Source organism: Ensifer sp. LBL, assembly GCF_050435225.1.
In the GTDB taxonomy this organism is placed as follows: domain Bacteria; phylum Pseudomonadota; class Alphaproteobacteria; order Rhizobiales; family Rhizobiaceae; genus Ensifer.
Genome location: NZ_JBNDJY010000008.1, coordinates 1 through 55,809, shown reverse-complemented (window position 1 = coordinate 55,809; position 55,809 = coordinate 1). Strand labels below are relative to the sequence as shown.

Genomic DNA, 55,809 nt, shown 5'->3' with positions numbered 1-55,809 from the left:
AAACCGGCGACGCGGCCCTCGCCGGCGGTTGGCTTCAACAGCCCGCACAGCATCTTGAAGGTCGTGGACTTGCCGGCCCCGTTCGGACCCAAGAGCCCGAAGATCTGGCCGCGTGGTATGTCGAAGGTGATTGCGTCGGCGGCAGTGAAATCGCCGAAGCGCTTCGTCAGTCCGCGCGCTTCGATGACCGGGCGCCCGTTGTCCGTCGGGAAGGGCGTCTGGGTTTCCGCGAGCTTCGAGCGGCCGCCGGGGCCGCCGCCGAGCATGTCGATGAAGGCGTCCTCGAAACGCGGCGTGGTGGTCGCAACGCCCGCTGCGGAATGTTCGTCCGGGGCCGGCGGCTTGGTCCCGGGCTTCATGACCAGACGGATCGCTTCGCCTTGGATGACGCCGTCGACGACATCGTCGCCGTCGAGATAGCTTGCGAGCTTCTGGCGCCGCCCATGCGTGATGCCGGAAATCTTGAAGACGCGATCGGCGACCCTGGCGGTCAGCTCGGAGGGACTGCCCGTGAACAGGAGTTTGCCCTCGTTCAAGAGCAGAACGCTGTCGCAGGCCTCCGCCTCGTCCAGATAGGCCGTGGACCAGACGACGCCGATGCCTTCCTTCGTCAGGTTCTCGACCATCTTCCAGAGATCGCGGCGCGAGATCGGGTCGACGCCGACGCCCGGTTCGTCGAGCAGCAGCAGCCTCGGCTTGCGCAGCAGGGCGCAGGCAAGGCCAAGCTTCTGCTTCATGCCGCCGGAGAGCTTGCCGGCAAGGCGCGTGGTGAAGCGCTTGAGGTCGGTAAATTCGAGCAGTTCGTCGAAGGTTGCCGCACGCTCGCCAAGCGGCAGGCCGCGGAGGTCGGCGTAGAGATTGAGGTTTTCCTGAACGGAAAGGTCCTCATAGAGGCCGAAGCGCTGTGGCATGTAGCCGATGGCCGCCTGGATATCGGCGGCATTCGTCATCGTGTCGAAACCGAGGACCTCGACCTTGCCCTCGTCCGGCACCATCAGCCCGGTCATCAGCCGGATCAGCGTGGTCTTTCCGGCACCGTCAGGGCCGACGAGCCCGGTAATCCGCCCGCCGAGGATCTCGCCAGCGATATGGTCGAGCGCTGGCGGAGCATCGCCAAAACGCTTGACCACATCGGCGATGCGAACGAACGGCGCCTCGTCACTCATGGCGCCGCTCCAGCCTTTTCCGGCAGATGCACGGTCACCGGCATGCCCTGCCGCAGATCGGCCCCCGGCTTGTCGACCACGATGCGCAGGCGGTAGACGAGATCGGTGCGCAGTTCCGGTGTCTCCACCGACTTGGGCGTGAATTCGGCGACCGGCGAGATGAAGCCGACCGTCGCCTTATAGCGGTGATCCGGAGCACTGTCGGAGGTGACCTCGACGGCCATGCCGGGATGCACGCGGCCAAGGTCCGGTTCCGCCACATAGGCGCGAACCCAGACAGGCTCGTTCAGCGAAACGACGTAGACGGTGTCGGAGGGCGCGACGATGGCGCCGGCTTCACGCACCCGCGACAGGACCGTGCCGGCGCTCGGCGCAAACAGCTGGGTGTCGGCAAGCGAGGTGCGGGCGCTTTCGAGCTTGGCTTCGGCGGCAAGCACCTGCGCCTGGGCCGCTTCGATATCCTCGATCCGGCTTCCCTCTTCGATGAGCGCCAGGGCCTCGCGGGCGGAGGTGGCGCGCGCAGCGGCCGCCGCCCTGTTGGCGCTCGCCTCGTCGAGATTGGCCTGGGAGATGGTGCCGTTCGGGCGCAATTGCCGGGCGCGTTCATAGGCGAGATCGGCGTTTTCGAGATCGGCCAGGCGCTCCTCATGGGTGGCGCGCGCCTGGGCGATTTCGGTCGGGCGGGCGCCCGCCCTCAGTTTTGCAAGGTTGGCTCTGAGCGCGCCGAGATCGGCCTGCGCCGCGGCGACCGCCTGCTCGAACGGGACGGCATCCAGCGTCGCCAGAACGTCTCCGGGCTTGACCGTGTCGCCCTCGTCGACGCCAAGGCTTGCGATGCGGCCGCTGACGCGGAAGCCAAGCGAAACCTGCCGGATGTCGACATTGCCGTAGAGCACCGAGGTCTGCTCCTTGCCGATCCAGCCGAGCCGCTCGGGAACGTCGAACCACCAGGCGCCGGCCGCGGCGCCGGCGATCAGGATCAGCGCTATTGCTGGCTTGTTCATGACCGGTCCTCCCGCTTGCTTCCAATGGCCGCGACCAGTTCGGCGGCATGCCGGCGCAAGAGGTCGAGCTCGTCGGGGCCGACCGCCTGCCATTTCATTTGCCGAAGAACGGCTGCGTGGGCCATGCGGAAGACGAGGATGCTGCCGACGAAGGATAGGGTCTTCAGCCGGACCTGTTCCGATTGCGGAGCCTCGCCAAGGATGGTGGCAACCAGCCGGCCGGCCATGCCGATCATCGGGCCCATGACGTTGGCATAGACGCGCTCGAAGGCTTCCGTCGGCTCCATCTGCTCGCGGATGATGAAGCGCGCCCAGCTTTCGGACTGACGGCTGACGAAGAGGGCGACCATGTGCTGCGCCAACTGCCTGAGCATGTCGCGGGCTTCGTGAGCTTCGAGCGGCTGGCCCTGGTTGTCGAGATGGGCAAGGCGGGCCAGAACCGCGTTTCGGAGGTCCGCGACGTGGTCGATGATGATCGAGGCAAGGTGCTCGGCAGCGGCGACATAGAGGCCTTCCTTGCCGCCGAAATAGTAGGGGATCGCCTGGAGGTTCACGCCGGCCGTTTCGGCGAGCATGCGGGTGGTGGCGCCGTCAAAGCCATAGCGGCCGAAGACGTCGATGGAACTGGTCAGCAGTTTCTCGCGGGTGGCATCTCCGCGGTCCTGCTTCGTCGGGCGGGGCGAGGTTTCTTTTTTCATGACATGCTGAAATTACATCATTCCATTGATTAAGTCAATCGAATGAATTTTGTTGAAGACAGCGACGTGCCTTCGGTCGATAGGGCAGTGTTGCCGAAGGCATGTCGTGCAAAGTTCGCGCAGCCGGTTCGTGCTACCGGCCGCTGTGCTGGCGAAGAATTTTCAGGCCGGCCTTGCTGCTTAAGCGACGTCGCGCTCTTCGCCCCGTTCGAGGCGGCGTTGGAAGAGGGCGGCGATGAGGTCCGATTGAGTCACGACGCCGAGCAGCCGGTTGTCCGGATCGACCACCGGCATATGGTGCAGTCCCATGTCGGACATCGGCGGCACGAGTTTGGCGATCATGGTTTCCGGCAAGGCCGATTGCACCTTGCGGGTCATGATGTCGGACACGAGCCGCGGCGTTTTCGGGCCGAAACCGATGACGTTTCCGAGCCGCTGGCGGATGCCGCCCTGCGGCGTGACCATCGCGTGCTTCATGAAATCGGTTTGCGTGACGATGCCGACAAGTCCGTCCTTTTCGGTCACGACCGGTAGCGCCTTGATGTGATGCTTGATCAGGGTCTGCCAGGCCTGGCGCAGGGTCGTCTCCGGCGTGGCCGTGGCGACGTCGCGCGACATGATCTCGGCGCAGGTGATTTCGCCGGAGCGGCGGTTGAAGGCGCGGATCTGCGCCTGATGGATCAGCGCGTCGAGTTCGTCCGGGCTGACGTCGACCACTTCGCCATATTGGGCGAGGACGGCCTGCAGGTCTTCGGGAACGATGCCGAGCCTGTGCGTCGGCGCGGGGTCGCTTGTTCCATGCAGCGTCGGCGCCTGCGCGAGGTGCGGATAGCGACGGCCGGTCACGTTGTTGAACGCCAGCGCGATCAGGAGAATGACGACCGAATTGATGGCGACCGGCGAGAGGACGAACCAGTAGCCGGCCTCATGGATCGCCGGGCCACCGAGCACGGCGGTCAGCGCCACCGCCCCGCTCGGCGGATGAAGGCAGCCGAGCAGCAGCATGGTCGCGATGGCAAGGCCGACGGCGACTGCGGCAGCAATGACCGGATCCGGGATCAGCAACGCCGCGGTCACGCCGATCAGCGAGGAGACGGTGTTGCCGCCGACGATCGACCAGGGCTGGGCGAGCGGGCTTGCCGGAGCGGCAAAGAGAAGCACGGCCGAGGCGCCCATCGGTGCGATCAACAGCGGCAGGCTGGCGCCGGCGCCCAGCGCATAGGTGCTGATCAAGCCGGTAAGCAGGATGCCGAGAAGCGCGCCCAAAGACGCGCGCAGGCGTTCCAGATGGCTGATCGGAACGAGCGAGGGAACGAAACGCTTGATGTAGGCGCGGGCCTTCGACATGGAGCCTCTCGGGAGGGGAGGTGCAAACTTGCGCAGCCCAATAGCACATGGCACGGCGTTGGGCATGAAATCCGCATCCAAAAACCGGCGTTGGATTGAAATATATGCATCGCGCCTAAAAAATGTGCGCTGCACACGCGGACGCGCGCCGTCCTTTCGCCGGGCGCGTTAGCCCGACACGGCGGCGGAAAAATCGATCGAGAACCGAGTGCCGCGGCCGGGTGTGGTATCGACAGCGACGGTTGCCTGGTGCAACTCGCTGATGCGCCTAACGATCTTCAGGCCGAGGCCGAGCTGGCCGGAGCTCTTCACAAAGCCGAGGTCTTCGTTGTGTTCCGGCAGGTCGATCATCCCCTTGCCGTCATCCTCGACGGAGACGACCGGGCCGGGGCCACAGGTCAGGACGATGCGGGTTCCCGGTGGGTTATGCTTGACGGCGTTCTCGATGAGGTTGCGCAGCATGTTTTCGACCAACGCCGGGATGGCGGTGACCGTCGGCGTGCCTTCGTCTACGAACTCGAGGGACTTGTCGTGGTCGAAGACAAAAGGAGCGATCGCCTCCGCAACTGCGGCGCCGATCTGAGAAAGGCTGGTGCGCTGGTAGGCGGAAGGATCGACGGCGTCGGAGCGCGCGAGCGAGGTCAACTGCTCCAGGATATGGGTAAGCGCGTCGAGATCGCGCTCCGCGTTGCGCGCCCGCGGGTCGTCGATGCGGCTCAGCTCCATCTTGGCGATCGACACCGGGGTGCGGATTTCGTGGGCGATCGATGAGGAGAACAGCTTCTGCGACTGGATGAGATCGGCAACGCGGGCCAGCATCCGGTTGACGGCGGTGACGAGAGGGGCGATCTCCTGTGGCATTCGTGTCAGCGGCAGGCGCGCATTGCCGTCGCGGGGGTCGAGGGCATCGGCGGCCTGGGCGGCCATGGCGACCGGCCGCAGGGCGCTGCGGACCGACCAGATGGTCGCGCCGACCACCAGGCAGAACATCAGCGTCATCGGCACGATCATCGAATCGAACATCTCGTGCAGCAGGGCGCCGTACATGAAACCGTTCGGGTCGTTGAGGATCGCGAGTTCGACAAGGACGACCAGGCCGCCCCGTTCGAAGGTCTGACCGCCGGCAACGCTGAAGGGTTTGCCCGGCGCGATCAGGCGTTTCCAGAATTGGGGCGCGTCGACATTGAGCGGCAGGAAGTGCTGCGCACATTCGGCCGTGCAGTTCGAATGGATCATCTCTCCGGACGCAGTGCGGATGCGTAGGAAAATTGCGCCGTTATCGTCCGATTGGTCGAGATAGCGTTCGCGTGCGTCGCGATCGGGCTCGTAATGCGCCACGCCGTCGCGCACATGGACATACTCGATCAGCTTTTCGGTTTCCTGCTGCAGCATGAGCACGCTGAGTTTGTCGTCGTCGAACCAGTAGTCCGCGAAGACGACGCCGATCTGGATCGCCATGGCCAGCAGCGAGAAGGCAACGATGCGGCGGGAGACGATACCGATCAGCGAAGGGTTTCGGCGCCTCATGGGGCTTGCCTGAGGAGATAGCCGATGCCCCGGACCGTCTCGATCTGCACGCCGGTTTCGAGCGGCTGCAGACGCTTGCGCACCCTTGAAACCGCCAGTTCCAGGGCATTGGGCGTGACTTCCTGGCCATATTCAGAAAGGGCCGTTTCGAGCTTTCGCTTCGGCACGACACGGCCGACCTCGCGCATCAGGATCTCGATCAGCGACCGCTCGCGCGGCGGTAACGGCACCACCGTGCCGTCGCAGGTGAGATTGGCGGTCGCCGGGTCGTAGCGCAACGTTCCGGCTTCGAGCACCGGCTGTACGGCCTGAGGGTTGCGCCGGAGCATGGCGCGGCAGCGCGACAGCAGTTCCCGGTGGTGGAACGGCTTGACGAGATAGTCGTCGGCCCCGGCGTCGAGCCCGGCAATGCGCTCGTCGACCGAGCCCTTGGCCGTGATGATCAGCACCGGCAATCCGGGATATTCCTGGCGGACACGGCGAAGCAGCGACAGCCCGTCGCCATCGGGCAGCCCTAGGTCGAGCAGCACCAGGTCGTGCTCGCGTGCCGCGATTGCCGTTTCGGCGTCGGCGACGCTTGAAACCGCATCGAGGCGCCAGCCAGCATCCCGCATGGTTTCACCGACCAGTTCAACCAGTCGCGGACTGTCTTCGACCAGGAGCAGGCGCATTGATTCGTCTCGATATTACAGGGGCCACTACCGACCATATGGACTTTCGCCGGGGCTGCCAACTGCCTGCGCGATACCTACCAGCGCGCGCATAGGCCGGACAAAGAGCAATCTTGACGGGGTTTGGACAGCTTGTCCGTCGTATCTCAACAGCTGAGGGGGAGGCTGCAACCTAGCAGGTGGCCGCCACGTGGTCTCCATCTCGATTGAATGGCCGTGACTGCAACGTCCCTCCCTGACGCTCTTGCAGTCGCCGCAGGAGAGTACAGTTTTGACATTTTCAGGTATTCGCCGCCCCGAAATCGGCAGTATTTCGCTGAGCGCCCTCGTCAGCGCCTATCTTCTGCTTGCCACCAACAATTCCTTCTGGACACACACGGTCGCCTATTTCGACGATTCCGTCACGGCGCTCCTGTCCTTCAGCGCCGCTCTGTGTTTGCTGACCCTCGCAGGCCTGACACTCGCCTCCGTCAAGTATGTGATGAAGCCGGTGATGATCTTCCTGATCATGGTGTCGGCGGCCGCCTCCTACTTCATCGACACCTTCGGCGTCATCATCGACAAGGACATGATCGGCAACGCGGCGGTAACGACACAGGCCGAAGCCAGCCATATCTTGACCGGCAGTCTGGCGACGCACCTGCTGCTCTACGGGGTGCTCCCGTCGCTGGTGGTGATCTGGTTCAAGCTGCGCTACCGGCCCTTCCTGTCCAATGCCGCGATCAACCTGGCAGTGATCATCCCCTGCCTGCTCGTCAGCGGTGGGCTGGTCTACGCGAACTTTGCAAACGTCGCCTACGTGATTCGCGAACACAAGGATCTGATGAAGCGGTTCAATCCGACGGGGCCGGTCTCGGCGGCGGTCCGCTACGCATCCTCGACCTACAAGGAACGCAACATCGTCGTGCAGCCGCTCGGCACAGACGCGCGCCAGGGTGCGCGGATTGCCGCGGCCGGCAAGCCGGTGGTGGTCGTGGTCGTGGCCGGCGAAACGGCGCGCGCGATGAACTTCTCGCTGAACGGCTATGGCCGTGAGACCAATCCGGAACTGAAAGCGCTTGGCGTCATCAACTACACCGACACCACGAGCTGCGGCACGGCGACGGCAACGTCGCTGCCCTGCATGTTCTCCGTCTACCCGCGCGACGAGTACAGCGACTGGAAGGCGCGCTCGACGGAAAACCTCATGAACGTGCTGACGCGTGCCGGCGTTTCGACCACCTGGTGGGACAACAACACCGGCAGCAAGGGCATCGCCGACCTCATCAATTTCGCCAGCATGACCGACCAGAAGAACAGCCCGCTCTGCAAGAACGGCGAGTGCCTGGACGAGATCTTCCTCGGCGAACTCGACAAGAAGCTTTCGGCGACGAAGAAGAACAGTGTGATCGTTCTCCATCAACTCGGCAGCCATGGACCGTCCTACTATCTGCGCTACCCTGAGAAGTTCCGGCGCTTCACGCCCGATTGCCGCACGCCCGAACTGATGAAGTGCTCGGTTGAAGAAATCACGAACGCCTATGACAACACGATCCTCTACACCGACCATGTGGTGGCGAGTGTCGCCCGATTGCTGGAAAAGCATCAGGACCAGATCGCGGGCGCGATGATCTACATGTCCGATCACGGCGAGTCGCTCGGCGAGAACGGCATTTATCTGCACGGGGCGCCCTATTCCATCGCACCGCGCGAACAGACGCAGGTGCCGTTCGTCGCCTGGTTCTCGAAGCCTTACCAGGCGGCAATGGGTGTCGACACGGCGTGCCTCGCCAAGGATACGGCCCAGCCGAAGTCCCACGACAACCTGTTTCATACCGTGCTCGGCATGATGAATGTCGAGACCAAGGTCTACAAACAGGGCCTCGATGCCTTTGCGAGCTGCACCAAGAAGCCGGGCGTCGGGTCGACGTTCCAGGCGGCGGATACGGCCAACGACTTGCCGGCAAGCCCCGTGCGTTCCTTAAGCGGTCCGGGCGCCCTTTAGCACCAAGCGTTACCTCAAAATTCGCCCGTGGCCGGAACAAAAACCGGCCTCGGTGCTTCCTTGAAAAGACGTCCCGATTCCGTCCCGGCGCCGCCGAAACGGCCAATGCAACCTCGGGACTACTCAAGGAAGGAGAGCTTCCATGCGTATCGTCGGCCTGCAGGTCACTGCCGAAAGAGCCGGTCGCTCAGGCTTCACTGTCGAATTCATAGGCGACGGCGAGGAGGTGGTGACAGTGATGTGTCCCCAGGACAAGGCTGGATCCCTCAACCGGTTGAACGCGATTGCGAAGGCCAAGGAAATTCTGCAGGCCGCCATTGCTGCCGACGAAGCGGTCGCGGGTTCTAGCGGCCAAGCAGGGATGCGCCGCGGAACTTTGCCAAACGCGCGCCAGGCGCATGACCGCGATGCGATGGAAGAACAACTCGACGAGGGGCTCGAGGATACCTTCCCGGCAAGCGATCCGGTGTCGATTGCCAGTTCGACCATCGCCAAGGGCCATTCCCGACGCTGACATCAGCATCTCAGTGACGTAACTGCCACCTCCTGGTCACTTCGCCGGAGGTTTCCGCCCTCACGATCCGCATTCCCAATTGTCGTTCGCGTCGCGGCCGAGGCATCTTGCATCCTTTCGGCAAAAGGCATGTTATAGCGCCTTGATCTGGCGATGTTTTCGGCCTCGACACGGCCGTCGCCCGCTATCGGAATTTGGAGAGTGAATGCATGGCCGTCCGGCATCTGACGTTCGCCGTCGGCGATATTCACGGCTGCCTTGACCAGCTGCGCGCGCTGCTGGATGAAATCGAAGACTATGCGCCGACGGGCCGGGTGATCTTTCTCGGCGACCTCATCGACCGGGGGCCGGACAGCCGCGCTGTCATCGAGTTGATCATGGCCGGCCCGACCAAGCCCGGCTGGACCTGGCAGACCCTCAAGGGCAATCACGAGGAAATGCTCTGGGGCGCAAGCAGCGGCGAAAGCGACGTCGACTGGTGGCTGGTCAACGGCGGCCGCGAGACGCTGATCTCCTACGACGGCACGGTTCCCGGGCGGCACCTGAAATGGATCAAGGAACTGCCCACGATCCTGGTCGAGCGCTTTCGCATCTTCGTGCATGCCGGCGTCGACGACACGCGGCCGCTGGAACAGCAGGACGACGGGGTCTTTCTCTGGATCCGGCCGCCCGAAGACTATTCCGGCGAATACTGGGGCCGGCATCTTTGTCATGGCCACACGCCGAGTACGGCCAATCCGCGCACGGTCGGAAACCGCACGAATGTCGATTCCGGCGCGGTGTTCAGCGGTATCCTCTCCTGCGCCATCTTCGACGACGATCAGCCGGGCGGACCGATCGATTTCCTGACGGCGAGCAATGCCGCCTGGCGCGTCGAGTGAGCGGTAGCATCGGTGGTGTAAATGGCATTGTGCGGGCGGCTCTGCGGTAGTAGGTGTGGCTTCTCCGCTGGGCGAAGCCTTTGCCGCCCGTCTCATCATCTCAGGGGATTGCCTTGGACGCCGCGCCTTCATCCGTTTTCACGAAGAATTTTGCTGCCCTCCTGTTCGATATGGATGGCACGTTGCTGAACTCCATGGCCGTGGTCGAGCGTGTCTGGGGCGCCTGGGCGGAGCGCAATGGTCTCGACCCGGTCGAGTTTACGAAAACCGTGCATGGCGTGCGCGCCGTCGACACGATCCGCAATCTCGAGCTGCCGAACATCGACCCGGAGAAGGAAGCCTATGACCTGGCTCTGGCCGAGATTGCCGACGTGGAAGGTATCGTCGAGATTCCCGGTGCGGTCGACTTCCTGAATTCGCTGCCGCCGGAAAGGTGGGCGATCGTGACGTCCGCGCCGCTCGATCTCGCCGTGCGCCGTCTCGCTGCTGCCGGCATTCCGACGCCGCGGCTGATGATCACCGGCGAGGATGTTTCCGTCGGCAAGCCCGATCCGCAGGGCTACCGGATGGCGGCTGAGCGGTTGGGCGTGCGTGCGGAAGACTGCCTGGTGTTTGAAGACGCGCCGGCCGGAATTCTGGCCGGGCTCGCAGCCGGTGCCGATGTCGTCGTCGTCACCGGTGCGCATGCGGCCGCCGAAGGTACGCCGCACATGACGCTTGCCCGCTACCACGACATCGCGGTGGAGCGCGCAACTGACGGCACGGTATCGTTGCGCCCGACCGCTTGAAATACCGTCGTTGAGGCCGGGAGGCCGCTTGCCGACCTCCCGTCATTTACGTCGCTGGCCTTAAGCGTTGAGCCAGCATTTCGTCAGTGCGTGCCCGCCCATCAGTTCGCCGTTCGGATCGTCGATCCAGCCGCCGACCTTGTCGTTGGTCGCGTCGATGTAGTTGTTGAACATCGGCACGATGACGCCGCCTTCGTCGCGCAGCATCATCGCCGCCTGGCGATAGAGCGCCTTGCGTTTGCCGTTGTCGAGTTCGCCACGCGCCGCAAAGATCAGCTTGTCGAAGTCTTCCCGGAGGAAGCGGGTGTCGTTCCACTCGGCCTTGGAGAGGTAGGCGATCGAATAGACCTGGTCCTGCGTCGGCCGCCCTGTCCAATAGGACATGCTGAAGGGCTGCTTGTTCCAGACGTCCGACCAGTAGCCGTCGCCCGGTTCGCGCTTCAGGTCGATGGTGATCCCGCACTTGGCGGCGCTCATCTGGAACAACTGCGCCGCATCGACGGCGCCGGGGAAGGCGACATCGGAGGTGCGAAGCAGCACCGAGCCGCTGTGGCCGGATTTCTTGTAGTGGAATTTTGCCTTCTCCGGATCAAAGACGCGCTGCTCGATGTCGTTGTCGAACAGCGGATAGCCCTTGATCATCGGCGTGTCGTTGCCGACCGTGCCGTAGCCGGCAAGCACCTTTGCCACCATCTCCTCGCGGTCGACGGCATATTTCAGTGCCAGGCGCAGGTCGTTGTTGTCGAAGGGCGCCGTGTTGCAATGGGCGATGAAGACATAGTGGCCCTTGCCGGGAACGTTGCGGATGACGACGCCCGGAAGGCGGCTGATCAGGGCGACGATCTTGGGCTCGATGCGGTTGATCATGTGGATCTGGCCGCTCTGGAGAGCCGCGGTGCGCGCGGTCGAATCGTTGATGACAGCGATTTCGATCTGATCGGCATGGCCGCGCTCGGCCGAGCCCCAATAGCCTTCGTGCCGCTCGGCGATGTGTTTGACGCCGGGCTCGTTGGAGACGACCTTGTAGGGGCCGGTGCCGATGCCCGCCGTCGGGTCGTCCTTGCCGCCGTTCGGCTGGATCATCAGGTGGTAATCGCTGACGATGTAGGGAAGGTCGGCATTCGGCGCGCGCAACGTGATGACGACGCTGTCGCCATCGACCTTGATCGTCTCGAAGTCCTGAACGAAGGGCAGGGCCGCAGACTTGGAGTCCGCGTCGCCATGACGCTCGAACGTCGCCACCACGTCGGCCGGGGTCAGTTCCTTGCCGTTGTGGAAGGTCACGTCCTTGCGGATCTTGAAGCGCCAGGTCTTGGCGTCCGGGGTCGCCTCGTAGGCTTCGGCAAGCCGGTACTCGATCTCGCCCGTCGGCGACACTTCGACGAGCTGTTCGCCCCAGCAGCGCCCGAGCGTATAGGGGACCTGACTTGCCCAGGTTGCCGGGTCCAGGCTGTTCGTCGATTCCCCGCCGACGAGGCCCGCCTTGAGTGTTCCGCCCTTGACCGGCCCTGCGGCGCGGGCCGCCTGGCCGAGCAGCAGGTTCGCCGAGGCGGCGGTTATCCCCAGTGCCGCGGCGCGTCCGAGAAACTCCCGCCGCGACAGCCGGCCCGCGGCAACCTGCTTGCTCATGAATTCCAGTTCAATTGGCATGCCTTACTCCCTCCCTTGCAAGACCCACCCGGCGTAACCGGTAACGTTGCAGATATTGGAGGCAGATGCCGCGCCTGGTGTGTTGCCGCGCGACAGATGGTGCCGCAGATCGGCGAAAGAAAGTCGTATCCGCGACCGCTTGCGCCGGAAACGGTGGGTGCAGCGTCAGCCCTTGCGGGCGTAGCGCTGCAGGATCGCGGAGATGTCCGGCTCGGTCTTGTCGGTGTCGAGTTCGGCGCGAAGCTCGACCGCGTCGAGGTGTTCGAGCATGATCCGCTCCGCCGTGGCGGTGTCGCGCGATTGCAGGGCACGGATGATCTGGACATGCTCGTCGACGGCGCATTCCGGCGAATGCAGCCGCGCGAACCGGGCGAGGATCAGCGAGCAGCGCGAGACGATCTCGCGGACGAAACGCGTCAGCGCCTGGGAACCCGTGAGTTCGGCAAGCAGGATGTGGAATTCGCCGGCCAATCGGATCGAAAGCGGTCCATGGTCGGAAAGTGCAGTCTCCTCCTGCTTCACATGCTGCTGCAGCCGCTTGACGCCGGCAGCGTCGAGATCGGCGACGAGCCGCCGGATCACCTCGGCTTCGAGCATGCGCCTCAGCGCGAAGATGTCGCGGGCTTCCTCCAATGTCGGCTCGGCCACGCAGGCGCCCTTGTTGGCACGCAAATCGACGATGCCTTCCGCGTTGAGCCGGACCAGGGCCGCCCGGACGCTGGTGCGGCTGACCTTGAAATGGTCGGCGATCGTGTCTTCGGAAAGCTTCGTTCCGGGCCTCAGAGCCTGCTCCAGGATCGCCTGTCGCAAGAGCTTGTAGACCACTTCGCTGCGGCTAGATTTCTCAGACAAGGTTGCCTCCCTCAACGGGCCGATCGGAGACCGGCCGAACATGTCCCCTGTCTTCGATAACGTCCGCACAAATGGTCGTCAATATTGTATACAATAATGTTGATGTTTGTATTCTCTTGTCGTATGCAATTGCAGGCGCCGACAAACAACGCGGCGCCGGCCGGTTCGGGAGGAGGCGTGCGGAGAGGACCGTGCGACCTGAGAAGGCCTGAAAGGGAACAGCCAATGGGAGGGAATTCATGAACAGCAGGATTCTGCAGCTCTGTGCGACAGTTGCTGGCATCGCCGTCGGCCTGGTGGCCGCGACCACTGCCAACGCTGCGACGACGCTCGAAACCGTCAAGGCCCGCGGCAAGCTGATCTGCGGCGTCTCGATGAGCACGCCGGGCTTTGCGACGGCCGATGCCAAGGGGCACATGGAGGGCTTCGACGTCGACGTCTGCCGCGCCGTCGCGGCTGCCGTGTTCGGCGACCCGGAAAAGGTCGACTTCGTCCTCACCAACATCAATACGCGCTTCCAGGCGCTTCAGTCCGGCGAGATCGACATGCTGTCGCGCCAGACGACCATGACCTTCTCGCGCGAAACCTCGCTCGGGCTCGATTTCGGTCCGACCGTCTTCTACGACGGCCAGGGTCTGATGGTCCCGAAGTCGCTCGGCGTCAGCAGCGCCAAGGAATTGACCGACGCGGCAATCTGCACGCTGCCGGGCACCACCACCGCCCAGAACCTCAGCGACTTCTTCCGCTCGATCGGCGGCAAGTTCGAACTGGTCGTCTTCGAAAGCCCGGACGAAAACCGCAATGCCTTCTTCTCCGGCCGTTGCGAGGCGATCTCGTCCGACCGTTCGGACCTTGCCTCGATCCGCGCGGTTGCCAACAACCCGGATGATTACGTTGTCCTGCCGGAAACCATCTCCAAGGAACCGCTGGCGCCCGCCGTTCGCCAGAACGATTCCAACTGGCGTGACATCGTCTCCTGGTCTGCCTGGATGCTGATGGCAGCCGAAGAGCGTGGGATCACCCAAGCCAATGTCGACGAGATGACCAAGAGCGAGGATCCGGAGATCCAGCGCATGCTCGGCGTCAGCGAAGAACTCGGCAAGATGCTGAACCTCGACAACAAGTGGGGCTACAACATCATCAAGGGCGTCGGGAACTACGGCGAAGTGTTCGAGCGCAACCTCGGCACCAAGACCGCACTTGGCCTGACGCGTGGCCCGAACACGCGCTGGAGCGAAGGCGGACTGCTCTACGCACCGCCGTTCCGTTGAGAATTGACGGACCCGCGCGTTTCGCGCGGGTCCACGTCTCCACATGGTGCTCCCTAATCGGCCTGTGGAGAGTGCGCGTGGCATGCCGCCCGTACTATAAACGATGGAAATCGATCAGGTTCTGATCTTGGGTCGTGCCGGCCCGAGATCATTGTGCTCCAAGGGACGGGTGCCGATGCCCCTGTTTTATGATGCGCGCATTCGCGCCTATCTTTATCAAGTGATCGCCGTCGGCGTCGTGCTGCTCGTCGCCTGGGTGATGTTCAGCACCGCAAGCGCCAATCTTGCCAAGCAGGATATTGCGACCGGTTTCGGCTTCCTGGCCCGCCAGGCCGGATTTGTCATTACCGAATCCGCCATCACCTATGAGCCGACCGATACGATCGGTCGCGCGATCCTCGTCGGCATCGCCAACACCGTCAAGGTTTCGCTGCTCGCCGCCCTGTTCGGCACCGTTCTTGGGCTATTGGTCGGCATCGGGCGGCTGTCGCACAATCCGGTACTGTCGCGCCTGATGCTTGGCTATGTGGAAGCGCTGCGCAACGTACCGCTGCTGCTTTACCTGCTGCTCTGGTACTCGCTGATCATTTCCGTCTTTCCGCCGGTCAAGCAGGCGATAGAGATGCTGCCTGGCGTGTTTCTGTCGAACAGCGGTCTGGTCACGCCGGCGCTGCACTGGCAGAGCGGTTTCGCCGCGCTGGCCGCCGCCTTGGTCGTCGGCGTTGCCGCCGCCTTTGTCACCGCGCGCGTTCTCGGCCGCCGCCGCATCGTCACCGGCAAGGAGCGGCCGATTGCTCTGTTCGTAGCGATCGCGTTTCTGCTGCCGCTCGCCGCAACCCTACTCTTCGCAGACATCTCGGTCGCTTGGGACGTGCCGGAACTCGGCCGCTTCCGCCTGAGCGGCGGCTACCACCTGCGCCCCGAATTCGTGGCGCTTCTGCTCGGCCTGACGCTCAGCGTGTCGGCCAATGTCGCTGAAATCGTTCGCGCCGGCATCCAGGCGGTGAGCAAGGGGCAGTGGGAGGCGGCGACAGCGCTTGGCCTGTCGCGAGCCCGCACGCTGAAGCTCGTGATCCTGCCGCAGGCGCTGCGCATCATCATTCCGCCGCTCACCAACACCTATCTGACCGTGTTCAAGAACAGCTCGCTCGCGATCGCCATCGGTTATCCGGATCTGGTGATGGTCTCGAACACGATTATGAACCAGACGGGCCAGGCGATTGAAGCCATTGCCATTTTCATGGGCGTCTATCTCGGTCTGTCGATCCTGATCTCGCTGGTGATGAACTGGTACAATGCGCGGGTCGCGCTGAGGGAGCGCTGAGCCATGACACAGGTCGACACCCTCGTGAGCAGCGCGGCACTTGCGCCGAGCCGCGAAGCGCCGCCGGCGGCGCGCGGCCGCTGGTTCAGCGCGTATTTCGGCACGCCCGGCAATGCGCTGATCACCATCCTCTGCCTCGGCACGGTCTTTGCAGTCGCCAAGCTCGCGATCGGCTGGCTCTTCGTCGACGCCACCTTTGTCGGCACGCCGGCGGAGTGCAAGGCAACGAGCGGTGCCTGCTGGCCGTTCCTGTCGGCAAAGATGCGCTACATCTTCTTCGGCTTTTATCCGTTCGAAGAGCAATGGCGTCCGCTGACGGCCATGTTTCTGTTTCTCGGCGCCTGTCTCGTCTCGATGGTGCCGAAGGTCTGGGGGCGGGGACTGCTGATCACCTGGATCGCCGTCGTCCTGCCGGTGCTCTATGTGCTGATGGCGGGTGGCTATTTCGGCCTGACGGTCGTGCCCACGACGCAATGGGGCGGGCTGCCGCTTTCCTTCATGCTCTCCTTCATCGGGCTCGCCTGCGCGCTCCCGCTTGGCATTGCGCTGGCGCTCGCCCGTGCGTCGAACCTTCCGGCAATCCGCGTCCTCGGCGTCGGCTTCATCGAGATCGTCCGCGGGGTGCCGCTGATCAGCATCCTGTTCATGGCGACGGTCATGCTGCCCCTGTTCATGCCCAATGGCATCACCATCGATAAGCTCGTTCGGGCGCAGGTGGCGATCATCCTCTTTGCCGCCGCCTATATCGCCGAGATCGTGCGCGGCGGCCTGCAGGCGGTTCCCAAGGGGCAGGTCGAGGCCGGCCATTCGCTCGGCCTGCATTATTGGCAGATCATGCGCAAGATCGTGCTGCCGCAGGCGCTGAAGAAGGTCATACCGCCCTTGGTCAGCCTGTTCATCGGCTTCTTCCAGGATACGACGCTGGTGACGATCGTCGGCCTGCTCGATTTCCTCGATACCGTCCGCACCGCCATGCGCGACCCGCAATGGCAGGGTATCGCAGTGCTGGAGGGTTATGTCTTCGCCGCTGTCGTATACTTCGTTTTCAGCGCCCTCATGGGGGCTTACAGCCGTTTCCTCGAGCAATATTTCAGGACCACGCATGACTAAAGAGATCCACGTCATCCGCAAAGCGCATACGCTCGTCGCCTTCGACCGCGAGCTTAATGGCCATGTCTATCTCAACGACGCCGACGTCGCCTATGACGACGCGGGCTTCGTGCATGTCGGCGGCCATTATGACGGTCCCTATGCCAGCGAGAGTTCCGGCCGCGACCGGATGATCATGCCGGGCTTCGTCAACGTGCATTGCCATTCGGGCGAGGAGCCGATCTCCAAGGGCATATTCGAGGACATGGGGACGGCAGCGCTTTGGGGCAATGCGCTGTACGAATACTCCAACCTTCTGGAAATCGACGACGACGCGATCGAGGCGTCGCTGACGGTCATGGTCGGCGACCTGATGCGCAGTGGTGTGACTACGCTGCTCGATATTGCCGGCCCGCATGCGAGCTGGCTGCCGACGCTTGCCAAGAGCGGCGCACGCGCCTTTGTCGCGCCGGGTTTCCGCGAAGCGCAATGGCACGTGGAAGACAGCCATCGTCTCGACTTCCGCTGGGACAAGGCGCGGGGGCGCGAAGCCTTTGCGCGAGCGCTTGAGGTTGTCGATACGGCGAATGCACACCCCTCGGGCCGCCTTGGCGGCGTCGTCGCACCGTCGCAGATCGAAACCTGCTCGCCGGAACTGCTGCAGGATGCGCTGGCGGCGGCGCGTGAGCGCGGCATGCCGATCACCATCCACGCCGCCCAGACCATGACCGAGCACGAGGAACTCTTGCGCCGGCACGGGCTGACGGCCGTGCAGTATCTCGAGAAGCTGGGTCTGCTCGGCAAGGACCTGATCCTCGGCCATTGCATCTTCGTCGACAGCCATTCCTGGACGCGGCAGCGCACGGAGATCGATCTGCGCCTGCTCGCCGATCGACAGACGACGGTCGCCCATTGCCCGGTCACCTTTTCGCGCAGCGGCATGGCGCTGGAATCGGTCGGCCGCTATCGCCGCGCCGGCGTCAACGTCGCGCTCGGAACCGACAGCTACCCGTTCAACATGCTCGAAGAAATGCGCCAGGCGATGATCTGCGCGCGGCTCTCGGGCAAGTCCGTCTTCGACGTTTCGACTGGCGACATCCTCGAGGCGGCAACGACCGCCGGCGCCCGGGCGCTCGGCCGTGACGACATCGGCCGGATCGCCGTCGGCGCGAAGGCGGATTTCCTGGTGGTCGATCTCAGGCACCACGCCATGCAGCCGGTCTACGACCCCTTGCGTAATCTCCTGCATTGCGCCGCCGAGCGGGCGATCGAGCGTGTGCATGTGGATGGTGCTTGCGTCGTCAGTGACGGCCGCCCGACGTCGATCGACTATGACGGCGCTCTTGCAAAGCTACAGGAAGCGCAGGACTACGCTTGCCGCAAGGCGGCTGAGAACGACACGAAGGGTCGGGCGATCGGGACGCTTGCGCCCCTCTCGTTGCCGCGCAGGTAGTTCCAGGCGCGATCCGTCAGGACAGAAAGCGGTGTGCGGCGAAGAGGCAGATCAGGATTGTCGCCGCCGCACCCGCCAGCGCGCCAAGACGCCTTTCGAGGAAGTCCCGGATCTCTTCGCCGAAACGCCGCAGTAGCCAGGCGAGCAGGAAGAAGCGTGCGCCGCGGGCAATGATCGCCGAGACGATGAACAGGCCGAGATTGATGTTGGCGGCGCCCGAAAGGATGGTCACGACCTTGATCGGCGGCAGATGCGCCAGGCCCGAGGTGACAAGCAGCAACGCCAGCATCTCGCTGTCGACCGAGGCCTTCAGGTGCTCGAACGTGTCGAGCTTGCCGTAGAATTCGAGCAGCGGTCTGGCGAGCGTGTCGAAGGCGTAATGGCCGAGATACCAGCCGGCGATGCCGCCGAGAACCGAGCAGACAGTTGCCACGAGCGCATAACGCCAGGCCCGCTCCGGGCGCGCCAGCGCCATCGGGATCAGGAGAAGATCGGCCGGAACCGGGAAGATCGAGCTTTCGACGAAGGCAATGATGCCAAGCCAGACAATGGCGGTCTCCCGTGTCGCGAGCGACATTGTCCAATCGTACAGGCGTCGGAGCATGAGGTGCGGTTCTCTGTTGGCCCAGGGTCCGTTACGGGCCCCAAGGCTCGTCTATAGGCCCGAGAGCAGGGTGTAAATGTGGCTGGCTTCTGTATTTGAGATAATTCTCACGAAAAGCCGTGCCGGCGTTATTGGGCGGCCACGGCCAAGCGAGCGTAGCGCCCTGGCGGCTGCCCGACATGGCGGCTGAAAGCGGTGCTGAAGGTGCTTGCCGAGCTGTAGCCGACCCGTTCAGCGACAGCTGCAAGGTCCAGTTCGCGCCGCCGCAGCAGGTCCTTGGCGATCGCCATGCGCCAGACGAGCAGATATTCCATCGGTGGCAGCCCAACGGCGCGGGTGAAGCGCTCGAAGAAGACGGATCGGGACAGTGCGGCCTCGTGCGCCAGTTCCGCCACGGTCCAGTCACGGGCCGGATCAGCATGGAGCTGGCGAATGGCCGCCGCCAGCCGCGCATCTCCCAGCCCGCGCAAGAGGCCGGGTGCAGCGCTCTCCCCTTCGATGGATCGCAGCGCCTCGACCAGCATCACTTCCACAAGCCGCGCCAGAACCAGATCGCGGCCGGGACGTTCGTCGCGTGCTTCTTCGCCCACAAGGCGGACGAGCGTCGAAAGCCGGTCTATCCCTCGCAGGTGCATCAATGCCGGCAGCAGCGAAACCAGCAGTCCGGCGTCGGGCGAGTCGAGAACGAAATAGCCGCCGAGCAGGCGCACGTCCGGTTCGCCGTCCTGCCTGCCATGGCGAACTTCGCCGACCGGTGAAGGAACCGCCTTGGGATCGATGAAGGTCGGCTGCACCGGCTCAAAGCCCGACATGGTGAAGCCGGGCGTGCGCGGCAACAAAACGAAATCGCCTGCCTGCAGCGTTACCGGCGCCTCGCCGTCGACTGCCAGCCGGCACGATCCCTCGATGACGGTACAAAAACTCGGATGCCCGAATTCAGAGTAGCGAACCGCCCAGCGGCCGGCGCCGCTGATGCCCTTGGTGAACACGGTGCGTGGGTGGAGAAGCTGAATGAGTTGCGAGAGGGGATCTGTCATATCAGGACGATAGCAAACGTAATACGGACTTCAAGTCGTAGATCATCCGAAGTCGCCGCGGTATTCCGGTTCCATCGCAACCACGAAGGAAAACGTTATGAAGACCGTACTGATCACTGGCTGCTCTTCCGGCTACGGACTGGAGACTGCGCGCCGTTTCCATGCCGAAGGCTGGAACGTGATCGCGACGATGCGCTCGCCCCGACGCGACATCCTGCCACCCGCGCAGCGGCTCCGCCTGCTGGCACTCGATGTCACCGATCCCGACAGCATCTCAGCCGCCATTGCGGAAAGCGGCCCGATCGATGCACTTGTCAACAATGCCGGCGTCGGCGTGGTGGGTGCCTTCGAGGCGACGCCGATGCGTCATATCCGCAAGATCTTCGACACCAACACCTTCGGCACAATGGCGATGACCCAGGCCGTGATCCCGCAGTTCCGCGCCCGCCGGTCCGGCGTGATCGTCAACGTCACCTCGAGCGTAACGCTTGCTTCCATGCCGCTGGCCGCCGCCTATACCGCAAGCAAGACCGCGATCACCGGCTTTACCGGTTCGCTTGCCCATGAGCTTGCGGCCTTCGATATCCGCGTCAAGCTGGTCGAACCGGGTTATGCGCCGACCACGCGCTTCGCCCACAACACCGCGGTACGCGTCGAGGACCTGATCCCCGAGGCCTATGCCGATTTCGCAGCGCCAATCTTCGTCCAATTTGCAACACCGCCACTGGTGACGACCGAGGCCGACGTCGCGGAGGCTGTCTGGCAGGCGGCAAACGATGTGTCCGCCCAACTACATTTCCCGGCTGGCGCCGATGCGGTGGCGCTGGCACAGGCAAGCTGACGCGCCTGACCCCGGCAGCTTGCGCGTGTTCAGGCGATCGCGGGATAGCCGAGACGATGTGCGAACCGCGCGAGTTCCGCCACAGGCTCGTAATCCGCATCCGACAGGACCGCGAAGTCCCTTAGGGAGAGCACATCGCGGGCCTCAGCCAAGGTGGGCTCCGTGATTACGCGTCCGAGTGAACCGCGCAGCAACAAAAGCTCGTCGTCCGAGGCGTCGCCGCGGGTGATGAGCGGCAGGCCCGGCGTGCTCGCGGTGGTGGTCAAGACCCGCAGCCTGGACACCCGTCCCGGATCAAACCTTTGCGTGTTGCCAAAGGTCACGCAGTCGATCGCGGCCACGTCTGCAGTGCCTGTTGCAACCGCATCGATGCTTGCCAGATGGCTGCCGGTTTCAACAACAGATGAGAAGAACCGGCCATTTCGGCTGAGGGGGGCGATCGTCGCCCGCAACAGGTTTGCTCCGGAATTGCTGACGGGATCGTTGATGGCGGCCCGTGTCCCCCGGAGATCTTCGAGGGAACGGACCGGGCCGTCTGCTCGCACGATGATGAAGCTGCACATGTCGGCGCCGTCGCAGCCCGGATGCCCGTAGACCGGTGTGGCGACAAGGCGAACCTTTCCGCGCTGGTGCCGGACGTAGGGATAGCCGCAGGTCTGCGCGAGCAGCAGCGCCGGATGAAGCCAGGCGTCGGCATGATGGAGGGCAGCGTCCAAGCGGTCGGGCACATCCGTCAGGCCCTCGCGCCGCAGGTCGTCGCGCAGGAACGCCCAGAGCGTTGCTGTTGCTGCCGCGAGCGGCGGAGGGCTGACATACATCGCAAGACTGGCTATCCGCATGATTTCCCCACGCTCGATGAGCACTCTCGCCATGGCGTAAAATGTGCTCGGGGAAGCGTCAAGACCATGGCCGCCGCGCCAAAGCGGGTGGCATGTACGCATATGGATGGCTTCCGCCAGAGTGGCGGAGGTCAGGCCGTGCGGCGAAGGTGGACCGACTCCAGGGCGCGCGTCTCCGATCGACCTCCGTCGGATGCCGTACGGAAGCGCTCGACGAGATCGAACAGGCCCGACGCCTGGCTTGAAAGCCTGTGGGTCATGGCCGTGCTGTCCTCGACCATCGCATTGTTCTTTTGGGTCACAGAGTCCAGCGACAGCATGGTCTGGTTGATGTGCTGCAGGTCGGTCGCCTGGTCGCGCGCGTCGCCGGCGATCTGCAGCGTCTGCTCGTTGATCGCGTGGATCTGGCCGGAGATCTCGTCGAGCGCGTCGCCGGCTGCCCGAACCAGAGAAACGCCCTTTCCCACTTCCTCGGCCGACGTCGTGATGATCGCCTTTATCTCTCGGGCGGCCTGCGCCGATTTCTGCGCCAGTTCGCGAACTTCATGGGCAACGACCGCAAATCCCTTGCCCGCTTCGCCGGCGCGAGCCGCCTCGACCCCCGCGTTCAGCGCCAGGAGGTTGGTCTGGAAGGCGATGTCGTTGATCGTACCGATGATCTGCGAAATGGCGACGGATCCCTTTTCGATCTGGGCCATGGCGCCGACGGCATTCATCACCACCTGACCAGAACGGTCGGAACTCGCCTTGGCGGCGGCCGCGATCGCGGTTGCCGATGTGGCGTGCTCGGCGGTGCGGCCGATGGTGGCGGTGATTGCGCCGAGCGCTGCGGTTGCCTCTTCCAGCGTCGCCGCCTGATGTTCGGTGCGCTTGGCGAGCTGGCCGATGGCGTCGCGCATCTCGCCGGTTTCGCCGTCGATCTCGGCGCTTCTCGCCTTCACGTCGCCAAGCGTGATCGCGAGGCTCTCCAGCGACAGGTTGAAGTCCGAGCGCAGGCGATCGAAACCGGCGCTGAAGGGGCGGTCGATGCGGGCTGTCAGATCGCCATGGGACAAGCGTTCGAGCCCCGAAGCCAGCATTTCGACGGCATCGTTGATCTGGCGGGACACCTCCGCCTGCGCCGTCTCGCGGCCGTGCCGTTCCGCTTCGATCATGGTTCGCGTTTCCGCTGCCTCGGTTTCGAGGCGGGCGCGGTCGCGAAGGGCGTCGCGAAAAACGAGGACGGAACGGGCCATGTCGCCGATCTCGTCCCTGCGGGTGACCCCGACACCATCGATCGTCGTGTCGCCATCGGCGAGCCGGCTCATGTCGTGGACGAGACCGGTGATCGGGCGCGTCAGTCGGCGCGAATACCAGACCGAGATCGCCAGCGCGGCCGCAAGGACGGCGAGTGCCGTTGCAAGCGTCCAGTTGCGCAAGGCGGTAACCGCGGCAAAAGCCTCTCGCGAGGTCATGACCGCGGCCATGGTCCAGCGCGTGCCGAATGCATCAAGGCTGGTTGCCGCCATCTGGGCTTCCTCGCCACGGAAATCCGTAAGCCTGCTGCTGATGATGCCGTCTTCCGCTGGCTGGTCGGTCGCGATCCGGGCCTCCAGCATATCGTTGTCGGGCGTGGCGGCGCTGTCGGCGAGGAAAAACCCGCTGGTGTCGAGCAGGATCGTCTCGCCGGTTTCGCCAAGGCCGGTGCGGTTGCCGACGATTTCGCTAATGCGCCCGTCCGGCATTTCAAGGATCAGCGTGCCGATCTTGCCGTCGATCGATTCCAGGGGGATGGCGATGAACGCCGCGGCGCTGCCGCCAAGCGGCGCATAGGCCTCGTAGGATGCAAAGGCGAGCTTGCTCTTGTCCGTTCCCTCGGCCGTCTCCCGGAATACGCGGCCAAGGCCGGTATCCTTCCAGTCAGCGTTCTTGAGGTTGACGCCAAAATCGCCCTTCTTGTTGAGGGCGTAGACGACGTCACCGCTGAGGTTGGCGAGCAGCACGTCGCGATAGCCGTGGGCTTCCGCAAAGCGCCGGAAGAACGGGTGATAGCGCGCATGCAGCGTATCGTAGTCGTCGATCCCTGCGGAACCGTAGAGCGCGCGCTTGTCTTCGGCGTTGGGGTTTTCCGCCAGATACCGGCGCTGCAGTTCGTTTTCGGTCTTGTCGCCGAACTTGGCAGCCGCACCATTCAGATCGCTGAGCGCCTTGGCGACGGATTTCTGCGCCTGCAGATTGCGCAGGTCATTTTCCACGGTGGTAAGGTAATGGCGAAGCTCGTTGCGGCGGGCATCGGCAAGCGCCTCCAGCTTCTCGATCGCCGCGCGTGATGAGAGATTGCCGCTGACCGTGAGGCTGGCAAGGCTGGTGGCGGCAATGGAAAAGGCGGCCAGAGCCGCCGCAGCGAGAGGAAGCTTCGCGGACAAACGCATAACAATCACCGGACGTGCAAGGGGGAGCAGGCCATGCCGAAGGCTGGTCGCGACGCCTCATGCGTCCGGCGGAAGGGCTTCCGCGCGGAGAGTTATACGGCCTCACGTTACAGCTTGATGACAGCTGGATGACATCGCCAAAGTTTGCCGTGGAGCGCAGGGCTTATCTCGGCAAGGCGCCCGTCAGGAAGATGTCGGCGCAGCTTTCGGCCCGTGCCGTGATCGCCGCCTCGTCGATCGTGCCAAGGCACCCCATCATGACGGCGCGCTGCGGCTCCATCGCCATCATGCCGCGCAGCATGCCCGCGGCCAGACGCGGGTCTGCGACCGCGAGCCGGCCCTCGGCCACCTGTGTCGTCAGCCATCGCTCCAAGGTGGCACTCGTTCGCTGGATCGCCTGTTCCCAGAAGGTGGCGGCAACTTCCGGAAAGCGTTCTGCCTCGGCGAGCACCAGGCGGATGATCGCGATCGTGTCGCGCGAGAGCACGAGATGTCCGTAGGCGGCAAGCAGGTGCACCAGGCCACCCCTTACGCCCAGATCTTCGAGGTTCTCTTCATCTGCTTCCAGCACAAACTCCGCGATCCGGAGGGAGATGACGCGCTCGAACAGATCGGCCTTGGTCGGAAACAGCCGATAGAGCGTCTTGGTGGAAACGCCGGCGTTCTGGGCGATGATATTGATGTTCGCCGTCTCGTAGCCGAAGTCGCAGAACTGCCGTTCGGCAGACAGGACGATCACCTGGCGCGTCTCGTCGTCCGGCCGGACCTGGGGACGGCCGCGCGAGCGTGGCGTCTTTTGCTTTTCGATCATGGCAGCTTTCCAAATTCATCAAATTTCTAGGCTGGCCGAGTTGCGAAAGCAATTGTTTTCCGAAATTTCTGGGCTGCGCGTCCTTGCCGTGACGGATATTGCGACCTTTGCGAACACGTTCTAGCTTTGCCGCATGGCGACGTCGAAACTCACGACCTATCGTGCGAAGCGGGACTTTTCCCGGACGCCGGAGCCTGCCGGAAAAACCGGCGGGCAGGGCAATCGTTTCGTCGTGCACAAGCACCACGCCACTGCCGATCACTATGATCTGAGATTGCAGGTGGGCGACGTGCTCAAAAGCTGGGCGGTCCCCAGGGGGCCCTCGCTCAACCCCGCCGACAAGCGGCTGGCCGTCGAGACCGAAGATCATCCGCTCGACTACATCGACTTCGAGGGCGTCATTCCCGAGGGTGAGTATGGTGGCGGGCCGATGATCGTTTGGGACACCGGCGTCTGGGCGCCGATGGACGATATCGAGAAAAGCCTGAGAACGGGCGCGTTCAAGTTTCGTCTCGCCGGCGAGAAGCTCAATGGCGGCTGGATGCTGACGCGGCTGAAGCCGAAAACGGACGACGACGACAAGCGCAACTGGCTGCTGTTCAAGGAGCATGATCCCGCCGCCGATCCCGATGTCGACATTCTGACGGCGCGTCCGGAGAGCGTGAAAAGCGGGCGGCGGATCGAAGAGTTGGTCGAGCCGCCGAATAAACCGACGAAAGTGGCAAAGCCGGCCGTCCTCAAGCCCGGTTCGCTGACGGGCGCCGTGAAAGGTCCGAAGCCGCAGCGGATCGAGCCGCAACTGGCCAGCCCGACCCCGAAGCCACCCGGAGGACCATCGGAAAAACAAGCCTGGTTGCACGAGATCAAGTTCGACGGTTATCGCACGATGGCGGATATCTCGGATGGCTCAGTGCGGCTGATCACACGCAGCGGGCTCGACTGGACGAAGCGCTACGGCGATCTGCCAGACGCATTCGGCAAGTTGCCCTGTCGGGAGGCGATGATCGATGGCGAGATCGTCGCTCTCGACGACAAGGGCATCAGCCGCTTCTCGCTGTTGCAGGAGGCTCTATCGTCCGGGACGGATGGCAAGCTCGTCTTCTATGCCTTCGACATCGTCCATCTCGACGGCTGGAACCTTGCCGAAGCTCCGCTGGAAAAGCGCAAAGCGCTGCTGGCGCAACTGCTTCAAGGGCAGATATCGAGCCGTTCAGCCATTCAGTTCAGCGACCATGTGAAGGGCGACGGCTGCGGGCTCTACGATCAGGCGTCCGAGCTGGGGCTGGAAGGGATCGTCTCAAAGCGCGCTTCCTCGTCCTATCGTAGCGGACGCACTCATACCTGGACCAAGACGAAAGCGCTCCAAAGCGAGGACTTCGTGATTGCGGGTTACACCGTCTCGGAGGCGGCCGAAGGCCTTGCGGCACTGGCGCTTGGGGAATGGGTGGACGGAGAGCTGCACTACCGCGGCAAGGTCGGGACCGGCTTCGATGCGGCGACAGCCAAGCAATTACTCGCGCGGCTGGAAGCCCTGAGCGGTGGCGAAACGGCGCTCGATGGCGCGCCCAAAGAAATTCTCTGGGTGCGGCCGGTGCTATCGGCCCGCATCCACTACTCCAACCGCACGACCGACAATGTGCTGCGCCACGCGGTGTTCAAGGGGCTTCGCGACGTCGAGCTTTCGGCCCCGGCGACGGCGCCGCGCAAGCGGCTGATCACCGACGCCGACCTGGCGACGATCCAGGTGACCAATGCCGACCGCCGGGTGTTCGGAAGATCCGGACCGACCAAACTCGACATTGCCGTCTACTATGCGCTGGTCGGAGATTTCATGCTGCCGCATATCCTCGGCCGCCCGGTGTCGCTTTTCCGCTGCCCGACGGGAAAGCAGGCCGATTGCTTCTTCCAGCGCCATCCCTTCACCGGCATGCCACCTTCGATCGTCAGCTTCAACGCGACCAATTCCGAGGGCGAGAGCAAGTCTTTCCTCTCGATCGAGGGCACGAAGGGCTATCTGGCGCTCGCCCAGTTCGGCGTGATCGAGCTTCATAGCTGGGGTTCGCGGCGCGCGCGGCTGGAAAAGCCCGACCGCGTCGTCTTCGATCTCGATCCGGGCGAGGGGATCTCGTGGCGCGACGTGGTCGAGGCGGCCGTCCACATACGCGGCGAGCTCGAAGCGCTCGGCCTCGTTCCTTTCGTCAAGACGTCAGGCGGCAGCGGTATCCACGTCGTGGTGCCGGTCAAACCGAAGCTGGACTGGAAGAATACACACCAGGCGACGAGCGCGATTGCCACCCGGTTGGCGGCAACTGCACCCCAGACTTTCACCACGACCATGGGCAAGGAAAACCGCGTCAAGCGGATCTTCATTGACTTCCATCGCAATGCCCGCAGCCACACGGCGGCCGCTCCCTATTCGCTGCGCGCACGCACCAATCTGCCGGCTTCGGCTCCGCTTCAGTGGGCGGATCTGGAGACTATCGACGCTCCGGAGGATTTGAACTATTCTTCGCTGCCTGGACTTCTGGATACTTTCGGCGATCCCTGGGCGGATATCGACGACTTTGCCAAGGAACTGCCGCTTCTGTCCGAAACGAGGACGTAATGCGTTTGGCCGCGTAGGAGACATCAATGGCGCCCAGGGCAAGTTGGAAAGGTTACCTCAAACTCAGTCTCGTCAGTTGCCCCGTCAGGCTCTATCCGGCGACCAGTTCGAGCGAGCGCATCAGCTTCAATCAACTTCACAAGGACACCCATAACCGGATCAACATGAAGCCGGTCGATCCCGAACTCGGGCTCGTCGAGCGCTCGGATCTGGTCAAGGGCTACGAATACGAAGACAAGAAGTACATCATCATCGAGGACAGCGATCTCGACAGCGTCAGGATCGAATCCAACCACACGATGAACATCGAGGCCTTCGTCGACGAAGGCTCCGTCGACGTGATCTACCAGGATGCGCCCTATTATCTCGCCCCAGACGGCGCGATGGCTGAGGAAACCTTCGTCGTGCTGCGCGAAGCGTTGAAAAAGAGCGGCAAGGTGGCGATCGCGCGGCTCGTGCTTTCGAGCCGCGAACGGGTGGTGACAATCGGTGCGCGCGAAACCGGGATGTTCGTGTGTACATTGAGAAACCCGAGCGAAGTGCGCGGAACGGCTGAATATTTTGGCAATGTACCCGTTGGTCACCCGGACCCGGAAATGCTGCAACTCGCCGAAGCTTTGATCCAGCAGAAGATGACGGTCTTCGATCCGAAGAACTATGAGGACCGCTACGAGATCGCGCTGATGAAGATGATCCGCGAGAAGCTCAAAGGTCACAAGCCGATCATTGCGGCAGCCCCTGAGCGTGGCAACGTCATCAACCTCATGGATGCGCTGAAGGCGAGCCTGTCGCAGTCGAAGCCGCCTGCAAAGAGCAAGCCCAAGGCCGAGCCGGCGGCCAAGCAAACCTCCAAGGCGGCGGCGCCGGCCAAGCGCACGGCGGCAAAACCGGCCGCGAAGAAGAAAGCCTGATGGCTGTAGCAGGCCAGACATTCGGTATCGTCGGGGCGCTCTCGGCCTTCCCGCGCCGGCTGCTGGCGCGCGAGGTCGAGCGCCAGCACGGCCACCTGCGTCGCGGCCTCACGCGCCAGACGACCTATCTGGTGTTCGGCCGCAGCCTGCTTGCCAAATCGAGCGAGGCGCAGATCGAAGCCCGCTTCGATGGCGAACAAACGTCTGGGCGGTGGCTTGTCAGTGAGAACGGTTTTCTTCGCCTTCTGGGGTTGATGTCGGTGCCGGTTGCGTCTGCGCTCAGTCGCCAGTCGCTGATCGATCAGGCGAGGCTCTCGCCGCGCGTCTTCGACCTGCTCTCCCTGTTCGACGCGTTCGAGCATGACAGCGAGCCTTATTCGTTCCGCGACCTCATCCTCGCCCGAAAATATGCCGAGCTGATTGCCAGCGGGGCGAGTTGGAGCGCGATCGCACGGTCCGTTCATCGCTCCGGACCGGTTGCCTCGCTGACGGCGCTTTCGCTACACCATGGCGGCACCGATGCGATCTACGCCCGCAGCGCCGAGGGCCTGAGCGAGCTGAATGGGCAATTGCTCTTCGATCTCGATACACCGGACGATGGCGCCCTCGAAGACCTCTTCGATCTGGCCGAGGAGGCGGAAGCCAATGGCGACTACCTGGAGGCTGCGGCCTTCTATCAGCGCTATCTTGCCATGGACCGGACGGATTCGGTCGCGGCCTTCAACCGCGCCAATTGCCTGAAGGCGGCGGGGCGCGAGCTTGAGGCCGCCCATGATTACGCCCGTGCCATCAAGCTCGATCCATCCTTCGTCGAGGCCTGGTTCAACCTCGCAGGGCTGATGAACGAACGGGGGCGGATCGACGCAGCACGCCGGCATCTCAGGAAGGCGATCGATATCGACGGCGACTATGCCGACGCCGTCTTCAATCTGGCGAAACTCGAATTCGATGCCGGCGATCTCGCGGAGGCGAGGCGCTGGTGGAGCCGCTATCTGGAACTCGATAGCGATAGCGAATGGGCGCGAACGGCGGCGCGCGGCGTGCAATATGTCGACCTGCAGGACCGCCCGAGAACAGCAGGCTGATATGGGTGGCAAATTTCTCTTCGACGGACCCGACGATGCCGCGGTCACCATCCTCCTTGCCCATGGCGCCGGCGCGCCGATGGATTCGGCGTCGATGACCGCGACCGCAGGGGCGCTTGCGACGGCAGGCTTTCGTGTCGCGCGCTTCGAGTTCGGCTACATGGCGGCAAGGCGCACGGTGGAGGGGCGCAAACCGCCGCCCCGCGCCGACACGCTTAATCCCGAATACCTCGCCGCCATCGACGATCTGGACGTCAAAGGCCCACTTATCATCGGCGGCAAGTCGATGGGGGGACGCGTCGCGAGTATGGTCGCCGATCCGTTGCATGCGGCCGGCAGGATCACCGGGCTGCTCTGCCTCGGCTATCCCTTTCATCCGCCGGCCAAGCCCGAGCAGCTGCGCACCAAGCACCTGGCCGACCTCAAGACGCCGACGCTGATCTGCCAGGGAACGCGCGACGAATTCGGCACGCGCGAGGAAGTGCAGAACTACGTGCTTTCCGATGCGATCGAAGTCCTGTGGCTCGAGGACGGAGACCATGACCTCAAACCGCGCAAGAGCATTTCCGGCTTTTCGACCGCCGATCATTTGAGGACCTTGGCCGATGCGGTGGCAGCCTGGGCTGCCCGGCTGACACGCTGATCCGATCGCCGGGATGAAGATCGCCACCTTCAACATCAACGGCATCAACAGGCGGCTCGACAACCTGATCGCCTGGCTGGGCGAGGCGGAGCCGGACATCGTTTGCCTGCAGGAGTTGAAGGCGACCGATCGGCAGTTCCCGCGCTCGGCGATCGAGGCGGCCGGTTATGGCGCGGTCTGGCAGGGACAATCCGCATGGAACGGTGTGGCGATCCTCGCCCGCGGCAGCGAGCCGGTGCTGACCCGTGTCGGGCTCGACCATGACCCGTCGGATGCCGAGGCTCGTTATATCGAGGCTGCCGTCAGCGGCCTCCTGGTCGCCTGCCTCTACGCGCCCAACGGCAACCCGCAGCCGGGCCCCAAGTTCGTCTACAAGCTTGGCTGGCACGAGCGTCTGGCCAAGCATGCGGCCGAGCTCTACGCGCTCGACCTGCCTGTCGTGCTTGCCGGCGACTACAACATCGTGCCGGAGCCGCGCGACATCTACCCGACGACCTCCTATGACGACAATGCGCTGGTCCAGCCGGAAAGCCGCGCCGCATTCCGCGACCTTCTCGATCAGGGCTGGCTCGACGCTTTGCGCAAAAAACACCCGAAAGAACAGCTTTTCACCTTCTGGGACTATCGCCGGAATCGTTGGCAGCGCGATGCGGGGCTTCGGCTCGATCATATGCTCCTCAGCCGAAAGCTTTCCCGCAAGCTGACCGATGCCGGCATCGACCGTGAAGTTCGTGGCATGGAGGGCGCGAGCGATCATGCGCCGGTGTGGATCACGCTCCGCGATTGACATGACAATGCAGCGGGGAGACTGCACGTGCCTGCGCGACGATGATACTGTTTCGCCTTGCAGGCTGCTATTCGCAGCGCCGATCCGGGATAAACCCCGTCCGGCCTAGCGGATGAATGCGGCCACCGCGACATTCAGACTAGCCAACACGAAGGAGAACCGCATGAAAATCAGCGCACGCAACCGCCTCAAGGGCAAAATCGTCGAAGTCGTCAAGGGCGCGACCACCGCCCATGTCCGGATCGACGTCGGCGGCTCGATCGTGACGGCTGCTATCACCAACGAGTCGGTCGACGAACTCGGCCTGAAGGTTGGCGGCGAAGCCTACGCGGTCATCAAGGCCTCGGACGTCATGGTCGGCATCGACTGATAGGCTTGCGGCAAGGGCGCGCGAAACGACCATCGCGCCCTGCCAAACCGCGGCCGGATTACGCCTTCTGGCAATGATGCACGTTGCCGTCGCCGGTCTCGAAGTCGCCGCGCTGTGGCGGCGCAATCGGCTTGAACAGCGTCCGGTCGGGCTTGAGGTCGATGAGCGGCGTACCGTCGAGGCAATCGAGACCGCGCACGAGAAGCCTCGAGCCTTCCACGGCCTCGAGCTTGACGATCGAGGTACCTATCGGGTTCGGCCGAACCGGCGAACGCAGTGAAAATGTTCCGTGCACTTCGCCGTTGCTGGCCGGGCTCTGCAGCACCAGGTCGCGCCGCGAGCGGTCGAGCCAGTAAAGGATTTCCAGTCGCTCGAACGCTTCCACGCCTTTCAGAGCGAGAACCCAGGGTTCGAAGATTTCGATGCGGCAGACCGGGCCGTCATGCCGCCCCTGGCGTGGGGTTTCCATGCGCGACGTCCAGGGCGTGGAAATGCGGCCGATAAAGACGAGACCGGCGTCGGTTGGCGCGGGCGGCGCCACGGCCACCTCGTTCTCACGGATTTCGTTCTGGCGAACCATGGTCTGTTCCTTTCCTTGCAGAGGGGGCGGTGAGGCGCGGAGCACAGAGGCGGGCCTCGCTGCCGTCGATCGAGCCGATCACCACATCGATGTCGTAGAGTTGTTTGAGGGCGGTGGGCGTCAACACGTCCTTGGGCAAGCCGAGCGCGATAAGCTTTGCGGCATGGAGAAGGGCGACGCGGTCCGCGACAAGGAAGGCGTGATCCGGATTGTGCGTCGAAAGCACAACCGAGAGCCCCTGTTCCGCCAGCGCCCGGACATGCGAAAGCACCCGCATCTGGTTACCGTAGTCGAGATTGGCGGTCGGCTCGTCCATGACGAGGATGGCGGGTTCCTGCGTCAGCGCGCGAGCGATCAGCGCCATCTGGCGCTCGCCACCGCTGATCTCTGTATAGGCGCGCAGGGCAAGGTGGGACATGCCAAGGCCGGCAAGCACGTCCAGAGCAATCCGGCGATCGCGGGTGCCAGGCGAGGAGAACGGCGCGAGGTGAGGGGCTCGCCCCATCAAGACAACCTCCAGCACCGTAAAGGGGAAAAGTGCAGCATGCGCTTGCGGCACATAGGCGATCTGCTTGGCGCGCTCACGCCGTGGCCAGGCGGAAAGCGGTCGCCCGTCCAGGAGAATGTCTCCAGCCTTGACTGGCAGGAGACCGAGGACAGTCTTGAACAGCGTCGTCTTGCCGGCGCCGTTGGGGCCGAGCAGGGCCAGAACCTCGCCGGATGCAAGCGACAGGGAGACATTCTCACCCACCGAGCGTTGGCCATAGCCGAAGGCGAGATTCCTGATCTCCAGCGTCATTGCCAGGCCCTCCGGCCGGAGGCGAGCAGCCATAGGAAGAAGGGCGCGCCAACGGCCGCCATCAGAATGCCGAGCGGCACTTCGATAAGCGCTATGCTGCGCGCCAGCATGTCGACAACAAGCAGATAGGCAGCCCCGGCGATCATCGACGCCGGCAGCAGACGGCGGAAGTCCGGGCCGACGAGCATGCGCGCGATATGCGGGATGACGAGGCCGATCCAGCCGATGACGCCGCTGACGGAGACGGCCGCCGCCGTGATCAGCGTCGCCGCCGCGATCAGCAATGCGCGGGTAAGACGCGTGTCGACGCCCAAGGTCTGGGCTTCCTCGTCGCCAAGCGTCATCAGGTTCATGCGCCAGCGAAAAAGCACCAGCGGCACCAGCCCGATCAAAAGCGCCGGCAGGATCGAGACGATGTCGAGACGGGTGATCGCCGTCAGGCTGCCGAGCAGCCAATAGGTGATCGCCGGCAGCTGGTCATAGGGATCGGCAAGGATCTTGATCAGCGATATGCCAGCGCCCACAAGGGCGCCGATGGCAATCCCCGCCAGGACCAAGGTCAGGGCCGGATCGCGTCCCCGGATCGCCAAGCCAACAGCATAGACCGCAGCCACCGCAAGCAACCCGCCGGCAAAGCTGATCGCCTGGATTGCGAGGACCGGCAGCGACAGAAAGATGCCGATGACGGCGCCGAGACTGGCGCCGCCGGAAACGCCGAGAATATCCGGCGAAACGAGCGGATTGCGGAAAAGCCCCTGATAGGTGGCGCCGGCTGCGGCAAGTGCCGCGCCGATCAGCATCGCGCCTGCAACGCGCGGCAGCCGCACATTCCAGAGCACGGTCGAAAGAACGGGATCGCTCGGCTGTCCCGACAGGGCCGCGCGCAGCGCCCCGGCGATCTCCGCAGGGCCGGCATATTTGCCGACCGACATCGACACCAGGGCCAGCAGTAGGAGAGGGCCGACGAGGAGCCAGAGATTGCCCTTGGGCCCGTCGGCCGTCATTTCCGATGTTTCCTGTCTCCGGTTCATTTCGAAGCCGGCACCGCCCCCTTCAGGAGCGTGGCCACTTGTTCTTCCGTCAGGTCAACCTGGTAGAACAGCTTGTAGAAATCGCGGGTTTCGGCCTTCAGATCGCCCTTGAAGCTGTCCGGATAAAACAGCTTCTGCAGCCAGACGACGCCGATCAGTCGGTTGATCGCAGGCGGCGAGTCGAACCAGCCGTAGGGCAGGGACGGCGCAGTGAACACCCGGCCGGTGGTGATTGCCTTCACGTCGGCCCAGAGTGGATCCTTCTTGGCCGAGGCTGCAAACTTGCCGCTTGCGGCGATGATGACGTCCGGGTTCCAGGAGAGGATCTGTTCGAGCGACACCTGGGTCAGGCTGCCCTTGCCGGCCGCCGCCGCAACATTCTCTGCGCCGACGGCCTCGAGGATCTCGACATTGATCGAGCCGGAAAGCCCTGTTTCCAGCCCTTCCGGGCCGCGTCCATAATAGACGCGCGGCCGCTGATCGGCCGGTATCTTGGCAAGGTTGTCGTTCAGGTCCTTGATCCGCTTGTCGGCATAGGTTGCGAGCGTTTCGGCGCGTTCGGTCACGCCAAGCAGCGCGCCGACGTCGCGCAGCGTCTTGCCGCTGTCGGCGAAGCGGCCGTCGATCAGCACGTAGGGAATGCCGGTCTGCGCCTGCACCTTGTCGGCCAGCGAGCGGTAGGTGTCGTTGACGGTACCGACGTCGAGAATGATGTCCGGTTTGGCGGCAAGCACCGCCTCGACATTGGCGCTGCCGCCCTTGCCCGTGAGCTGGCCGTAGGTCGGCAGGTCCCGGACCGACGGCATCAGATATGCCTTTTGCTCCTCCGTCGGCTCCCGTACCCAGCCGGCGAGCTTGTCCGGCGCCAGCACGTAGGTGAGTACCGAGGCCGGCGGGCCGGCAGCAAGCACGCGGGTGATGGTATCGGGAACCTCAACGGTCCGCCCGGCGGCATCGGTGATCGTACGCGCCTCGGCTGCGCCTGAGGCAAGGCCGAGCATGGCGGAAAAGATTATCGCAAGAGATTTCAACATGGAGGCCACGATAGCGAGAGGGATCGGTCGGGCCGCACTATGGCATGCCGTTATATCTCATGGAATATATTGATTGCGCGAATTGCGATGGTGAGCTGCACTCTGATGCATTGAGATACAAATCCGCTCCTGTCGGAAACATCCGCGATACGTCGCGATGGTCCTCTGCCGCACGTGACAAGCGATCTGTGCCTCGGGCATCGATCCCATGCGGAGAGACGATGATGATCCTCTTTGTTGTAGCCTATCTTGCCGGCGTGCTGACGATCGTCAGCCCCTGCATCCTGCCGGTGCTGCCATTCGTGTTTGCCCGCACCGGCCAGCCCTTTTCCACCAGCATTCTTCCGATGCTGCTCGCCAAGATCGTGACCTTTGCGGGTATCGCTTCGCTTGCAGCCCTTGGCGGCAACTGGGCTGTGCAGGCAAACGCCTACGGCCGCTACGCAGCGATCGCGATGCTCGCCGTCTTCGGCGTGACACTGCTCTCGACGCGGGCTGCCGCCCTCGTGACCGGTCCGCTCGTGGAACTCGGCAACCGGCTGTCGCGGAAGGCCGCGACCGGGGAGAAGGGTAGCATCGGCGGCTCGATCCTCCTTGGCGTTGCGACCGGATTGCTCTGGGCGCCGTGCGCCGGGCCGGTGCTCGGCCTGGTGCTAACAGGGGCGGCGCTGAATGGCGCGAACGCGCAGACGACGCTGTTGCTTGTCGCCTATGCGGCCGGTGCAGCGACCTCGCTGGCGCTTGCCGTTCTGGCCGGTGCTCGAGTGTTCGCGGCGATGAAGCGCTTTCTCGGCCTTGGCGACCGCATCCGCCAGGGTCTCGGCGTGGCAGTGCTTGCTGGCGTTGGCGCGATCGCGCTGGGGCTCGACACCGGTCTTTTGGCGCAGCTTTCTTATGCGAGTACGCCGGGCTTAGAACAGTCGATCCTCGATCGCCTGCGCAGCGGTGCATCGCCCGTGAACGTCGCAAGCACGCGCATGACCTTTGCCGCAAAGGATACGCGACAGGCGGCCTATCGCAGCGACCTTCCGGTCGAAGGACAGTTCCCGTCGCTTGACGGTGCAGTTCAGTGGTTGAATTCGAAGCCACTGACGCCGGCCGAGCTTCGCGGCAAGGTCGTGCTTGTCGATTTCTGGACCTATTCCTGCATCAACTGCATCCGCACCATCCCTTACGTTCGGGCCTGGGCTGAGAAGTATCGGGACCAGGGCCTTGTCGTCATCGGCGTGCACGCTCCGGAATTCGCTTTCGAAAAGCAGATCGGCAATGTCGAGAAGGCGGTACGCGATTTCAAGATCACCTATCCGGTGGCGATCGACAACGATTTCGCCATCTGGCGCGCCTTCTCCAACAGCTACTGGCCGGCCCACTACTTCATCGATGCCGAGGGGCAGATCCGCTACACCCATTTCGGCGAAGGCGACTACGAGGGGTCCGAGCGGGTGATCCAGGACCTGCTGGCGGAAGCAGCCGGCAAGAAAAAGGCCGAAGGCGGTCTGGTCAAGCCGGATGCGAAGGGCGCCGAGGCCTCGCCGGACCTGGCACGCCTCGGCTCAGGCGAGACCTATGTCGGCTATGCGCGCGCGGCAAACTTCGTCTCGCCCGAGGGCGTCTCGGCCAATGCAGCGGCACAGTACACGGCCGGCGAACCGGGGCTCAATGAATGGGGGTTGACCGGCAACTGGACGGTCGGCGCCGAAGAGGCGCGGCTCAACGACCCCGGCGGCGGCATCACCTACCGGTTCCGCGCGCGGGACCTGCACCTGGTGCTCGGCACTGGCGCCGGCGGCAAGCCGGTCCGGTTTCAGGTAACTGTGGACGGGGCGCCGCCGGCGGCGGACCATGGAGCGGATATCGATGCTGCCGGCAACGGTACCGTCACGGAGACCCGTCTTTACCAGCTCGTCCGCCAGTCCGGCGAAGCCCGGGAGCGGACCTTCGAAATCCGCTTCCTCGCACCCGGCGCAGAAGCCTTCGTCTTCACCTTTGGATGAGAGCGTGCCGTTGGCGACAGAGACGAACTGCCAGCGCGCAACTGGTTACGCCCGCGATACCTCCAAGAAAATCTCTGGCCGCGAGCACGAGCCTTCGGTGACGAAACGCCACTGCAGACATCAATAACGGAAGGAGCCACCATGCGTATCTTCGCAACAATTTTCGCCATCGCCGTGCTCGCGGCCGCCCCATGCGCCTGGGATAGCGACCCGAGAGAGCCCTCGCTTCTTGCCGCGCTCGTTTCCGGTTCCGGATCCGCAACGGGGGCCGAGCAGACGGCAGGATTGCCGCACGAGGAGCTTGCCGACCCCTTCTTCAACTGATGATAGTATCGCCGTGACGAACGGCCTGAACCTTTGACACCAATCAACCTGGAGGAAAGTGACATGCTGGAGAAAACGAGAGAACGCCAGACGACCGGGGCTCGGACGGTATTCGTCAACGAATTGACCAACGGGATCCTCGATCCGGCCGAGCCGATGCTGGGGCCGGTTGCGGATGGCGGTGTCATCATCGCCAACACGGCGCCGGGATGTTGGGGGCCGATGATCACGCCGGAGATCCGCGGCGGACATGAGGTGACGCGCCCTGTGGCGGTCGCAGGTGCCGAGATCGGCGATGCTATTGCCATTCGAATCCGTTCGCTGATCGTTACGTCCGCGGCGACGGCCTCCGGCAACGACGAGGTGGTGGCCGGCCGCTTCAACGGTGACCCCTTCTGCGCGGCCGTTTGCCCGGGCTGCGGCACGGAATGGCCGCGCACGCGCGTGGAAGGCATCGGCCAGACGGCGATCCGCTGCGAGAACTGCGGCGCAGACGCGACGCCCTTCATCTTCACCAACGGCTACACGATCGCTTTCGACGATGAGCGCCAGGTGGGCCTGACCGTCGGCAAGGCGACCGCCGAAACCTTCGCCACGGATGCGGAACGGCTGCTGGCCCTGCCGGACGGCTCGATCCAGCATCCGATCCTGACCTTCGCGCCGGCGGACCTCGTCGGTGTCGCCACAAGGCTTCGGCCATTCCTCGGCCAACTGGGCACGACGCCTTCGAAGGCGATGCCGGACTCGCACAATGCCGGCGATTTCGGCCAGTTTCTGACCGACGCACCGCATGCCTATTCCCTGACCGCGGACGAGCTCGTCCGGCATAAGACCGACGGCCACATGGACGTGAACACGGTCCGGGAAGGCGCGATCCTGATCTGCCCGGTCAAGGTCCCGGGGGGCGGTATCTATATGGGGGACATGCATGCTCTTCAGGGAGACGGCGAAATTGCCGGCCATACCTGCGATGTCGCCGGCACGGTGACGCTGGAGGTCCATGTCATCAAGGGGCTCAAGATCGACGGGCCGATCCTCCTGCCGGTGCTGGACGATGTACCGTTCCTTGCGCGTCCGCTGAACGCGGCGGAACGCACGCGGGTGGCGGCACTTGCTCGCAAGCACGGTGTCCGAGAGGTCGAGGCCGACGCTCCGGTCACCTTCATCGGCACGGGCGCGAACCTCAATGATGCGACCACGAATGGGCTGGAACGGGCGGCAGACCTGCTCGGCCTCAGCGTTCCCGAAGTGATGAACCGGGCGACGATCGCAGGCGCAATCGAGATCGGCCGCCATCCAGGCGTCGCGCGGGTGACGTTCCGCGCGCCCCTCAGCCTGCTCGACGGAAAGGGCATCGGCGCGTTCGCGCGCAGCCTCTACAATCTCTGAGCCTCTCGTATTTTCAGGGAGTTGCTTGCAGACGAGTGCGGGGTCGACGTCATGTCGGCCCCGTTTTCGTTTTCTGACGCTTCGGCGCAGCGGCAGAAACCCCCAGGGCATTTCGTATCGGTTTGCCGCCGTCCACGGCCGTTCAAACATTGCGATACACAGACGCCGCTTCCGAACACATCGGGGATACACCGCACACGCACGGTCACGGCGAAGTTTGGTTCGCGTCCGCTCAGGCGCATGTCCCGAAAAGACGGAATTACGACATTTGAGACGAAGTCTTTCGGCCGTACCATCGAGGCTCCAACCCAAGGAAAGGAGCTTGAAATGAGCAATTCAAAAGGCACTGCACTGATCACCGGTGCTTCGTCCGGTATCGGCGCGATCTATGCCGACCGTCTGGCGCATCGCGGATATGACCTCATCCTCGTCGCGCGCAACCGCGTACGCCTCGACGATCTCGCCCGCCGGCTGGCGGACGAAACCGGCCGCTCCGTCGAAGTCGTCGCCGCGGACCTCGGCAACAAGGATGATGTCAGGCGGGTCGAGAAGATCCTTCAGGACGATGCGAGCATCACGGTGCTGATCAACAATGCCGGGGTCGGCGCGACCGCGCCGCTGCTTGCCTCCGATGTCGACAAGATGGACGAGATGATTACGCTCAACGTCAGCGCGCTGACGCGGCTGACCTATGCGGCGGCGCCCGGATTTGCCGCGCGCGATGCCGGCACGATCATCAACATCGCCTCGATCGTCGGCGTGGCGCCGGAAGTTCTGAACGGCGTCTATGGCGGCACCAAAGCCTTCGTGCTGGCCTTCACCCTGTCACTTCAAAAGGAACTTGCCGACAGGAATATCCGCATCCAGGCCGTGTTGCCGGGGGCGACCGCCACAGATTTCTGGGGCATCGCCGGCACGCCGATCGAACACGTGCCGAGCGAGATCGTCATGCGCGCCGAAGACATGGTGGACGCTGCACTTGCCGGCCTCGACCAGGGCGAAGTGATCACCATCCCGGCGCTGCCGGACGCCGCTGACTGGGCAGCCTATGAGGCGGCCCGCCAGAAGCTGATGCCGAACCTTTCCAGAAAAACACCGGCCGCTCGCTACCGTATCGGCAGCTAGCGCCGGTTCACCTTCCGGGGACCTCCCAACCCGGACTTTCGAGGCGGTTCTTCGCCTCGCCAATCGAACCAGGAGAATGTTGATGTTCAGACATTCTATGCCCATTGTCCAAAACCGCCGACTGGCCGCATTGGCACTGTCGGGGGCGATCGCGATCCTGCTTCCTCCGCTCGCCGCTCAGGCGGCGGGCGTGTCTGCCGACGGCGGCGTCGAAATCGCCTCGGCTGCCAAGCCGGCCGCGGACGAATCCATCCGGCCCTTCCAGTTCCATGCCAGCGATGCCGCGCTTGCCGACCTCAAGCAACGCATCGCGGCGACCAAGTGGCCGGACCGGGAGCTTGTGACCGATGGCACCCAGGGCGTTCAGCTCGCCACCATGCAGCAGCTCGCGGACTATTGGGCGACCACATACGATTGGCGCCGGGTGGAGAAGACACTCAACGATCTGCCGCAATTCGTGACCAACATCGACGGCGTCGACATCCACTTCATTCACGTGCGCTCCAAGCATAGGAATGCGATGCCGCTCATCGTCACCCACGGCTGGCCGGGCTCGATTATCGAGCAGTTGAAGATCATCGACCCCCTGACCAATCCGACCGCCCACGGTGGCACGGAAGCCGATGCTTTCGACGTCGTCATCCCCTCGCTTCCCGGCTACGGCTTCTCCGGCAAGCCGACCGAGCGCGGATGGGATCCGGTCCGGATCGCGCGCGCCTGGGCGGTGCTGATGCAGCGCCTCGGATATACCCATTACGTCGCGCAGGGTGGCGACTGGGGCGATGCCGTTACCGAGCAGATGGCCCTGCAGCAGCCGGCGGGCTTGCTCGGGATCCACACCAACATGCCGGCGACCGTGCCAGCCGAAATCCAGAGGGGCCTGGATGCCGGCCAGCCGGCACCAGCGAGCCTTTCGGCCGACGAGCGCCGCGCCTATGAGCAGCTCGACTTCTTCTACCGCAACGGGCTTTCCTATGCGCAGGAGATGAGCAAACGGCCGCAAACACTTTATGCGATTGAGGATTCGCCGATCGGGCTCGCGAGCTGGATGCTCGACCATGACGCCCGCAGCTACGAGCTGATCGCCCGCGTCTTCGATGGCAAGCCGGAAGGGCTGACGCGCGATGACGTGCTCGACAATGTCACGCTCTACTGGCTGACCAATTCGGCCGTGTCGTCGGCGCGGCTCTATTGGGAAAACAAACTTGCCTTCTTCCAGCCGAAGGGCATCCAGATTCCGGTGGCCGTTAGCGCGTTCCCGGACGAGCTTTATCAGGCGCCGAAGTCCTGGGCAGAAAAGGCATTCCCCAAGCTCATCCATTATAATCGCCTGGCCAAGGGCGGACACTTTGCAGCCTGGGAACAGCCGGCGGCCCTGGTCGATGAGTTGAGGGCTTCGTTCAAGTCACTGCGTCAACCGAGTTGACAGTAGGAGGCGCGCGAACGCGCGCCTTTCCACCATAACCCCTGTTTTCGTTTATTGGAGACGTGTCATGGCAAATGCAGACAATCACAGCAGGGCGCCTTCGGTCGACCTGAAGTTCGAGGTCGCGGTCATCCCGGTATCGGACGTCGATCGCGCCAAGAATTTCTACGGTCGCCTCGGTTGGCGACTGGATGCGGACTTTCCCGTTGGCGATGCGTTTCGCGTCGTGCAGTTCACGCCCCCGGGTTCGCCGGCATCGATCCACTTCGGCACCGGGCTGACTTCGGCCACGCCCGGTTCGGCGAGCGGCCTCTATCTGATCGTCTCGGATATCGAAGCCGCACGTGCGGAACTCGTCGAACGGGGCGCCGAGGTCAGCGAGATCTTCCATCGCGAAGGCCCCGGTAAGCCGCCGATCAGCGGCCGCGATCCCTCGCGCCGCAGCTACCGCTCCTATGCCAGCTTCAGCGACCCCGACGGCAACGGCTGGCTGTTGCAGGAGGTGACCGAACGTCTGGCCGGGCGCGTGGATACCGACGTTGCGGACTTTGCCTCCGTCGGTGACCTTGCGGCGGCCCTGCGCCGGGCGGCTGCCGCCCATGGCGAGCACGAGAAGCGAAATGGTGGTGAGCACGACCACAACTGGCCGGATTGGTATGCGGCCTACATGGTGGCCGAACATGCGGGCAAGCCGCTTCCCGAATGAGTCCCGGCCATGACCGTCGCGTTCCCTCTATGGCGCAAATCTGCTATAAGCGGCCATTCCGGACAAGGTCGGACAGAGGTGGTTTGAGATGCACAGGATCGGCTACGTGGTCTTTCCGGGATTTCAGCTCATGGGCTTTGCGGCGGTCACCGCCTTCGAGATCGCCAACCTGACGCTTGGCGAACCGGCCTATGCGATCGAGTTGCTGTCGGAGGCGGGCGGCGAGGTGAAGGCGTCCGCCGGCTTCGGCGTGCTGACGAAAGCCTTCGACGATGCGGTCTATGACACCGTCATGTTCGGCGCGGGCACCGTGATCGAGCCGGTAACGCCGGGGCTTGCCGGCTTCGCGCGCCGTGCCCTGGAGGTCTCGCGACGGGTGGCCGCTCCTTGCACGGGCGCCTTCATCCTCGCCGAGTCCGGACTGCTCGACGGCCGCCGCGCCACCACCCATTGGGTGTTCGCCCGCCAGCTGCGCGAGCGCTTTCCCGAGGTCAAGGTAGAAGAGGATCGTATCTTCATCGTCGATGGCAGCGTGTGGACCTCGGCCGGGATGACGGCCAGCATCGATCTGGCGCTGGCGATGATCGAGAAGGACCATGGCGAGGATGTCGCCCGTCAGGTGGCGCGCAAGCTCGTCGTCTATCACCGGCGTGCCGGTGGCCAGTCGCAGTTTTCCGCGCTGCTGGAACTCGATCCGAAATCGGATCGCATTCAAAAGTCGGTCAATTACGCCAAGGCCAACCTCCGCAACGTCCTGTCGGTAGACGAACTCGCCGACGCCGCCGGCCTGAGTGCGCGCCAGTTCAGCCGCGCGTTCCGCTCCGAGACCGGACAGTCGCCGGCCAAGGCGGTCGAGCATCTGCGTGTCGAAGCGGCGCGCCTCTTGATGGAGCAGGGACGTCACTCCATGGACGTGATCGCCGAACAGACTGGTTTTGCCGATAGCGATCGCATGCGTCGAGCCTTCCTGCGCACGCTCGGTCAGCCGCCCCAGACGATCCGGCGCAATGCGCGCGAAGGCGTTGTCTGACGGTAGTGACCTGCCTCGAAAAGCGATTGTATCGCCGTGTATCCGGTCCCTGCCATTTCTACACGTGCTTTCAATAGGGCGCCGCCAGGCACACGCTCCGGATACACCATCACTTCATTCCTGATGCCAGTTCAGTTCACCGGAGGGTAGTCAATGTCGGACGAAATCAACCACCCGCGCCGCCGTTTCATCGGCGCAATCGCACTCTCGCTGGCGGCAACGCAGTTCGTTTCGGCCGGCGCGGTCAGAGCGCAAGCGGGAGCCGGTGAGGCGCCGCGCCTGCCGGCCGTCGCCCCGGGCACGAACAAGTCCTTCCCCGTCCTCAAGCAGATCGATGCCGGCGTACTCAACGTCGGCTACGCCGAACTTGGCGCCAGCGACGCTCCGGTCGTCATACTGCTGCACGGCTGGCCCTATGACATTCACACCTATGTGGACGTGGCGCCAGTGCTCGCCAATGCCGGCTACCGTGTCATCGTTCCCTATCTGCGCGGCTACGGTACGACCCGGTTCCTCTCTGCCGACACTCCGAGGAACGGCCAGCAGGCTGTGATCGCGACGGATATCATTGCCCTGATGGACGCGCTCAAGATCGAAAAGGCGGTCATCGGCGGCTGCGACTGGGGCGCGCGAACCGCCAACATCGTCGCGGCCCTGTGGCCCGAGCGCTGCAAGGCGCTGGTCTCCGTCAGCGGCTATCTCATCGGTAGCCAGGAGGTGAACAGGAAGCCGCTTTCGCCGCAGGGCGAGCTTGCATGGTGGTATCAGTTCTACTTCGCCACCGAGCGGGGCTATGAGGGTTACAAGCAGAACCGCAAGGAGTTCGCCCGGCTGATCTGGAAGCTTGCCTCGCCCAAGTGGAACTTCGACGACGCCACTTTCGACAGGAGCGCCGAGGCGCTTGAAAACCCCGATCATGTCGATATCTCGATCCACAACTACCGTTGGCGGCTCAGCCTGGCCGAAGGGGAAGCACAGTACGACGACCTCGAAAAGCGGCTGGCGCAGTTCCCCACCATTGCCGTCCCGACCATCACGCTCGAGGGCGATGCCAATGGCGCGCCGCATCCCGATCCCACCGCCTACGCCAAGCGTTTTTCCGGCAGATACGAGCATCGGCTGATTACCGGCGGAATCGGCCATAACCTGCCGCAGGAGGCGCCACTCGCTTTTGCCGACGCAATTGTCGCCGTCGATCGTTTCTAGTTTTTCTCCCGCGGCTTGCGTGGAGGCGCGGGGTTCCGGTTCGCCGGCCCCGCGCTTTTTTGTGCGCGGTGATCGTGTCGCGACCCGCCGGATGCCACGGGCGACACGGCCGCTTCGTATCAGCGTGTATCCGCGCCGGCCGCTGGGTAGGTTTCCATACATTTCCGGGCCGCCGGTGAAACATCCGAGACACCTTGAAGGCGCCAGATGCGTCTCGACAGCCGCAGGGCAATCGGGCCCGGACGGCAAACCTGTCGAAAGGAAAAAGACCATGAGCGCAGCTGAAAAGGTACTCTACACCGGCAAGACCCACACGACCGGCGGACGCGACGGCGCCGCCCGGAGCGACGACGGACGCCTAGACATGAAGCTTTCCAGCCCCGGCAGTTCCCGCCCGGGGACGAACCCGGAGCAACTCTTTGCCGCAGGGTGGTCTGCCTGTTTCATCGGCGCGATCGGTCTGGCGGCCGGCCAGTCGAAGATAGCACTTCCCGCCGACGTCGCCGTCGATGCCGAAGTGGATCTGCTGAACCGCGACGGCGGCTACTTTCTGAAGGCGCGGCTGAATGTCAGCCTACCGGGGATCGACGCCGACGTTGCGCGACGTCTCGTCGATGCCGCTCACCAGACCTGCCCTTATTCCAAGGCGACGCGCGGGAACATCGACGTGACGATCAATCTCGTCTGATCCGCACTTACCTCTCGTCACCTCCGGAGCGGCGACCATCAGCGTCGCCGCTCTTTTACGTTGGCCATCGGCATGCCCGGGTCTGGCAAGTCTGGTCTTGCGATCTCAATAACGACATTAGAAAAATACGATATATAATTGTTTTATCTCGTATTATATGGCGAGAAATGAAGCTCCCCTCTACTGAGGGCGGATCACCAACTCGCCCAAAAGGCCGCCGCCGTCACGATTGCGCAAGGTCAGAGACGCGTTGATGGAAGCTGCCAACTGCTGGGCGATGGCGAGACCAAGCCCGGTCCCGCCGGTCTCGCGATTGCGGGAATCCTCCAGCCGGACGAAGGGTTTCAGCACGGCGCCCAGTTGATCTTCCGGGATGCCCGGCCCGCGGTCGAGCACGCTGATAACCACCGTATTGTCGGCAAGCCGCCGGGCCTCGATCTCCGCGCTGCCTGCGAATTTGAGCGCGTTGTCGACGAGGTTGGTGAGAATGCGCCTGAGCGCCTGCGGCCGGGTCGTGATCGTGCCGCCATCGATGTCGCTGGCGCTGACGGACTTGCCGGTGTCCTGATAGTCGTAGACGAGGCTTTCAATGAACGAGGCGAGATCGACGCGCGTCGATTTCTCGACGTTACCGTGGGCACTGCGAGCATAGGCGACGCCCTCCTTCACCAGGCTCTCGATCTGGCCGAGGTCTTGGATCAGCTTCTCGCGATCGGCGAAATCTTCGGCCATTTCCGCGCGCAGCTTCATGCGGGTGATCGGTGTCTGCAGGTCGTGGGAAATGGCGGCCAGGATCTGGACGCGCTCTTCGAGATACTGGGCGATGCGGTCGCGCATGGCATTGAACGCGGTCGCCGCATAGGCGACTTCCGTCGGGCCGGTTTCACTGAGCCGCGGCGTGTTGCGGTTCGGGTCGAGTGTGTCGGCCGCGGCAGCGAGGTTGACGAGCGGGCGGACGGCCTGGCGCATGGCAAACCAGCTGCAGAAGAGCAGGAGCGCGAGCTGCGCCAGCAGCACGTAAGGCAGCCAGTCGGCGAGCGGCATGACCCCCTTGGGATAGACATCGATCGTCAGCGGCGAGCCGTCGCTCAATGTCAGATGCGCCTGCACGTGGCGGCGATCGCCGGGGATCGTTTCGACGGTGACCGGATACTTCGGTCCGGTCGCGCGCTGGATGTTGGCGGAGAGTTCCGCGGTGGCCGGATCGACCGACGGGTTGCCGGGCACGCCCGGTCCGAGAATGAAGCCGTAATTGTCGCGGCTGAGGCGATTGAGCCAGGAGGCACGCTCGTCTGCGGGCAGGCGGTCGAGGATCGCGATCGAGGTCGCAATGTCGTTTTCCAGCGTGTTGAACATGACGGACTTGGCCGCCACGTAGCGCTCGAAGAACAGAACGGTGAACGACATCACATGTGCGATGGCAAGGCCCGCCAGCAGGATAACAAAGAGCCGCGCCCTGAGCGTGCGCGGCCATAGTCGAAAGCCCCTATCAGCAGCGTTCGCGGTCATTCGCGCGCCTCCACGATCTCGATCGGCACCGAGAAGACATAGCCTTCGCTGCGCACCGTCTTGATGTAGGCCGGCTCGCGGGCGTCGTCGCCGAGCCGCTGACGGACCCGGCTGACGAGCAGGTCGATCGAGCGGTCGAAGAGATCGGCCTCGCGGCCCTGCGTGAGATTGAGCAGCTGGTCGCGGTTGAGCACGCGCTGGGGGTGGTCGACGAACACCTTCAGCAGCCGATATTCGGCGCCGCTCAGCGCGATCACGGTGCCATCGGCGTCGATCAGGTGCCGCGCCGTCGTATCGAGCTTCCACCGGCCGAAGCGCAGCAACTGCCCGGCCTCCGAAATCTGCAGGTTGGGCGGCAGCATGCGCGCGCGCCGAAGCACGGCCTTGATGCGGGCCAGCAGTTCGCGCGCGGAAAATGGCTTGGAGAGATAGTCGTCCGCACCCATTTCGAGCCCGAGAATGCGGTCCATCTCGTCAGAACGGGCGGTCAGCATGATGATCGGGATCGCCTTGTGCTTGCCGGCGCGCAGTTCGCGGCTGAGCACCAACCCGTCGTCGCCCGGCATCATCACGTCGAGCACGATCAGATCGACGGTGTCGCCCTCGAGGAAGCTGCGCATCTGTCGCCCATCGGCGACGGCGGTCGCGCGCAGGCCGTTCTTCTTCAGGTAGCTCGACACGAGTTCCCGGATCTCTCGGTCGTCGTCGACAATCAGCACATGGTCGATATGCTCCATCGAGCAAACTCCTCAAGTCGGTTGGGTCTTCGCATCGTGCCGTTGCCGCTGGGCGAGGGGCTGCGCCACTTGCTCTGTCCGGTTGATGCTCCGGATATGTCGCCGGTGTGTTCGCAACATCCAGACTTGCAAGCGATTGTAATGCAAGCGTCTGCGGATACATTTCGACACAATTTCACAAAGGAAACCCGCCGCTTGCTGTCAAACGGCGGGTGGCGGGAACTGTGGCTGATCGCGTCAGGCTCCAGCTTCTGCGGCAAGCTGTGCGCGATACTGGGCGGTGGGCAGGCCGCCCCAGCCCCAATTGTCGAGGTCGACTTCCTCGATGACCACATAGGTCGATTCCAGCGGCTTGTTGAGCACGTCGAGTAGCACCTGGCTGACGCCCTTGATGATCTCCGCCTTTTCCTCCGCCGTTACCGCTTGGCGCTCCGGCGTGGTGCCCTCGCGGGTCACCTGAACTGTTACGATCGGCATTGCCGTCTCCTTTCTGGAGCTTGATGGCACCCAAGGTGCCGCGTTTGTTGGGAGAGTTGCGATCCTACCAGCGTCCGGCGTTCTGGCCGCCGTCCACATGCAGGATCTCCCCGGTCACGAAGCCGGCACCCTCCAGGTAAAGAACGGCGTCGACGATATCGCGGATCTCGCCCATGCGGCCGACGGGGTGAAGCGTCGAGAGCGCCGCATGCGTTTCCGGCGGGTGCATCGGCGTCTTGATGATGCCGGGCGAAACCGCGTTGACGCGAACGCCTGACGTTGCGAATTCGATGGCGAGCGCCTGGGTTACCGAATTCAGGCCGCCCTTGGTGATGGAGGCGAGCGCGGCGGGCACGCCAGCAATCGGCTGGTTGACGAGGCTGGTGGTGATGCTGACGATGTGGCCGGAGCCCTGCTTCAGCATCTCGCGGGCGGCGCGCTGGGTAATATGGAAGAAGCCGGCGACATTGACGCTCAAGTTCAGGTCATAGTCTTCCTGGGTGAAATCGGTGAACGGCTTGGCGGTGAAGACGCCGGCATTGTTGACCAGGGTGTCGATGCGGCCGAACCGTTCGAGGCCCTGGCGCACGACGCGCTCGGCGGTCTCGGGATCGCCGATGTCGCCGGCCATGGCGAGGATGCCGGCATCCGCGCTCTGCTGAATCGAGCGCGACGTGGCGATGACGCGGTAGCTGCGATCGCGGTAGGCCTGTACCAGGGCGGCGCCGATACCCTGCGATGCACCGGTGATAATGGCGACCTTCTGTTCGTTGCTCATGGATGTGATCCTTCTTCGATTGCAACGGGCGTTTCGTTCAGCCCGTCCTTCGCCCTCGGCGTTGGTGCAATCAGATTTAGACCCATCCGATGTGAGGGAGAATTGACGAAAATTGGCAGTCAATCAACCGAAATTCGGCATAATCAGCCAAGCGTGCCAGCTTCCATCGCCATGCGTGCGAACTCGGTCCTGAGACGCGGCAAGGCGAAATCCGCGAAGGCGCGAACTTTGGGAACCGACATGCGGCCCTGCGGTGCCAGAAGATGAACCGGCATCGGCGGATGCTCGGCATCGGCCAGCACGATCTTCAGCTGCCCGTCATGAACATGGCGCGCGACATGGTAGGAATAGAGCCGGGTAAGCCCGGTGCCCGCAGCGGCGGAATCGACAGCCGCGCGCACGCTGTTGACGATATAGCGTGGCGTGAACTGCACCGTGCGCGGGATCAGCGAGCCCTCGGCCGGCGTGAAGGCCCAGGAATCGAGGCCGAAGTTGGTAAAGGCGACGATCTGGTGCTTGGCGAGGTCGGCGGGCTCGTCGATGCGCGGATGGCTGGCGAGATAGCGGGGAGAGGCGACAACGACGCGCCTTATATCCCCGCCGATGCGTGTCGAGATCAGCGAAGAATCCGCGAGATGGCCGATGCGCAACGCGATATCGACGCCTTCGTCGACAAGGTTCACGAAGCGGTCGAGCAGCAGCAGCCGGGCCGAAACCGCCGGGTAGAGATTGAGGAAGTCGTCGAGGATCGGGCGCAGGATCTCTTCGCCGAGGATCGGCGGTGCAGAGATCGTGACCGTGCCGCGCGGGGCCGCGCGCTCGCCGCCTGCGAGCATGTCGGCCTCTTCGAGATCGACCAGCACTCGGCGGCACGCGGCGGCATAGCGTTGGCCGGCTTCACTGAGTTTCAGCGAGCGGGTCGTCCGGTGCAGCAGTTCGACACCGACATGGGCTTCGAGCAGGTTCAGCGCGCGGCTGACGGCTGTCGGCGAGCGCTTGAGCTTGCGGGCCGCACCCGCAAGGCTGCCTTCGTCAATCGCCGTGACGAAGACCTTCATCGCATCGATACGATCCATTGTGCCGACTTTCGCAAGGATGGCTGCTGATGAGTAAGAATTCACCGGCAAAACGGCGGAAGTAAAGGGCCGATAGTACTGCACCGGCGAGCGCTGCACCTTCTGCGTTACGCCGGAAAGAGGCGGGTGATCAAATCGGACGCTGAGCCCTGCCAAAGCTCGCCCTTCCCGGTGCCTGACCATAAGGACAGAAAGTCTGGCGAACCCTTGGCCGTGGACGCTGCCCTGATGTCTCGCGTGAACTTGTTCTGGGCCGGAAAGGGCATGACGGCGGAGGCATCCACCTCGTTCATGAAACGGTTTTCGACGCCACGCGCAAACCGACCGGAGAAGGCGCGCGTCGTTCGCGTCTTCCGCTCCGCGCCCTCTAGCGCTGCGCGATAGGGCGCCGATGTCCCAGCTTCGGCGGTCGCGAGGAAGGCCGTACCCGTCTGCACGGCGCTGGCGCCTCTCGCGAGAACGGCTTGGATATCGGAACCGGTCATGATCCCACCCGCGGCGATGAGCGGGACCTTGGTCTTTTTGAGGCTTCGGGCGAGCAGGTCGTCGATACCGATTTCGCTATCCTCGGCGGACGGATCGAAGATGCCCCGATGCCCGCCGGCCTCGTATCCCTGCAGCGTAATGGCATCGACGCCGCTCTCTTCGAGCGCCAGGGCTTCCTCGGGCGTCGTTGCCGTGCCGATGATCAACATTCCGGCGTCACGAGCAGCGCGCATGTGCTCGGCAGGCAGGACGCCGAAGACGAAGCTCAGCGCCGCAGGCTTTGCCCGCAGCACTGCCTCGAACTGATGGTCGAAGTCCTCTTCGTAGGGCGCTGCAAAGTCCGGCGTCGGCAGGCCGAGTTCGGCGCGGTACCCCGCCGTTGCGCGCACGGCGCGCTCGAGGGCCGCGGCGTCGACCTTCGGCTGCGGATGCTGGATGAAGAGGTTGATGGCGAACGGACGATCCGTGCGGGCGCGCACGGTCTGGACGAAATCTGCGATTGCCGCCGGGCTCGAATAGGCCGCACCCACCGAGCCCAGCGCGCCGGCGGCCGAAGAGGCTGCCACCAGCGCAGGCGACGAAGGGCCTCCTGCCATCGGCGCGACGATCAGGGGATGTCTCAGGCCGAGTTTCGAAAGGGTGCCTTGCATAGTGATGTCCTCGCTGCATATTGCCTGCCATCCGGCAGCGCTGCAGAGGTAGGGTGAGAGGCTAGAGACGCAAGGGGAGGCGAGACAGTTCACCCGAATATCTCGGGGGTCGCCTGCGTCAGGTATGGCGGAGGCGACGACGCCCCAGGGGTTGCCGATCGCTTGCCGACGGTTGCGGGGCGGGCCATTGACTGGCACTCTTGCTGCGTGACGAGACGTTTCTAAGAGGCCTACGATGTCGCAACGGACGGATAAGCAAGAGGTACTTCCGAGCCTTGTCGAGCACTACCGGCCGGTCCAGCTGAAGGCCGTTCTTGCGGTTCGCGCGATAAAGCACCGCGAGCCTCCGCCGCCGCCACCGGAGGAGCGCCACTACGGATCGCAATTGCCGGAGGGATTTCACCTGCCGCAATCTGTCTACGACGACTGAGCGCCGGCTCCGCCGTCAGCTCGTTGCCAGCGTCCAGGCCATGCCGGCGAGCGCGCAGGCAAGCAGCGTCGTTATCACCGACACATTGAAGCGGAAGATCGCCACGCCGGCCGCAAGCGTCAGCAGCAGCGACGGCAGCACCAGCGACCCTAGAACTGGAACATCGAGCGCCAATGGCCCGGGCGTCCAGGGGGCGACTTCGGCAAACAGCGTGTGCAGGCCGAACCAGACCGCAAGATTGAGGATGACCCCGACGACGGCGGCGGTGATCGCCGACATGGCGCCGGTCAGCGCCACGTTGTTGCGCAGCCGCTCGATGAAGGGCGCGCCGAGAAAGATCCAGAGGAAGCAGGGAACGAAGGTAACCCAGGTCGTCAGCATCGCTCCGAGGGTCGCGGCCGCCATGGGGGACAGCGTGCCGGGATCGCGATAGGCGCCCATGAAGCCGACGAACTGCACCACCATGATCAGCGGCCCGGGCGTCGTCTCGGCCATGCCAAGCCCGTCGAGCATCTCGCCGGGCTTCAGCCAACCGTAGTGCTGCACCGCTTCCTGCGCCACATAGGCAAGTACGGCATAGGCGCCGCCGAAGGTCACCACCGCCATCTGGCTGAAGAAGAGGCCGATCTGGCTGAAGACGTTGCCCGTGCCGAGGATCGCGACCAGCAGCGCCAGCGGCACCAGCCACAGGGCAAGCAGGATGGCGGAGATCCGCAGCGACCAGGCGAGGTTCGGGCGCGCATGCGCGGGAATTTCGTCGCCGAGCGCGGAGTCTTCGTCCATGAGGACGGGACCCGTGCCGGCCTTGTGGCCGCCGCCGATGCGAAAGAACTGCGAGCCGGAACGGGCGCCGACATAGCCAAGTACGCCGGCCGCAAGAATGATGAGCGGGAAGGGGACGCGGAAAACGAAGATTGCGATGAAGGCGGCTGCGGCAATGCCGATCATCACCTTGTTCTTCAGCGCCCGCCCGCCGATGCGGAAGACGGCCTGAACGACGACCGCGAGCACGGCCGCCTTCAGCCCGAAGAAGAGGCCCTCAACGACGGTGACGCTGCCGAAGGCGGCGTAGATGTAGCTCAAGCCGAGGATCGCGAGAAACCCCGGGAGCACGAAGAGGATGCCGGCAACGAGGCCGCCGGCGGTGCGATGCAGGAGCCAGCCGATGTAAACGGCAAGCTGTTGCGCCTCGGGTCCCGGCAGAAGCATGCAGTAGTTGAGCGCGTGCAGGAAACGGTGCTCGCCGATCCAGCGCTTTTCATCGACGAGGATGCGGTGCATGACGGCGATCTGTCCGGCCGGCCCGCCGAAGCTCAGTGCCGCAATCCGTGCCCAGACCCGCACCGCTTCGCCAAAGGAGATGCCGTGGCTTTCCCGTTGCCGCGCCGGTCCCGGCGCGGCCTTGTCTGCGATGTCGGTCATCTTAGGCGTCCTTCTTGGCCGAAGGCCAGTTGTGGGTCTCGTTGGTAGCATCGCGGCACCAGCGATAGAAGGCGTCGTAGAGCAGCATGCCGGCGTCCAGCTGTTCCAGATCATCCGCATACATGCGTGAGAGCCCGAGTGAGGCGGCAAGCAGACCTGACGCTTCCGGCGCGAGGTCGAGGCGGGCGGTATCGGCCGCACGCACGATCATGGCGAGCCGCAACAGAGGGGCGGTGGCAAGCCCGAATTCCTCGACCATGACGTCGAAGGTGCAGCGCTCGCCGCGATGGCTCCAGCGCACGGGCGCGTCGATGTCGAACGGTGTCGCCCCGAAGCGCTCGCCGACCATCTCGACTTCCGACGGCGCCACATAAAGAAAAACGGCATGCGGATCGACGAAGCGCCGGATCAGCCAGGGGCAGGCGATACGGTCGATCTTCGGCCGCGCCCGGGTGACCCAGACGGTCTGCCCTTGGGCGTTCCGTTCCGGTAGTGCCGAAGACGGCACGGCGGGGTTGCCGCCTGCGACCCACGTCTCGAACCCGCCTTCGAGCACATCGGCGGAGATGCCGGCATTGCGCAGCCAGGCGGCAACGCCGTGGCTGAGCTTCTTGCCCTGCTGGCAGATGATGATCGCCGTCGCTTTATCGACGTCGTGCGTCCAGTCCTGCACGCTGCGATAGTCGTGCCTGACGGATCCCGGGACGAGACGTGGATCGGCGTCGAAGTCCTCGTCGACGCGCACGTCGATCAGCGCGGGACAGTTCGGCGTGCCGATGAGGCGAGCGAGTTTTTCCGATGAGATTTCGAGGTATGACGACATGACGCGTCCTCCGGATGAGCGGTTCTGTGGACGCGATGCTTCGGCTGGCGCCTCATGGGGTGATCGCAACCCCATGAGCGAAGTTTGCAGCCGTTGGCCGCAAGCTGTCAAGCTGGGCTTCGGCAGCGACTTAAGGGTATGGCGAGAACGCTTCGCGCTGAGGCGTGATCCCAGGCAAGCTACCGAAGGATTGTTACAGGTCTTTGGCGGCAGATGTCGGTTACCGTCAAGGGAGGCGACCTGAGTGCCGAGGGTTACATTCAGGTCGCGAAGGGCGGCGTTAGGACTATTTGGCGGCCTCCTCGGCTGCGGCCTCGATGACACCGGCAACCTTTTCCGGTTGCGAGGCAAAGACAGCGTGGCTCGCCTTGATTTCGGTCACCTCACTGCCGGCGCGCCTGGCCATGCTTCTCTCCAGGTCAGGGTTGATGGCACGGTCATCGGTCGCGATGATCGACCAGCTTTTCTTGGTGCGCCAGGCGGGGTCGCCGACTTTGGCGGCAAAGACCTCCTTGGCGGCAAGGACTTGCGATCGCGCCGCAAAGGCTGCCTCCGCCGCAGGCAAATCGGCGGCGAAGTCGGCCGGAAACGCCTTTGGGTCGAGATAGAGATACTTGCCGTCGGTGGTTTCCCGCACGCTCATGGCGGCCGCAGGGTTCGATCCGGCGAGCGTTGCAAGGTTTTCGCCCTTGTCGGGCTGAAAGGCGGCGACGTAGACCAGCCCCTCGACCTTGCTATGGTGCCCGGCCTCGGTGATGACCATGCCGCCATAGCTGTGGCCGACGAGCAGGGTGGGGCCGTCCTGCAGATCGAGGATGCGGTTCGTCGCCTCGATGTCGGCTGCGAGCGACGTTAGAGGCTCCTGGACGACGGTCACGTTGAAGCCGCGGCGCTCGAGGATTTCGGAGGCCTGTCGCCAGCCGGAACCGTCGGCGAAAGCGCCGTGAACGATGACGATGTTCTTGATCTCGGCTGCTTGCGCTGCGAAGGCGACGACGCTTGTCGCCAAGGCAAGCGCGATGGTCGGGAGGATGCGGTGGCTCATGCGATCGTTCCTTCTTCTGTTCGTGAGGCAACGATCGCAATCTGTTCAGGCGAGGTATCCCGGATGTGTCGGTCTTCGCAGCAATATGTACCGCATTGTAACGGCTCAAACTCGCCGGCATGGCGAGGGCCGAAGCGCGGTCTTTCGCCATGCATGGCCCAGCAGACGCCGCGCGAAGGGGCGCTACGATTCGACCAGGATCACAAGCGACGACGGTACAACTCCGTCATGGGCCATGGCGTCCGCCGCGGCCTGGCTTTGCATCGCCTGTGAGAGGGCGCCGATATCGGGAACATCCATCATGACGGCTACGCGCGTCGGATCCTTCGGGTCGACGAAGGTCCGGATATTGGTGATGCCGAGCGTGCCGAAGAGTTCCTTGCGTCTCGGCGATGTCAGCCAGTGATCGGCGCCTTTGGTGATGTTGTGATGGGCGATGATGGTCGGCATCGGATCCTCCCTTTTTGTGACGCGAGCACCGAGGTTGTTGCAACTTTCCCGGCGCATCCGCGTTCTCTCAACGGAACGGCCTCAAGGGCCGGCTGTCAATTAGCCCGTCAGAGCTAGGCGCGTTTCTTCTCTGGCCACTTGAAGGAAGAGGCTTATGCCGAAATTCATCACCATCGGATACGGCGATCGCGCCGGCTACGATCGCACGGCGGAAGCGGTGCGCGATGCGGCGCATGCGCATGACGCGCGGCTTCAGGCCGATGGCGTATTGATGGGAATTGCGGGCGCGCCGGTGCAGGTTCGCAATACGGATGCGGCCCGGGTCGAAACCAAGGAGGGGCCGTTCCTGTCATCCCCGTTGCCGGTGGCCGGCTTCGCGGTGATCGAAGCGGCCGATCTCGACGAAGCCATCGCCATGGTATCACAGACGCCCTGCGCCGTTGCCCACGGCGTGGTCGAGGTCTGGCCGCTTGAACTTCCTTAAGGGGCCGCCCAGGAGACCTGCGCGGCGAGCATGGATTCCGCCTCGTCCGCCGTCTGGCGCTGGGGTTCCGTAGCCCCGGCAGGTGCAACCTTCGTTTCCGGTCGGCCCTCCCTGAACAGTTTCCACTTTGTCGGCCGGAATGCGATGCGGCTGTGGTCGCCGGCGGCGGCGCGTTCGGGGGAGAGTTCGATCTCGACATGCGGATGGTTGCGGCCAAGGTCGAGTTCGAGATGGCGGGTGCCGGCAACGCGGCGGCTGGCGGCAACCAGACCGGCGAGACAACCGCCGCAGCCGTCGATCAGCTCGATGTCGTGCGGGCGGAAGTGCAGCTTGGCCGGGCCGTCGGCTTCAGACGGCGCTCTGAGCCCGATCGGCCGGTCCTCGAACCAGATCTCGCCGTTCTGGAGTGTGACCGACAGGCAGTTCGACTGGCCGATGAAGCCGTAGACGAAGGGCGAGACCGGATGGTCGTAGATCTCGTCGGGGGTGCCGACCTGCTCGATCACGCCCTTGCTCATGACGACGACGCGGTCGGCGAGCTCCAGCGCCTCGTCCTGATCATGAGTGACGAAGATGGTGGTGTGGCCGGTGCGGTCGTGAATGTCGCGCAGCCACTTGCGCAGCTCTTTTCTGACCTGCGCATCGAGCGCGCCGAAGGGTTCGTCGAGCAGAAGCACGTTCGGTTCGACCGCCATGGCGCGGGCGAGCGCCACGCGCTGGCGCTGGCCGCCCGAAAGCTGGGCCGGATAGCGCTTGTCGAGACCGGAGAGCTGCACGAGATCGAGCAGGTCGAGCGCGCGCTTGCGGATCTCGGCCGAAGGCGGGCGGCGGTTGGCGGGCCGCACCTTGAGCCCGAAGGCGACGTTGTCGAGCACGGTCATGTGGCGGAACAGGGCATAGTGCTGGAAGACGAAGCCGATGTTGCGCTCCTGCACGGTCTTTTGCGA

54 protein-coding genes (1 of these 54 only partly in view) are annotated in these 55,809 nt (G+C 63.9%); 26 read left to right on the top strand and 28 right to left on the bottom strand.

The window, feature by feature from the left end:
* The 6 genes from OKW20_RS27405 to OKW20_RS27380 all read right to left on the bottom strand — a co-directional run.
* Positions 1–1,166, bottom strand: the 5' portion of a protein-coding gene (locus OKW20_RS27405; protein WP_429177290.1) for an ATP-binding cassette domain-containing protein. Its footprint begins 562 nt before the window's first position; the window shows 1,166 of its 1,728 coding nt (coding positions 1–1,166); its start codon is at positions 1,164–1,166; the stop codon falls past the left edge of the window.
* Entirely contained in the window at positions 1,163–2,170 is a 1,008-nt protein-coding gene (hlyD, locus tag OKW20_RS27400) for a secretion protein HlyD (protein ID WP_429177287.1), read from the bottom strand. Before hlyD ends, OKW20_RS27405 begins: the two co-directional genes overlap by 4 nt.
* On the bottom strand, positions 2,167–2,868 hold the full coding sequence (locus OKW20_RS27395) for a CerR family C-terminal domain-containing protein (protein WP_429177284.1): 702 nt from the start codon (positions 2,866–2,868) through the stop codon (positions 2,167–2,169). Before OKW20_RS27395 ends, hlyD begins: the two co-directional genes overlap by 4 nt.
* Positions 2,869–3,048: 180 nt before the next feature.
* On the bottom strand, positions 3,049–4,215 hold the full coding sequence (locus OKW20_RS27390) for an HPP family protein (RefSeq protein WP_402322241.1): 1,167 nt from the start codon (positions 4,213–4,215) through the stop codon (positions 3,049–3,051).
* Between the two features lie 168 nt (positions 4,216–4,383).
* Positions 4,384–5,742: a sensor histidine kinase gene (locus OKW20_RS27385; RefSeq protein ID WP_429177281.1), complete on the bottom strand. Its 1,359-nt coding sequence runs from the start codon at positions 5,740–5,742 to the stop codon at positions 4,384–4,386.
* Positions 5,739–6,413 (bottom strand): response regulator transcription factor, encoded by a 675-nt coding sequence (locus OKW20_RS27380; protein WP_043613363.1) that lies wholly within the window; start codon positions 6,411–6,413, stop codon positions 5,739–5,741. The genes OKW20_RS27385 and OKW20_RS27380 overlap by 4 nt, the downstream gene beginning before the upstream one ends.
* 271 nt (positions 6,414–6,684) lie before the next feature.
* Between OKW20_RS27380 and OKW20_RS27375 the strand changes: the two genes are divergently transcribed.
* From OKW20_RS27375 to OKW20_RS27360, 4 genes are all read left to right on the top strand, one after another.
* Positions 6,685–8,397, top strand: a complete 1,713-nt coding sequence (locus OKW20_RS27375; RefSeq protein ID WP_429177278.1) for a phosphoethanolamine transferase — start codon at positions 6,685–6,687, stop codon at positions 8,395–8,397.
* A gap of 142 nt (positions 8,398–8,539) precedes the next feature.
* Entirely contained in the window at positions 8,540–8,911 is a 372-nt protein-coding gene (locus tag OKW20_RS27370) for a hypothetical protein (RefSeq protein WP_429177275.1), read from the top strand.
* Positions 8,912–9,120: 209 nt separating this feature from the next.
* On the top strand, positions 9,121–9,792 hold the full coding sequence (locus OKW20_RS27365) for a metallophosphoesterase family protein (protein ID WP_429177272.1): 672 nt from the start codon (positions 9,121–9,123) through the stop codon (positions 9,790–9,792).
* A 113-nt stretch (positions 9,793–9,905) separates the two neighbouring features.
* Complete coding sequence (locus OKW20_RS27360) at positions 9,906–10,580, top strand: HAD family hydrolase (RefSeq protein ID WP_429116754.1); 675 nt, start codon at positions 9,906–9,908, stop codon at positions 10,578–10,580.
* A gap of 60 nt (positions 10,581–10,640) precedes the next feature.
* Here OKW20_RS27360 and OKW20_RS27355 read toward each other — a convergent pair whose 3' ends face one another.
* Both OKW20_RS27355 and OKW20_RS27350 read right to left on the bottom strand, forming a co-directional pair.
* Entirely contained in the window at positions 10,641–12,230 is a 1,590-nt protein-coding gene (locus OKW20_RS27355) for an ABC transporter substrate-binding protein (RefSeq protein WP_429177269.1), read from the bottom strand.
* A gap of 165 nt (positions 12,231–12,395) precedes the next feature.
* Positions 12,396–13,082: a GntR family transcriptional regulator gene (locus tag OKW20_RS27350; RefSeq protein WP_043613592.1), complete on the bottom strand. Its 687-nt coding sequence runs from the start codon at positions 13,080–13,082 to the stop codon at positions 12,396–12,398.
* Between the two features lie 239 nt (positions 13,083–13,321).
* On the opposite strand from OKW20_RS27350, the gene OKW20_RS27345 reads away from it, so the two are divergent.
* The 4 genes from OKW20_RS27345 to OKW20_RS27330 all read left to right on the top strand — a co-directional run bounded on the left by OKW20_RS27345 (position 13,322) and on the right by OKW20_RS27330 (position 18,219).
* Positions 13,322–14,353, top strand: a complete 1,032-nt coding sequence (locus OKW20_RS27345) for an amino acid ABC transporter substrate-binding protein (protein WP_192449757.1) — start codon at positions 13,322–13,324, stop codon at positions 14,351–14,353.
* Between the two features lie 175 nt (positions 14,354–14,528).
* Positions 14,529–15,677, top strand: coding sequence for an amino acid ABC transporter permease (locus tag OKW20_RS27340; RefSeq protein ID WP_429177264.1), 1,149 nt, complete (start codon positions 14,529–14,531; stop codon positions 15,675–15,677).
* A gap of 3 nt (positions 15,678–15,680) precedes the next feature.
* Positions 15,681–16,787 (top strand): amino acid ABC transporter permease, encoded by a 1,107-nt coding sequence (locus OKW20_RS27335; RefSeq protein WP_429177261.1) that lies wholly within the window; start codon positions 15,681–15,683, stop codon positions 16,785–16,787.
* Positions 16,780–18,219, top strand: a complete 1,440-nt coding sequence (locus tag OKW20_RS27330) for an amidohydrolase family protein (RefSeq protein ID WP_429177258.1) — start codon at positions 16,780–16,782, stop codon at positions 18,217–18,219. Before OKW20_RS27335 ends, OKW20_RS27330 begins: the two co-directional genes overlap by 8 nt.
* 16 nt (positions 18,220–18,235) lie before the next feature.
* Here the strand turns inward: OKW20_RS27330 and OKW20_RS27325 are convergent, their stop codons facing one another.
* Positions 18,236–18,823: a YqaA family protein gene (locus tag OKW20_RS27325; RefSeq protein WP_043613341.1), complete on the bottom strand. Its 588-nt coding sequence runs from the start codon at positions 18,821–18,823 to the stop codon at positions 18,236–18,238.
* A 128-nt stretch (positions 18,824–18,951) separates the two neighbouring features.
* The gene (locus OKW20_RS27320; protein WP_429177253.1) at positions 18,952–19,860 is read right to left on the bottom strand and encodes an AraC family transcriptional regulator; all 909 of its coding nucleotides are present in this window, start codon (positions 19,858–19,860) and stop codon (positions 18,952–18,954) included.
* A gap of 97 nt (positions 19,861–19,957) precedes the next feature.
* On the opposite strand from OKW20_RS27320, the gene OKW20_RS27315 reads away from it, so the two are divergent.
* The gene (locus OKW20_RS27315; protein WP_429177249.1) at positions 19,958–20,701 is read left to right on the top strand and encodes an SDR family oxidoreductase; all 744 of its coding nucleotides are present in this window, start codon (positions 19,958–19,960) and stop codon (positions 20,699–20,701) included.
* A 29-nt stretch (positions 20,702–20,730) separates the two neighbouring features.
* On the opposite strand, the gene OKW20_RS27310 is transcribed toward OKW20_RS27315, so the two are convergent.
* The 3 genes from OKW20_RS27310 to OKW20_RS27300 form a co-directional block, all read right to left on the bottom strand.
* The gene (locus OKW20_RS27310; RefSeq protein WP_429177621.1) at positions 20,731–21,540 is read right to left on the bottom strand and encodes a phosphate/phosphite/phosphonate ABC transporter substrate-binding protein; all 810 of its coding nucleotides are present in this window, start codon (positions 21,538–21,540) and stop codon (positions 20,731–20,733) included.
* Between the two features lie 131 nt (positions 21,541–21,671).
* Complete coding sequence (locus OKW20_RS27305; protein ID WP_429177246.1) at positions 21,672–23,951, bottom strand: methyl-accepting chemotaxis protein; 2,280 nt, start codon at positions 23,949–23,951, stop codon at positions 21,672–21,674.
* Between the two features lie 163 nt (positions 23,952–24,114).
* Positions 24,115–24,762, bottom strand: a complete 648-nt coding sequence (locus tag OKW20_RS27300) for a TetR/AcrR family transcriptional regulator (protein ID WP_429177243.1) — start codon at positions 24,760–24,762, stop codon at positions 24,115–24,117.
* A 133-nt stretch (positions 24,763–24,895) separates the two neighbouring features.
* On the opposite strand from OKW20_RS27300, the gene ligD reads away from it, so the two are divergent.
* The 6 genes from ligD to OKW20_RS27270 all read left to right on the top strand — a co-directional run bounded on the left by ligD (position 24,896) and on the right by OKW20_RS27270 (position 31,163).
* Positions 24,896–27,367 carry a DNA ligase D gene (gene ligD / locus OKW20_RS27295; protein WP_429177240.1) on the top strand — a complete coding sequence of 824 codons (2,472 nt, stop codon included), beginning with the start codon at positions 24,896–24,898 and terminating at the stop codon, positions 27,365–27,367.
* Between the two features lie 26 nt (positions 27,368–27,393).
* Positions 27,394–28,278 (top strand): Ku protein, encoded by an 885-nt coding sequence (locus tag OKW20_RS27290; protein WP_043613327.1) that lies wholly within the window; start codon positions 27,394–27,396, stop codon positions 28,276–28,278.
* Complete coding sequence (locus OKW20_RS27285; protein ID WP_429177237.1) at positions 28,278–29,363, top strand: tetratricopeptide repeat protein; 1,086 nt, start codon at positions 28,278–28,280, stop codon at positions 29,361–29,363. The genes OKW20_RS27290 and OKW20_RS27285 overlap by 1 nt, the downstream gene beginning before the upstream one ends.
* Before the next feature lies 1 nt (position 29,364).
* On the top strand, positions 29,365–30,006 hold the full coding sequence (locus OKW20_RS27280) for an alpha/beta hydrolase family protein (RefSeq protein ID WP_429177235.1): 642 nt from the start codon (positions 29,365–29,367) through the stop codon (positions 30,004–30,006).
* A gap of 13 nt (positions 30,007–30,019) precedes the next feature.
* Positions 30,020–30,793 (top strand): exodeoxyribonuclease III, encoded by a 774-nt coding sequence (xth, locus tag OKW20_RS27275; protein WP_429177232.1) that lies wholly within the window; start codon positions 30,020–30,022, stop codon positions 30,791–30,793.
* A gap of 163 nt (positions 30,794–30,956) precedes the next feature.
* The gene (locus OKW20_RS27270) at positions 30,957–31,163 is read left to right on the top strand and encodes a TOBE domain-containing protein (protein WP_043613318.1); all 207 of its coding nucleotides are present in this window, start codon (positions 30,957–30,959) and stop codon (positions 31,161–31,163) included.
* Positions 31,164–31,221: 58 nt separating this feature from the next.
* On the opposite strand, the gene tsaA is transcribed toward OKW20_RS27270, so the two are convergent.
* The 4 genes from tsaA to OKW20_RS27250 are packed head-to-tail and all read right to left on the bottom strand — an operon-like array spanning position 31,222 to position 34,607.
* Positions 31,222–31,743 (bottom strand): tRNA (N6-threonylcarbamoyladenosine(37)-N6)-methyltransferase TrmO, encoded by a 522-nt coding sequence (tsaA, locus tag OKW20_RS27265; protein ID WP_429177229.1) that lies wholly within the window; start codon positions 31,741–31,743, stop codon positions 31,222–31,224.
* Entirely contained in the window at positions 31,718–32,542 is an 825-nt protein-coding gene (locus OKW20_RS27260; protein WP_429177226.1) for an ABC transporter ATP-binding protein, read from the bottom strand. Before OKW20_RS27260 ends, tsaA begins: the two co-directional genes overlap by 26 nt.
* A complete protein-coding gene (locus OKW20_RS27255; RefSeq protein WP_429177224.1) occupies positions 32,539–33,546 on the bottom strand; it encodes a FecCD family ABC transporter permease in 1,008 nt (335 codons plus the stop codon). Before OKW20_RS27255 ends, OKW20_RS27260 begins: the two co-directional genes overlap by 4 nt.
* A gap of 23 nt (positions 33,547–33,569) precedes the next feature.
* Entirely contained in the window at positions 33,570–34,607 is a 1,038-nt protein-coding gene (locus OKW20_RS27250; RefSeq protein WP_429177221.1) for an iron ABC transporter substrate-binding protein, read from the bottom strand.
* 224 nt (positions 34,608–34,831) lie between these two features.
* On the opposite strand from OKW20_RS27250, the gene OKW20_RS27245 reads away from it, so the two are divergent.
* The 9 genes from OKW20_RS27245 to OKW20_RS27205 all read left to right on the top strand — a co-directional run bounded on the left by OKW20_RS27245 (position 34,832) and on the right by OKW20_RS27205 (position 44,495).
* The gene (locus tag OKW20_RS27245; RefSeq protein ID WP_429177619.1) at positions 34,832–36,601 is read left to right on the top strand and encodes a cytochrome c biogenesis protein DipZ; all 1,770 of its coding nucleotides are present in this window, start codon (positions 34,832–34,834) and stop codon (positions 36,599–36,601) included.
* A 141-nt stretch (positions 36,602–36,742) separates the two neighbouring features.
* Positions 36,743–36,925: a hypothetical protein gene (locus tag OKW20_RS27240; protein ID WP_429177219.1), complete on the top strand. Its 183-nt coding sequence runs from the start codon at positions 36,743–36,745 to the stop codon at positions 36,923–36,925.
* A gap of 63 nt (positions 36,926–36,988) precedes the next feature.
* Positions 36,989–38,314: an acetamidase/formamidase family protein gene (locus OKW20_RS27235; protein WP_429177216.1), complete on the top strand. Its 1,326-nt coding sequence runs from the start codon at positions 36,989–36,991 to the stop codon at positions 38,312–38,314.
* A 327-nt stretch (positions 38,315–38,641) separates the two neighbouring features.
* A complete protein-coding gene (locus OKW20_RS27230; RefSeq protein ID WP_429177211.1) occupies positions 38,642–39,439 on the top strand; it encodes an SDR family NAD(P)-dependent oxidoreductase in 798 nt (265 codons plus the stop codon).
* Between the two features lie 82 nt (positions 39,440–39,521).
* Entirely contained in the window at positions 39,522–40,865 is a 1,344-nt protein-coding gene (locus OKW20_RS27225; protein ID WP_429177208.1) for an epoxide hydrolase family protein, read from the top strand.
* A gap of 67 nt (positions 40,866–40,932) precedes the next feature.
* Positions 40,933–41,571, top strand: a complete 639-nt coding sequence (locus OKW20_RS27220; RefSeq protein WP_429177205.1) for a VOC family protein — start codon at positions 40,933–40,935, stop codon at positions 41,569–41,571.
* An 88-nt stretch (positions 41,572–41,659) separates the two neighbouring features.
* Entirely contained in the window at positions 41,660–42,601 is a 942-nt protein-coding gene (locus OKW20_RS27215; RefSeq protein ID WP_429177202.1) for a GlxA family transcriptional regulator, read from the top strand.
* Between the two features lie 153 nt (positions 42,602–42,754).
* A complete protein-coding gene (locus OKW20_RS27210) occupies positions 42,755–43,807 on the top strand; it encodes an alpha/beta fold hydrolase (protein ID WP_429177199.1) in 1,053 nt (350 codons plus the stop codon).
* A gap of 271 nt (positions 43,808–44,078) precedes the next feature.
* Entirely contained in the window at positions 44,079–44,495 is a 417-nt protein-coding gene (locus OKW20_RS27205) for an organic hydroperoxide resistance protein (RefSeq protein WP_429177196.1), read from the top strand.
* A gap of 180 nt (positions 44,496–44,675) precedes the next feature.
* Here the strand turns inward: OKW20_RS27205 and OKW20_RS27200 are convergent, their stop codons facing one another.
* The 6 genes from OKW20_RS27200 to OKW20_RS27175 all read right to left on the bottom strand — a co-directional run bounded on the left by OKW20_RS27200 (position 44,676) and on the right by OKW20_RS27175 (position 50,208).
* Positions 44,676–46,004 carry a HAMP domain-containing sensor histidine kinase gene (locus tag OKW20_RS27200; RefSeq protein ID WP_429177194.1) on the bottom strand — a complete coding sequence of 443 codons (1,329 nt, stop codon included), beginning with the start codon at positions 46,002–46,004 and terminating at the stop codon, positions 44,676–44,678.
* On the bottom strand, positions 46,001–46,741 hold the full coding sequence (locus OKW20_RS27195) for a response regulator (protein WP_429177191.1): 741 nt from the start codon (positions 46,739–46,741) through the stop codon (positions 46,001–46,003). The genes OKW20_RS27200 and OKW20_RS27195 overlap by 4 nt, the downstream gene beginning before the upstream one ends.
* A gap of 237 nt (positions 46,742–46,978) precedes the next feature.
* The gene (locus OKW20_RS27190) at positions 46,979–47,218 is read right to left on the bottom strand and encodes a tautomerase family protein (protein WP_429177189.1); all 240 of its coding nucleotides are present in this window, start codon (positions 47,216–47,218) and stop codon (positions 46,979–46,981) included.
* Positions 47,219–47,282: 64 nt separating this feature from the next.
* Complete coding sequence (locus tag OKW20_RS27185) at positions 47,283–47,996, bottom strand: SDR family NAD(P)-dependent oxidoreductase (RefSeq protein ID WP_429177186.1); 714 nt, start codon at positions 47,994–47,996, stop codon at positions 47,283–47,285.
* 143 nt (positions 47,997–48,139) lie between these two features.
* Complete coding sequence (locus tag OKW20_RS27180) at positions 48,140–49,072, bottom strand: LysR family transcriptional regulator (protein ID WP_429177183.1); 933 nt, start codon at positions 49,070–49,072, stop codon at positions 48,140–48,142.
* 107 nt (positions 49,073–49,179) lie between these two features.
* Positions 49,180–50,208, bottom strand: coding sequence for an NAD(P)H-dependent flavin oxidoreductase (locus tag OKW20_RS27175; RefSeq protein ID WP_429177180.1), 1,029 nt, complete (start codon positions 50,206–50,208; stop codon positions 49,180–49,182).
* Between the two features lie 235 nt (positions 50,209–50,443).
* Between OKW20_RS27175 and OKW20_RS27170 the strand changes: the two genes are divergently transcribed.
* Positions 50,444–50,638: a hypothetical protein gene (locus OKW20_RS27170; protein ID WP_429177178.1), complete on the top strand. Its 195-nt coding sequence runs from the start codon at positions 50,444–50,446 to the stop codon at positions 50,636–50,638.
* 15 nt (positions 50,639–50,653) lie between these two features.
* Here OKW20_RS27170 and chrA read toward each other — a convergent pair whose 3' ends face one another.
* The 4 genes from chrA to OKW20_RS27150 form a co-directional block, all read right to left on the bottom strand.
* Positions 50,654–52,060, bottom strand: coding sequence for a chromate efflux transporter (chrA, locus tag OKW20_RS27165; protein WP_429177175.1), 1,407 nt, complete (start codon positions 52,058–52,060; stop codon positions 50,654–50,656).
* 1 nt (position 52,061) lies between these two features.
* A complete protein-coding gene (locus tag OKW20_RS27160) occupies positions 52,062–52,883 on the bottom strand; it encodes a chromate resistance protein ChrB domain-containing protein (RefSeq protein ID WP_429177173.1) in 822 nt (273 codons plus the stop codon).
* A 286-nt stretch (positions 52,884–53,169) separates the two neighbouring features.
* A complete protein-coding gene (locus OKW20_RS27155; RefSeq protein ID WP_429177170.1) occupies positions 53,170–53,928 on the bottom strand; it encodes an alpha/beta hydrolase in 759 nt (252 codons plus the stop codon).
* Between the two features lie 183 nt (positions 53,929–54,111).
* Positions 54,112–54,378, bottom strand: a complete 267-nt coding sequence (locus tag OKW20_RS27150) for a hypothetical protein (RefSeq protein WP_429177167.1) — start codon at positions 54,376–54,378, stop codon at positions 54,112–54,114.
* A gap of 154 nt (positions 54,379–54,532) precedes the next feature.
* Between OKW20_RS27150 and OKW20_RS27145 the strand changes: the two genes are divergently transcribed.
* Positions 54,533–54,862, top strand: a complete 330-nt coding sequence (locus OKW20_RS27145) for a YciI family protein (RefSeq protein ID WP_429177164.1) — start codon at positions 54,533–54,535, stop codon at positions 54,860–54,862.
* Here OKW20_RS27145 and OKW20_RS27140 read toward each other — a convergent pair.
* Positions 54,859–55,809: sulfate/molybdate ABC transporter ATP-binding protein (locus OKW20_RS27140; RefSeq protein WP_429177161.1), on the bottom strand; the 951-nt coding region annotated here is incomplete at its 5' end. The two genes, OKW20_RS27145 and OKW20_RS27140, sit on opposite strands and share 4 nt — an antisense overlap.

What these genes read in the sequence shown, in the direction of transcription:
- OKW20_RS27345 (WP_192449757.1), top strand. Translation starts at nt 13,322, where the DNA reads ATGAACAGCAGGATTCTGCAGCTCTGTGCGACAGTTGCTGGCATCGCC.
- OKW20_RS27285 (WP_429177237.1), top strand. Translation starts at nt 28,278, where the DNA reads ATGGCTGTAGCAGGCCAGACATTCGGTATCGTCGGGGCGCTCTCGGCC.
- OKW20_RS27260 (WP_429177226.1), bottom strand. Translation starts at nt 32,542, where the DNA reads ATGACGCTGGAGATCAGGAATCTCGCCTTCGGCTATGGCCAACGCTCG.
- OKW20_RS27195 (WP_429177191.1), bottom strand. Translation starts at nt 46,741, where the DNA reads ATGGAGCATATCGACCATGTGCTGATTGTCGACGACGACCGAGAGATC.
- OKW20_RS27170 (WP_429177178.1), top strand. Translation starts at nt 50,444, where the DNA reads ATGTCGCAACGGACGGATAAGCAAGAGGTACTTCCGAGCCTTGTCGAG.
- OKW20_RS27230 (WP_429177211.1), top strand. Translation starts at nt 38,642, where the DNA reads ATGAGCAATTCAAAAGGCACTGCACTGATCACCGGTGCTTCGTCCGGT.
- OKW20_RS27280 (WP_429177235.1), top strand. Translation starts at nt 29,365, where the DNA reads ATGGGTGGCAAATTTCTCTTCGACGGACCCGACGATGCCGCGGTCACC.
- OKW20_RS27240 (WP_429177219.1), top strand. Translation starts at nt 36,743, where the DNA reads ATGCGTATCTTCGCAACAATTTTCGCCATCGCCGTGCTCGCGGCCGCC.
- OKW20_RS27245 (WP_429177619.1), top strand. Translation starts at nt 34,832, where the DNA reads ATGATCCTCTTTGTTGTAGCCTATCTTGCCGGCGTGCTGACGATCGTC.
- OKW20_RS27395 (WP_429177284.1), bottom strand. Translation starts at nt 2,868, where the DNA reads ATGAAAAAAGAAACCTCGCCCCGCCCGACGAAGCAGGACCGCGGAGAT.
- OKW20_RS27310 (WP_429177621.1), bottom strand. Translation starts at nt 21,540, where the DNA reads ATGCGGATAGCCAGTCTTGCGATGTATGTCAGCCCTCCGCCGCTCGCG.
- OKW20_RS27150 (WP_429177167.1), bottom strand. Translation starts at nt 54,378, where the DNA reads ATGCCGACCATCATCGCCCATCACAACATCACCAAAGGCGCCGATCAC.
- OKW20_RS27270 (WP_043613318.1), top strand. Translation starts at nt 30,957, where the DNA reads ATGAAAATCAGCGCACGCAACCGCCTCAAGGGCAAAATCGTCGAAGTC.
- OKW20_RS27370 (WP_429177275.1), top strand. Translation starts at nt 8,540, where the DNA reads ATGCGTATCGTCGGCCTGCAGGTCACTGCCGAAAGAGCCGGTCGCTCA.
- OKW20_RS27385 (WP_429177281.1), bottom strand. Translation starts at nt 5,742, where the DNA reads ATGAGGCGCCGAAACCCTTCGCTGATCGGTATCGTCTCCCGCCGCATC.
- OKW20_RS27145 (WP_429177164.1), top strand. Translation starts at nt 54,533, where the DNA reads ATGCCGAAATTCATCACCATCGGATACGGCGATCGCGCCGGCTACGAT.
- OKW20_RS27200 (WP_429177194.1), bottom strand. Translation starts at nt 46,004, where the DNA reads ATGACCGCGAACGCTGCTGATAGGGGCTTTCGACTATGGCCGCGCACG.
- tsaA (WP_429177229.1), bottom strand. Translation starts at nt 31,743, where the DNA reads ATGGTTCGCCAGAACGAAATCCGTGAGAACGAGGTGGCCGTGGCGCCG.
- OKW20_RS27390 (WP_402322241.1), bottom strand. Translation starts at nt 4,215, where the DNA reads ATGTCGAAGGCCCGCGCCTACATCAAGCGTTTCGTTCCCTCGCTCGTT.
- OKW20_RS27180 (WP_429177183.1), bottom strand. Translation starts at nt 49,072, where the DNA reads ATGGATCGTATCGATGCGATGAAGGTCTTCGTCACGGCGATTGACGAA.
- OKW20_RS27190 (WP_429177189.1), bottom strand. Translation starts at nt 47,218, where the DNA reads ATGCCGATCGTAACAGTTCAGGTGACCCGCGAGGGCACCACGCCGGAG.
- OKW20_RS27315 (WP_429177249.1), top strand. Translation starts at nt 19,958, where the DNA reads ATGAAGACCGTACTGATCACTGGCTGCTCTTCCGGCTACGGACTGGAG.
- OKW20_RS27340 (WP_429177264.1), top strand. Translation starts at nt 14,529, where the DNA reads ATGCCCCTGTTTTATGATGCGCGCATTCGCGCCTATCTTTATCAAGTG.
- OKW20_RS27250 (WP_429177221.1), bottom strand. Translation starts at nt 34,607, where the DNA reads ATGTTGAAATCTCTTGCGATAATCTTTTCCGCCATGCTCGGCCTTGCC.
- OKW20_RS27255 (WP_429177224.1), bottom strand. Translation starts at nt 33,546, where the DNA reads ATGACGGCCGACGGGCCCAAGGGCAATCTCTGGCTCCTCGTCGGCCCT.
- chrA (WP_429177175.1), bottom strand. Translation starts at nt 52,060, where the DNA reads ATGACCGACATCGCAGACAAGGCCGCGCCGGGACCGGCGCGGCAACGG.
- xth (WP_429177232.1), top strand. Translation starts at nt 30,020, where the DNA reads ATGAAGATCGCCACCTTCAACATCAACGGCATCAACAGGCGGCTCGAC.
- ligD (WP_429177240.1), top strand. Translation starts at nt 24,896, where the DNA reads ATGGCGACGTCGAAACTCACGACCTATCGTGCGAAGCGGGACTTTTCC.
- OKW20_RS27175 (WP_429177180.1), bottom strand. Translation starts at nt 50,208, where the DNA reads ATGCAAGGCACCCTTTCGAAACTCGGCCTGAGACATCCCCTGATCGTC.
- OKW20_RS27235 (WP_429177216.1), top strand. Translation starts at nt 36,989, where the DNA reads ATGCTGGAGAAAACGAGAGAACGCCAGACGACCGGGGCTCGGACGGTA.
- OKW20_RS27210 (WP_429177199.1), top strand. Translation starts at nt 42,755, where the DNA reads ATGTCGGACGAAATCAACCACCCGCGCCGCCGTTTCATCGGCGCAATC.
- hlyD (WP_429177287.1), bottom strand. Translation starts at nt 2,170, where the DNA reads ATGAACAAGCCAGCAATAGCGCTGATCCTGATCGCCGGCGCCGCGGCC.
- OKW20_RS27155 (WP_429177170.1), bottom strand. Translation starts at nt 53,928, where the DNA reads ATGAGCCACCGCATCCTCCCGACCATCGCGCTTGCCTTGGCGACAAGC.
- OKW20_RS27220 (WP_429177205.1), top strand. Translation starts at nt 40,933, where the DNA reads ATGGCAAATGCAGACAATCACAGCAGGGCGCCTTCGGTCGACCTGAAG.
- OKW20_RS27335 (WP_429177261.1), top strand. Translation starts at nt 15,681, where the DNA reads ATGACACAGGTCGACACCCTCGTGAGCAGCGCGGCACTTGCGCCGAGC.
- OKW20_RS27300 (WP_429177243.1), bottom strand. Translation starts at nt 24,762, where the DNA reads ATGATCGAAAAGCAAAAGACGCCACGCTCGCGCGGCCGTCCCCAGGTC.
- OKW20_RS27225 (WP_429177208.1), top strand. Translation starts at nt 39,522, where the DNA reads ATGTTCAGACATTCTATGCCCATTGTCCAAAACCGCCGACTGGCCGCA.
- OKW20_RS27380 (WP_043613363.1), bottom strand. Translation starts at nt 6,413, where the DNA reads ATGCGCCTGCTCCTGGTCGAAGACAGTCCGCGACTGGTTGAACTGGTC.
- OKW20_RS27355 (WP_429177269.1), bottom strand. Translation starts at nt 12,230, where the DNA reads ATGCCAATTGAACTGGAATTCATGAGCAAGCAGGTTGCCGCGGGCCGG.
- OKW20_RS27160 (WP_429177173.1), bottom strand. Translation starts at nt 52,883, where the DNA reads ATGTCGTCATACCTCGAAATCTCATCGGAAAAACTCGCTCGCCTCATC.
- OKW20_RS27290 (WP_043613327.1), top strand. Translation starts at nt 27,394, where the DNA reads ATGGCGCCCAGGGCAAGTTGGAAAGGTTACCTCAAACTCAGTCTCGTC.
- OKW20_RS27365 (WP_429177272.1), top strand. Translation starts at nt 9,121, where the DNA reads ATGGCCGTCCGGCATCTGACGTTCGCCGTCGGCGATATTCACGGCTGC.
- OKW20_RS27325 (WP_043613341.1), bottom strand. Translation starts at nt 18,823, where the DNA reads ATGCTCCGACGCCTGTACGATTGGACAATGTCGCTCGCGACACGGGAG.
- OKW20_RS27330 (WP_429177258.1), top strand. Translation starts at nt 16,780, where the DNA reads ATGACTAAAGAGATCCACGTCATCCGCAAAGCGCATACGCTCGTCGCC.
- OKW20_RS27215 (WP_429177202.1), top strand. Translation starts at nt 41,660, where the DNA reads ATGCACAGGATCGGCTACGTGGTCTTTCCGGGATTTCAGCTCATGGGC.
- OKW20_RS27305 (WP_429177246.1), bottom strand. Translation starts at nt 23,951, where the DNA reads ATGCGTTTGTCCGCGAAGCTTCCTCTCGCTGCGGCGGCTCTGGCCGCC.
- OKW20_RS27185 (WP_429177186.1), bottom strand. Translation starts at nt 47,996, where the DNA reads ATGAGCAACGAACAGAAGGTCGCCATTATCACCGGTGCATCGCAGGGT.
- OKW20_RS27205 (WP_429177196.1), top strand. Translation starts at nt 44,079, where the DNA reads ATGAGCGCAGCTGAAAAGGTACTCTACACCGGCAAGACCCACACGACC.
- OKW20_RS27320 (WP_429177253.1), bottom strand. Translation starts at nt 19,860, where the DNA reads ATGACAGATCCCCTCTCGCAACTCATTCAGCTTCTCCACCCACGCACC.